Raw genomic sequence first — 50,091 nt, forward strand, 5'->3', positions numbered from 1 at the left:
ATCGAGGCGGGCCTGAAATGCGTGCAGGGCAAGGCGCTGGTCAATTCCATCTCGCTCAAGGAAGGCGAAGAGGCGTTCATCCATCACGCGCGGCTGGTGAAGGCTTATGGCGCAGCCGTCGTCGTTATGGCGTTTGATGAAACCGGACAGGCGGACACCAAGGCGCGCAAGGTCGAAATTTGTGCGCGGGCGTACAAAATCCTGACCGAGGTGGTCGGCCTGCCGCCCGAAGACATCATCTTCGACCCCAATGTGTTCGCTGTCGCAACCGGCATCGAGGAGCACAATAATTACGGCGTCGACTTCATCGAGGCGACCAGGGAAATCACCGACACCCTGCCGCATGTGCATATTTCGGGCGGTATCTCGAACCTGTCGTTCTCGTTCCGCGGCAATGAGCCGGTACGCGAGGCGATGCACGCCGTATTCCTCTACTATGCCATCCAGAACGGCATGGACATGGGTATCGTCAATGCCGGCCAGTTGGCGGTCTATGAAACCATCGACAAGGAATTGCGCGACGCCTGCGAGGACGTGATCCTTAACCGGCGCGCGGACTCCACGGACCGCATGCTGGAGCTTGCCGAGCGGTACAAGGGACAAGGCGGCGGAGCCGGCAAGGCCAAGGACTTGAGCTGGCGCGAACTGCCTGTGGCCGACCGCATTACCCATGCGCTGGTCAACGGGATTACCGAATATGTCGAGGCTGATACCGAGGAAGCCCGGCAAAGTTTCGAGCGGCCGCTGCACGTGATAGAAGGCCCGCTGATGGCCGGCATGAATGTGGTGGGCGATCTGTTTGGCTCGGGCAAGATGTTCCTGCCGCAGGTGGTGAAATCGGCCCGCGTGATGAAGCAGGCCGTGGCCTATCTCATGCCGTTCATGGAAGCTGAAAAGGACGCCAATGGCGATGCTGCCGGGCGCAAGAGCGCGGGCAAGGTGCTGATGGCGACCGTAAAAGGCGACGTGCACGATATCGGCAAGAACATCGTCGGCGTGGTCCTGTCCTGCAACAATTACGAGATCATTGACCTGGGCGTCATGGTGCCCAGCCAGAAGATCCTGGAGACGGCGCGAGCGGAAAAGGTCGATATCATCGGCCTGTCCGGCCTAATCACCCCGTCGCTTGATGAAATGGTGCATGTGGCGGCCGAAATGGAGCGGGAGGGCTTCGACATCCCGTTGCTGATCGGCGGGGCAACGACCAGCCGCGTGCACACGGCGGTCAAAATTCATCCGCGCTATGCGCGGGGCCAAGCCGTGCATGTGAACGACGCCAGCCGCGCGGTGGGCGTGGTTTCGAACCTGCTCTCTGACGAAACCAAGGTTTCGTTCATCGAACAGGTCCGGGCCGAATATGCCAAGGCCGCAGCGGCGCATGAGCGGGCCGAGTCCGAAAAGCGGCGCTTGCCGCTGGAAGCGGCTCGCGGCAACGCGTTCACGCCCGACTGGGCGGGGTACACGCCCCCTGCCCCCAGCTTCCTGGGCACACGCAGCTTCACCGATTTCGACCTGGCGGAAATCGCCCGATATATCGATTGGACGCCCTTCTTCCAGACTTGGGAATTGAAAGGTCGCTATCCGGCCATTCTCGAAGACGAAAAGCAGGGCGAGGCCGCCCGCGCGCTGTGGGCCGATGCCCAGAAGATGCTGGGGCAGATCATCGAAGAGCAGTGGTTCAAGCCCAAGGCCGTCATCGGCTTCTGGCCAGCCAATGCGGTGGGCGATGATATTCGTCTGTTCGTCGACGAGGGGCGCCAGGAGGAACTCGCCACATTCTTCACCTTGCGCCAGCAGCTTTCCAAGCGCGATGGCAAGCCCAATATGGCGCTTTCCGACTTCGTGGCGCCTTTGGCGACCGGCAAGCCGGATTACCTCGGTGGTTTCGTGGTCACGGCCGGCCTTGAAGAGGTAGCGATTGCCGAGCGCTATGAGCGCGCCAATGACGACTATTCCTCCATTCTCGTGAAGGCCCTGGCCGACCGGTTTGCCGAGGCCATGGCCGAATATATGCATGAGCGGGTGCGCAAGGAATATTGGGGCTATGCGCCCGATGAAGCGCTGTCACCCGACGAACTGGTCGGCGAGCCCTATCAGGGCATCCGCCCGGCGCCCGGCTATCCGGCCCAGCCCGATCACACGGAAAAGACCACCCTGTTCCGCCTGCTCGACGCAGAGAACAGCGTCGGTGTATCGCTGACCGAGAGCTATGCCATGTGGCCCGGCTCATCGGTATCAGGCATCTACATTGCCCATCCGGAAGCCTACTATTTCGGCGTGGCGAAAGTGGAGCGCGATCAGGTGATCGACTATGCGCAGCGCAAGGACATGGATGTCGAAGAGGTTGAGCGCTGGCTGGCGCCAATATTGAACTATATGCCTGGCAAGGTGGCGGCGGAGTAATTGGTAACGGGCATGTCACGGATTGACCCCATACCTGTCACGTTGATCTCGGATCCACGAACGCTGGTGCCGCTCGATGGCGACACTGTGCTGATCCGGCTGCCGGCAAATTCTGGGCATGGACATGCGGACGGCGATGTCTGCGTCGCCTGCTCCGGCATTACCGATGTGCGGGCGCTGCTCTACAACCTGCTCGAAGAGTACCGGCGCAATATGCGCCCCGCGTTTTCGCGGGTGGTGGTGGATGCCAGCGCGGTGGCGGACAAGGGACAGGTTGTTGCGGCACTCACCGGCAAATTGCCGGCGCAGGCGCTGCGGGACCATACAGTGGCACGGATGTTCGTGCTGGTGGGGTGAGCCATCTTCCCCCTTGCCAGCGGAGAGGGAGTAAGGTGCAGCCCAAGCCCCCTCACCCGGCGCTGCGCGCCGACCTCCCCCTAAAGGAGAGGTGAGAAGGGCACGAGCGGCGTGTCTGCCCGGAGATAGAGCGGATGCTTGGGCGAGCCGTCGGCATTGGTGCCGAAACACCAGAGTTCAACGCCGTCGCTGATCAGAGCCGCCACAATCTCCCGTCCGGCTGGGGCCAGTGCCCTATTGAGCTTGCCATGGCAGAGGACGACGCGCCCGGCACCGCCGGCAGCTTCCCGGATGATGGGCAGATTTGCTGGTGAGACCGCTTCGACGCCTGGCTGCACCAGCATTTTGGGATCGGTCGCGCGATAGTCGCCGATATTGCATTTGACCATGCCGGAAAAGCCTTCGCGGCGGGCAAAGTTCCACTCGCGGGCGCAGGTGGGGTCGTCCACGGTCGCATCCGCCGTGGACGGGTTCATGCCGATAAAGACGATGTAGGTCTCGGGGAATGTCTCCCCCAGCCAACGGCGCATGCGCTGGCGATAGCGGCCGTCCGCGCTCATCAGGGCGTCGCCGCGCACGCCTTCGCCCAGGCGAAGGCGCACCTTGCCGCCGGGATCATGCGCCAGATCATTCATGCCGTGAGATCGCTCGGCGGGGTGAGGCCATTCATCAGCGAAGCAGTGGTGATGGTGTTGGCCAACAGGCAGGCAATAGTCATGGGGCCGACGCCACCCGGTACCGGGGTGATGGCGGAAGCGACCTGAGCGGCTGCATCTGTGTCCACGTCGCCGACGAGGCGGGTCTTGCCCTCGCCCTTTTCCGGGGCGGGCACCCGATTGATGCCGACATCGATGACCACCGCACCCGGCTTGATCCAGTCGCCCTTGATCATCTGGGGGCGGCCGACAGCGGCCACGACGATGTCGGCCTGGCGTACCACATCGGCCAGGTCCTTTGTGCGCGAGTGCGCCACCGTAACGGTGCAATTGTCGCGCAGCAGCAACTGCGCCATGGGCTTGCCGACGAGATTGGAGCGGCCAATGATGACGGCACTCTTGCCTTCAAGCGAACCAAGCTCGTCGCGCAGCAGCATGAGGCAGCCCAGTGGCGTGCAGGATACCGGGCCGGGCAGGCCAATCTGCACCTTGCCGACATTGGCGGGGGTGAAGCAGTCGACATCCTTGGCCGGATCGATGGCTTCGATGACCTTGTTGGGGTCGATGTGCTTGGACACCGGCATCTGCACCAGGATGCCGTGAACGGCGGGGTCGGCATTGAGTTGTTGGATCAGGGCGAGCAGGTCTGCTTCAGGGGTATCGGCGGGCAATTCGTGCTTGAACGAATTCATGCCCACTTCAGCGGTCTGCTTGGCCTTGGAGGAGACATAGACCTGGCTGGCCGGGTCCTCGCCAACGATCACCACTGCCAGACCCGGGGTGATGCCGTGTTCGGCCTTGAGGCGGGCGACATGGCCGGCAATGCGGCCACGCAGATCTTCGGCAAAGCGTTTTCCGTCGATGATTTTTGCGGTCATTTCGGCCTCGATCTGCTTTAGTGCCAAGGGCGGGTGGAGGACCCGCTTTTGCGCTTCGACATAAGGGATGAGGAATGATCCGTCCATTGCTTTGGCTGCCAATTCTGGCGCTTTCGGCCACCGCTGCACTTGCACAGGACGCCTCGCTGGAGAAGCAGGCCAGGAAGCTGCATAAGCTGGCGGGGGGCGATGCCTGCGAGGGGAGCGGATATGTGCCTGAGAACGACTATGAGAGCTGGACGTTCAGCTATCTACCCAGTTGGAGTTCGGGCGAGGAAAGCGATCGTGCCGAGGTCACGCTAGTGCGGCTGTTCTGCTATTCCGGCGCTTACAACGAGAGCCACGCCTATTACCTGCTCAGGGAGTATGACGGGTTGCAGCCGCTGGGCTTTGCCGAGCCGGCCTTCGACGTGAAATATGAGAATGACGACTATAACGGGGCCGTCGAAGCCATCACGGTGGTTGGGATGACGTCCCGGAACCTGCTGGTGAACTCCTATTTTGATCCGGACACCCTGACCATCGAGTCGTTTTCGAAGTGGCGCGGGCTGGGCGATGCCAGTTCCGCGGGGACATGGGTGTTCCGCGATGGAGCGTTCTCGCTGGTCCATTTCACCGTCGATGCCAGCTATGACGGCGAAATGGACGGCGAGGTACTGGTCAATTACCAGACGGAGCAGTGAAGCGGTCATGGCCGAACAGAAGACCAAGCCACACACCGGTGATGTCGGAGAATTTCTCGCCCAGGTGGAAGATGACCGAAAGCGCGCTGACTCGCACGTGCTGGTGGAGTTGATGAGCGAAGCGACCGGGGAACCACCAGTGTTGTGGGGGACCATGGTGGGTTTCGGGCAATATCACTACCGCTATCCCACCGGGCATGAGGGCGATGCGTTTCTCGTGGGCTTTGCGCCTCGCAAGGCCGAGTTCAGCATCTATCTGATGGGCACATACTTTCCCGAAGAGAATGAAAGGCGCGAGGCGCTGCTGGCCAGGCTCGGCAAGCACCGCATGGGCAAGGCCTGTCTTTACGTCAAGCGCCTGGGCGACATCGATCTCGACGTGCTGCGCGAGCTGGTCGATATCTCGGTGCACAAGCTGCGGACCACCTATCCGAACAAGTGAAGGCCGCCACGGCATCTCTGCCGGGCGGCCTCTAGGGGATGCGACCCACCGCGCTGTTGAGGGCTTGGGGGACAAGCGGCAAATCGCTCCCGCTCATCGGTTGCATGGGTCGTTTGCTGTGCCGATGAACTACAGCGCAAGATGGTGCGCAATTGCGGCGAGAAAAGAGCCGGTCACCGAAGTGTGAAAGATGCGATGCAAACGGCACCCGCGTTGAGAAGCCGTCATGCGGCCTCTATATTGAGCGGTCAACGCAGTACGATTCCAGTTTCGCCGCCCGATCCGCGGGCCGCCCCAAAGGACAGACATGACCACACTCAGCCCGCCACGCCTTGCCACACAGTCCTTTACCGATCCGGAGGCGGCCTGGGCGCATATCGCGCATATCTATCATCGCAACTGTGCCTTCATTCGCGACCACCTCGCAGGCCTGACAAAGGGCGAGGTACCTGCCGGGCGTGTGCGTGCCTGTTATCCGCAGGTGGAAGTGCGTTCCACCAGCTATTCCAAGCATGAAAGCACCCTGCCCTATGGATATCTCCATACGCCGGGCATCTATCGCACAACGGTGACAGCGCCGGACCTGTTCAAGGGTTATCTGCAGGAGCAGTTCGCCGTCATTCTCAAGAACCATGGCGGGGCCATTGAAGTTGGCGAGTCCGATACGCCGATCCCGCTGCATTTTGCGCTGGGCCCGCGCGATCATCTCGACGGCAAGGTACTCAACGCCATGGACGTACCGTTGCGCGATCTGTTCGACGCGCCGGATTTGGGCAATACCGACGACGAGATTGCCAATGGCACCTATGTGCCGCCGCGGGGCGGGCCCTACCCGCTCTCAGCCTTTACCGCGCCGCGAGTGGATTATTCGCTGTTCCGGCTGGCGCATTACACTGGCACCGATGCCGAGCATTTCCAGAACTTCGTGATCTTCACCAATTACCAGTTCTATATCGACGAATTCTGCCGTTTGGCAAAGGGCTGGATGGCGGAAAAACATCCGCATTACCAGCGCTTTATCGAGCCGGGCAATGTCGCGACCGACAATATGCTGACCGGTGGCGGGGTGACGGGCAATCCTCCGCCGCGCACCCCACAGATGCCGGCTTATCACCTGGTGGGCGACCGCGGCCGCGGCATCACCATGATCAATATCGGTGTGGGGCCGTCCAACGCCAAAACCATCACCGACCATATCGCCGTTCTGCGTCCGCATGCCTGGATCATGCTGGGACATTGCGCGGGCCTTCGAAACAGCCAGGAACTGGGCGACTATGTGTTGGCGCACGCCTATGTGCGAGAGGACCATGTGCTCGATGCCGATCTGCCGCTTTCGGTGCCCATTCCGGCGCTGGCCGAGGTGCAGGTGGCGCTGGAACGGGCAGTGGAGGAAATCACCCAGACCGAGGGGCTGGAAACCAAGAAGATCATGCGCACCGGCACGGTGGCGACCTTCGACAACCGCAATTGGGAGCTTCGCGACCAAGTGGAAATCACGCGGCGGCTCAGCCAGTCGCGCGCCGTGGCGCTGGACATGGAATCTGCCACCATTGCGGCCAATGGTTTCCGCTTCCGCGTGCCCTATGGCACGCTATTGTGCGTGTCGGATAAGCCGCTTCATGGCGAATTGAAGCTGCCCGGCATGGCCTCGGATTTTTACCGCACGCAGGTCAACCGGCATCTGCAGATCGGGCTTCGGGCCATGGAGATTTTGCGGGACCAGCCAGCGGAACGGCTGCATTCGCGGAAACTACGCAGTTTTGCGGAGACGGCGTTTCAGTAGGCCTCTGGGTGACAGAATGCGAGCGGTTCTACTTTCTATCTTCTTCGTTCTGATCGCGATATCCGTCTGCTTGTTTTCCTATGGCCTGCTGCGTATCGCGCTGCAGTCACGGAAAGACAGATCAATTGACCGACCCTCGCGGGCACATGACTATATGGCAGGGATCGGGACACCCGCATATTTGCCCTACTACAAGATTTGCGCGGTGGGATGGCTGACCGGCATGATCGCTGTAGGGCTCGTGGGTATTGGCCATTGGGCAGGGATTCCCGAATAGAAAAAGCCCGGGATCGCTCCCGGGCATTTGCGTAACTTTTGGCGAACCGATCAGCGGCCCTTGACCACCGAATAGCCGGCATATTTGGCCGACGACCCGAGCTGCTCCTCGATGCGGATCAGCTGGTTGTACTTGGCCAGGCGATCCGAACGGCTGAGCGAGCCGGTCTTGATCTGACCGCAGTTCAGGGCCACGGCGAGGTCGGCAATGGTCGAATCCTCGGTTTCGCCCGAGCGGTGCGACATGACCGAGGTGTAGCCGGCGCGGTGCGCGGTATCGACGGCGTTCAGGGTTTCCGACAGTGAGCCGATCTGGTTGACCTTGACCAGGATCGAATTGGCGACACCCATCTTGATGCCCGATACGAGGCGCTGGGTGTTGGTGACGAAGAGATCGTCGCCGACGAGCTGGACCTTCTTGCCAATGGCGTCGGTCAGAGCCTTCCAGCCATCCCAATCGTCCTCGGCCATGCCGTCTTCGATGGTAATGATCGGATAGCGATTGGCAAGGTCCTCGAGGAAGCGGACATTTTCGTCAGAGGAGAGCGACTTGCCCTCGCCCACCATCTCATACTTGCCGTTCTTGTAGTATTCGGTGGCGGCGCAATCTAGACCGAGGAAGACGTCCTCGCCCGGCTTGTAACCGGCCTTTTCGATCGAGCGCATGATGAAGCCCAAGGCATCGTCGGCGCTTTTGAGGTTCGGGGCAAAGCCGCCTTCGTCACCCACGGAGGTGTTATGGCCCTCGGCCGAGAGACCTTTCTTGAGGGTGTGGAAGATTTCGGCGCCGATGCGCACGGCGTCGGCCAGCGACTTGGCGCCTGCGGGCAGGATCATGAATTCCTGCATGTCGATGGGATTGTCGGCATGCTCGCCGCCATTGATGATGTTCATCATCGGGACGGGCAGGACGTGGGCGTTCGGGCCGCCGATATAGCGATAGAAGGGCAGCTCGCTCGATTCGGCGGCGGCCTTGGCAACGGCGAGGGAGACGCCGAGAATGGCGTTGGCGCCGAGCTTGCCCTTGTTGGCGGTGCCATCGAGCTCGATCATGGCCTGGTCGATGGCGAGCTGATCAAGCGCGTCCATGCCCTGGATCTCGTCGGCAATGACGGTGTTGACGTTCTCGACTGCCTGGGTCACGCCCTTGCCCATATAGAGAGCGCCGCCGTCGCGCAGTTCCACGGCCTCATGGGCGCCGGTCGAGGCGCCTGACGGCACGGCCGCGCGGCCAAAGCTGCCATCGTCCAGCACCACATCGACCTCGACGGTCGGGTTGCCGCGGCTGTCGAAAATCTGGCGGCCATTGACGTGGATAATTGAAGACATGCGAGCCCTTCCCGGAAAGCTTTTTGGGTGTGAGTGCCTGTCTAGACGGGCCGTGTGACAGTGAAAAGAGGGGATGCGCAAAAAACGCGCATAGAAAGCCTGCTAGACGGCCAGTTTGCCTTTGGTGATGAGCCAGGACACCGATTCCTGCACCGCTTCGAGTGAACTATAGCGCGGAGCGTATCCGAGCAGCCGGCGCCCCTTGGCGATGCTGGCATTGGGGCTACGGGCAATATGCTCCCAGGTCGCCTGAGCATTCTCGGGCGTCTGCATCGCCTTCCATTCCTCCCAGGGGTGGAAGCTCAGCGATGGCTGCTTGCCAAACCAGCGATACATGGCTTCGGCATAGTGGCGGAGGGTGATGGCGCCGGGCGAGACAGCATGGAAGGCTTCCCCTACGGACACGCTCCAATTCTCCATGGCCAGCATCAGCAGGACGGCGATGTCATCCGCGTGGATATGATGCACTGTCTCCATGCCGAAATTGGGCAAGGCCAATGTTCCGCCGCGCGCGATCGTTTCGAACGCGATATTGTCGAAGTGACCAGCGGGATTGAGTGGCGACCACCCCTGCCCCACGATGTGGCCGGGATGCAGAATGGTGACCGGGAAGCCGTCACGCCGCGCCAGACCGAGCAGATAGTCTTCTATGGCGGCCTTCTGCAGGCCGTATTCGCCGAAGGGCCTCTTGGTGACGTCCTCGGGCGCCGGCACGACCTCGGAAAAGCCATGCGTCCAGATTGTGCCGATATGGAGGAAGTGGCGGACCTTGCCGATCAGGGCCTCTGCCAGTTGGCGGGCGCTGTCGAGGGTGAAGCAGATATTGTCGATGACAATGTCGGGATTGAGATCGGCGATCGCCCGGCCGAAGTCTCCGCTGGCCTCGGCGGCCGCGCGGTCGATCCGCACGCGCGTTACATGCTCCCAGGCCGTGTTCGGAAGATAGGGCTCGGAGGTGCCACGTGTCACTGCGACGACATCATGGCCAGCCCGGACGAGGCGCGGAACGAGATAGGTGCCGATATGACCCGTGGCCCCGATAACGACAATGCGTGCCATGATTGATCCCCTCCCGTCTGGTCCGAATGCCTTCCATGTCCTAACATGTCAGGGCATGCTGTCCAGCTTGCAGATTCCGGAGGAGACCGACGTGACAAGCCCGCTCATCAAGCAGGTGGCCCATACCTGCATTTTCGCCCGCGACCTCGACGCCGTGGAAGCCTTCTATCGCGACGTGCTGGGAGTGGCGCCAAAATTCGATTTCAAGCGCGGAGAGGACCGCATCGGCTTCTATCTCGATTTCGGCAACCGCACCTTCGTCGAAGTGTTCCGCAAAGGCGAGAGCCGCTTCGAAGACACCAACCAGATCAATCACATCTGCTTCGAGACCGACGATATCGACGGCTTCATGGCCAATGCGAAGGCCAAGGGTGTGTCGGTGACAGACAAGAAACTGGGTGTCGACCACACCTGGCAATGCTGGCTGGCCGACCCGAGCGGGGTCAAGATTGAGATCTTTCAGTATACGCCCGAGAGCATGCAATTCGGGCCCGACGGCGTGGTCTGCCAGGTGGATTGGTGAGCCGGTCTTCGTCGGCACTCGCTACCCAGCGGCCGGCAATGACCCATCGATAAGGCGATAGAAGACCTCCAAGGCTTCCCGTGAGCGCATTTGCGCCTGCAACTCTGACAGCGCAGACGCGTCGTTGATGACGCGCCTGATCTGCAGATCGCCGATCAGCAAACCGAGGAACCACTGTGTCGCCTGTTTCGCGGTGACTGCTTTCCCCTGGCAGAGGCGTTCCATGACGCCTTCGAACAGTGGCATGATCTCGTTCCTGCCACCCGCGGATATGGCCGCACCCAATGCGCCGTTTGGATCCGCTGCCGCAGCCCGATTGAGCAGAATGGCGCGTTCGCCAAGGAGCATGGTGAGAAAGATCGGGGCCACCCTCTCCAGCGTCTGTCTGGGGTCAGCCTGCGCCTGAATGGCGTCGGAGAGTATCATCCGCGTTTCGGCGGCATTGTCCCGTACCATGGCCCTGAACAGACCATCCTTGTCGCCATACCAGCGATAGAGGGTTTCGTTGGATGCCTTGGCCGCGCGGGCAATGTAGAGCATCGAGGTCCCCCCATAGCCGTGCGTGGCCAGGAGCTCATAGGCTGCGCGACAAATCTGCTCGTGACGCTCTTTTCGCCTGTCTTCTTTCACCCGCTCCCCCGCTTTACAAATAATCGTACACATGTATACGGTTATGTATGTCCGTACATATTTGTACGGAAAATGGCGCATTAGCAAGGGAGCCGGCAATGCGTATTCTGTCCGTCGTCGTGATCACGGTGTCGCTTGTGTTGAGCGCAGCCATTTTCGGCTTCTTCTATGCCTGGGTCTGCTCGACCATGTGGGGGCTTGATGCGGCCGACCCCAGGATAGCCATCGCGGCCATGCAGGCGATGAATGCTTCGGTGCGCAATGCGGTCTTTGCGCCCGCCTTCTTCGGTACACCGATTGCACTGGGACTGACTGCCGCCCTGCTCCTCGCGCAGAAGCACCGATTGAGTGCGGCTGCGTTCGCGCTGGCTGCCGCTCTCTATGCCGGGTTTTGCCTCATGGTGACCTTGGGGGTGAATGTCCCCATGAACGAAGCTCTGGCGACAGTCGCCATACCTCAGGACGTCGCGTCGGCCAAAACTATCTGGCAGGACTACTCGCAACCATGGCAATTCTGGAACCAGCTCCGCACCATAGCCTCGGGCCTCGCCTTCCTGGCAGCCCTGTCGGGGCTCTTCCTATACAAGGATGCATCCCGCGCGGCCTCTACAGCCGCCTGATCAGTCTTCCCGCTTGTGCCCGTCGATATGTTTATCGGCCTTCGCCTTTTCGGCCGCATCCTTGAGCTTTTCGGCCTTGGTGCGGCCGAACTTCAAGCGGTTCGCCTCGGCCGCCGCTTCCTTTTCGGTGCGGGCCTTGGCCTTGCGGGCTTTGGAGAGGGAGAGAATTTCAGCCATGTGGTGTCTCCAGACAATGGGAGCTTAGCATGGCGCCCTGCCCTCGCCCAACACAGTGCCGTCCACGGGCTTGACCCGAGGACCAGTTCCAACGCGTATAGAGTGGACAGAGGCCCTTGGGCAAAGCCCGAGGGCGGAACCGTATTGGGAATAGCCTTCTATGCCTAGACCAACCGGCTCTGGTCCATCGCAGCAGCAATGAAGCTGGTGAAGAGCGGGTGTGGCTCGAACGGCTTGGATTTCAGTTCGGGGTGGAACTGCACGCCGATGAACCAGGGGTGATCAGTGCGCTCGACAATTTCGGGCAGCTTGCCGTCGGGCGAGACACCGGAGAACAGCAGGCCGTTCTTTTCCAGCAGCTTGCGATACTCCATGTTCACCTCATAGCGGTGACGATGGCGCTCCGAAATGCGGGTGGAACCATAAATGTCGGCGACGCGGGAGCCGCGCGTCAGCTGGGCCGGATAGGCGCCCAAGCGCAATGTGCCGCCCATGTCACCCTCAGCCCCGCGGGTTTCTTTCTCGTTGCCCTTCACCCATTCGGTCATCATGCCCACGATCGGTTCCTTGGTCGGGCCGAATTCGGTGGATGAGGCATTCTTGATGCCCGCGGTGTTGCGGGCGGCCTCGATACAAGCCATCTGCATGCCGAAACAGATGCCGAAATAGGGCACGTCCTTGATGCGGGCGAAGCGCGCCGCTTCGATCTTGCCGGCCGAGCCGCGCTCGCCGAAGCCGCCGGGCACTAGAATGCCGTGTACGTGCTCAAGATAGGGCGCGGGGTCGTCGCGTTCGAAGACTTCGGAGTCGATCCATTGCAGGTTGACCTTCACCTTGTTGGCGATCCCGCCATGGGTGAGCGCTTCAGAGAGCGACTTATAGGCGTCCTTAAGGCCAGTATATTTGCCGACGATGGCGATATTCACCTCGCCTTCGGGATTGTGGTAGCGGCGCGATACCTCGTCCCAGGCAGACAAATCGGGTTCGGGTGCGTCGGTAATGCCGAAGGCCGCGAGGATTTCGCGGTCCAGCCCTTCCTTGTGATAGGCGACCGGCACGTCATAGATCGAGGCAACGTCCAAGCCCTGGATGACGGCGGTTTCGCGGACGTTGCAGAAGAGACTGAGCTTCTTCTTTTCGCCTTCGGGTATGGGCCGGTCGCAGCGGACCAGCAGTACGTCCGGCGCAATGCCGATCGAGCGCAATTCCTTGACGGAGTGCTGCGTCGGCTTGGTCTTGAGCTCCCCGGCAGAGGGGATGTAGGGCATCAGGGTCAGATGGAGATAGGCCGCGTGGTTGCGCGGCAACTCGTTGCCAAGCTGGCGAATGGCTTCAAAGAAAGGCAGACCCTCGATGTCGCCCACGGTGCCGCCGATCTCGACCAGCACGAAATCGTAGTCCTCATTACCATCGAGAACGAAACTCTTGATGGCATCGGTCACGTGGGGAATGACCTGTACGGTCGCGCCCAGGAACTCGCCCTTGCGCTCCTTGGCCAAGAGGTCCGAATAGATCCGGCCGGAGGTGACGTTGTCCTGCTTGTTGGCGGCGCGCCCGGTGAAGCGCTCGTAGTGGCCCAGGTCAAGGTCGGTCTCGGCACCGTCATCGGTGACGAAGACCTCGCCATGCTGGGTCGGCGACATCGTGCCGGGATCCACATTGAGATAGGGGTCGAGCTTGCGCAGGCGGACCTTATAGCCGCGTGCCTGCAGGACAGCGCCAAGCGCCGCCGAAGCCAGACCTTTGCCAAGGGAGGAAACCACGCCTCCGGTGATGAATACGTACCGAGCCATGGGCGATCACCATAAGCACATCATTGTCGATTCGCAGAGCGGGAAAGCCGCTCTACACAAAAAGAAGAAGGGGATGTCGCCATCCCCTTTTTCACGGACGCCTTGCGGCGGATCAGTTGCCCGTCGGCGCCGCGGGCGTTTCAGTAGCGGTGCCACCCGAAGCGTCGTCGGGCGTTGCAGCAGCATCAGCGCCGGCAGCAGGCGCCTCGGGAACCGGCAGGTCACCCTGAGTCGGCTGAGTCGTCGTTGCGTCGACGGCCGGTGTCGCCGTATCGGTCGGCAGGGGCAGGTCGGAGGTGTCGTCGCCCTGCAATGCATTGAGCGCATCGAGCACGGTGGACGGCTGCGTGCCATCTTCCAACGTCGTGGCATTATCCAGGATGCTGGAGGTCCCGCGATCAAGCTCGTTCAGAATGGTCAGACCGATCGCGGAGGCAAAGAACAGCACCGCAAGGATGGCCGTGGTCCGGGTCAAAAGATTGGCCGAGCCGCGGGCGGTCATCAGGCCGCCGCCACCACCGCCACCAATGCCGAGAGCGCCCCCTTCGGAACGCTGGATCAGGATGACGACAATCAGCGCCAGCACGATCAGCAAATAGGCGACGAGCAGTACGTTGGCCATGAATCTCTTGTCTTTGCGTCGGTCCGGACATGCCAAAAGGCCCGCCCGGGTTGGAAAGGATGCGGGGTCATACACCCCCCGAACGGCAAATACCAGCCGCCCGCAGCGCTTTTTCGCCGCAAGCGGATGACCGCCCGGTTGCTCTAGACGGCGGAGATAATCGTATAGAAGTCCTTTGCCAAGAGGCTTGCGCCGCCAACAAGACCGCCATTGACGTTGCCGACGCGCAGGATTTCATGTGCATTCTGCGGCTTGAGCGAACCGCCGTAGAGAATGCGGATGCTCTCCCCCTTGGAAAGGCCGAAGCGATCGACAAGGCGCGCGCGAATGGCATTGTGCATCTGGTCAATCTCATCGATCGTGGGCGTCCGCCCGGTGCCGATGGCCCATACCGGTTCGTAAGCGACAATCACTTCGTGGAGTTCGGCCGCATCGGGAATCGAGGCCGCCAGCTGGGCCGAGACCACCGCTTCGGCCTCGTTGGCGTCCCGTTGAGCCTCGGTCTCGCCAATACAGATGATTGGCTTGAGGCCGGCGCCGATGGCCGCCTCTGCCTTCGCGCGGACGGTCTCGTCGGTTTCCCCGTGATTTGTGCGGCGCTCTGAGTGGCCAACAATGACATATTGCGCGCCGGCATCGGCCAGCATGCTGGCGGAGATGTCGCCGGTATGGGCGCCGTGAGATTCCTGGTGACAATCCTGCCCACCGGCGATGATGCCGCTCGATGCGCCCTGGGCAGCCACAGCGGCGAGCAGGGTGGCGGGTGGACAGACCACGACGAGGGCCCGCGGCGACTCGCCTGTGGTCAGCAGACGCGCAAGTTCGGTCAGCTCATCCAGCGAGTGGGTGAGCCCGTTCATCTTCCAATTTCCGGCGATCAGCGGTGATACGGTCGACAATCTTGGTACTCCTGCCTCTTGCGCCGGACGGGGCTTTGCCCTAACCCCGGCTGTCGTATTTGTCTTAGTAGTCCGTCCCTGGCCATAGGGTAAAGGGTCGGACCCGAAACTGGAACGCTTCAGATGCTCGATGGTTTGCGTGATTTTGCAAAATCCTGGCCGGGAAAGATCCTGGGGGCGTTCCTGCTTGTCGGTGTAGCGGGCTTCGGCATCAACAATGTGATTGTCGACCTGGGCAGCAATACGGTGGCGCGCGTCGGCGATGAGGAGATCACCTCGCAGGAATTCCTGCGGGCCTATCAGAACCAGGTCAACGCCTTCGCGCAGCAGATGGGATCGGTGCCAACGGCCAGCCAGGCCGAGGCGATGGGCATTCCCACTTCCGTCATTCTCGGGCTTTCGCAGGGCGCGGCATTGGACACTTTGGCCAGCCAGTTCGCGCTAGGCGTATCCGACGCCAAGCTGGCGCAGCTTTTGCGTCAAGATCCGTCTTTCCACGGAACGCTCGGCAATTTTGATCCCGCCCTGTTCTCCCAGGTGTTGCAGAGCGCCGGTTGGACGGAGGCCGAGTATTTCGAGGCGCGGGCGGACGAGGCCCGCCGGGAGCAGCTGACCACCGCGCTATTTGCCGATGTCGACATGCCGGAAGTCGCCGCCGGGCTTATCAATGATTATGCCACCGCGACCCGGACCATCGATTATCTGATCTTGAGCGAAACAGGCATCGAGACCCCAGCCTCACCCACTGAGGAGGAACTGGCGGCCTATCTCAGCGAGCACCAGGCGGAATACCGGACTGTCGAAAGCCGGTCAGTCAAACTGCTCGATCTGTCGCTGGCTTCGCTGGCGGCAACCAAGGACATTTCGGAGGACGCCATCGCGGCCGAGTACGAGGCCACAAAGGCATCGCTCACCACGCCGGAGCGGCGGACCATCGAGCAGGTCTCGCTGGCCACGCCCGAACTGCAGGCGCAGTTTGAGGCCGGTCTTGCTGCCGGCACCGATTTCGACACCCTCGTTGCCGAAGCCGGGTTGACACCGTCGAACCTGGGAACGCTGACCGAAGGCGAGATCACCGATAGTCGCCTGGCCACTGCGGCCTTCGGGCTTCCGGAGGGCGGGTTCGCCATCATCGAGGGCATTGGCGGCCAGCGTGCGGTGCATGTCGATGCGATCGAGGAAGCGCGCGAGCCGACTTTGGCGGAAGCCCGCGACGAGATCGTCCAGCGCCTCACCCTTGCCGAAGCGCGGACAGAAATCAGCGACATTCTCGACCAGATTGAAGAACTGCGCGCGGCCTTCCAGCCGATCGAACAGATCGCCGAACGCTTTGGGCTGCCGGTCTATGAGGCGGAAGTGACCGCTGGCGGGTCTGAGCTCTCCGTGCTGCCCAACCTTGGGCCGGAGGACTACCAGCGTGTATCGCAAGCAATATTCGCGGCCGAGCAGGACCGGTTGATCCCCTCCATCCCCCTGTCGGGCAACGCTCATCTGTGGTTCGATCTCGAGCAGGTGGAGCCGGCCCGCGACCAAACGCTGGATGAAGTGCGCGCGGAGGTCGAGGCTGCCATTATGGAAGAGCGCGTGAACGAGGCGCTGGCCGCAAGGGGCGAAGACATCGTTGCGCGTCTTGAAGCAGGCGAAGCCCTCTCCGATATCGGGTTGGAGATGAGCGTTTTCCCCCAGCTCAGCGCGCCGTTCACGCGATTCGGCTCGGAGGACGGGCTGATCGACGGCACCGTGGCTTCGGCAGCCTTCGCCGGTGGTCCGGGGCATGCCGGGGCCGTTCTGAGCGAGAGCGGCGAACATGTGGTGTTCCAGGTTGTGGACACGACCGAGGCAGGCGAGCCGCTTGATGATGCGACCCTTGCGAGCCTCGATGCCGAAACCCGAGCCGGCCTGACCGCCGAGTTCGTGGCTGCCGTGCGGGACGATGCCGGCCTTCGTATCAACCAGCAGGCGCTGAACCAGCTGCTTGTCCAGAACTACGGCCAATAACGGCCTTCTCACCAACGGAACCAGACCAAAATGGGCGACGACTACTCCAAGACCTTTGCCGCGCAATACGATGCCGGAAAGTCTGGACTCGTCTGGCGTCGCGTCGTAGCGGATCTGGAAACGCCCATTGGCACCTATCTCAAGCTTGCCGCGGGCCGTTCTCACACGTTCCTGCTGGAGAGCGTTCAAGACGGCACCACACGCGGCCGCTATTCCATGATCGGCCTTCTGCCGGATCTGATCCTCAAGGTCGAGGACGGCAAGGCCTCGATCAATCGCAGTGCCCAGACCACACCCGATATTTTCGAACCACTGGACGACATGCCGCTCGACGCGCTGCGTAATCTGGTCGCCGAGAGCCAAATCGACATGCCACAGGGTTTGCCACCCCAATCGGCGGGCATTTACGGCTATCTGGGCTATGAAATGGTGCGGTACATGGAAGTGTTGCCGAACGCCAATCCCGACGATCTGCAGACGCCTGAGGCGCTGCTGATGCGTCCCTCACTGCTGGCCATCTTCGACACGGTCAAGGATGAACTCTATCTGACCGCGCCCGTCTATGTCCGCGACGGCGTGACGGCTGCGCAGGCCTTGGCGGCAGCCGAGGACCGGATCAGCGACGCGATCGCGCGACTGACCCGAGCAACACCGGCTGCCCCTGCCCTGGCCGATCTTGAATCCATTGCGGTCACCAGCAACACCACGCGCGATGAATATTTCGAGATGGTGGCGCGGGCGAAGGACTACATCACCGCCGGCGACATCTTCCAGGTCGTGCTGAGCCAGCGCTTTTCGGCTGATTTCACCCTGCCCCCGACCGCGCTTTATCGAGCGCTGCGGCGTACCAATCCCAGCCCATATATGTATTTCTTTGATTTCGGGAGTTTCGCCTTTGCGGGTTCCAGTCCCGAAATCCTGGTGCGGGTGCAGGATGGCGAGGTGACGATCCGTCCGATCGCCGGTACGCGCAAGCGGGGTGCAACGCCCACGCGGGACAAGGAACTGGCCGCGGAATTGCTGTCGGATCCCAAGGAGCTGTCAGAGCATCTGATGCTGCTCGATCTGGGGCGCAACGATGTGGGCCGTGTCGCAAAGATCGGTTCGGTCAAGGTTACCGACAAGTTCTTCCTCGAATACTATTCCCACGTCATGCATATCGTCTCCAACGTCGTTGGCGAGCTTGACCCCCAATATGACTTTGTCGATGCGCTCTCTGCCGGTTTTCCCGCCGGCACCGTGTCGGGCGCGCCCAAAGTCCGGGCGATGGAAATCATCGACGAGCTCGAAAAGTCACGACGCGGCATCTATGGCGGTTGCGTGGGCTATTTTGGGGCCGATGGCACGATGGACACTTGCATTGTGCTGCGCACCGGGATCGTCAAGGACGGCAAGCTCTATGTTCAATCCGGTGCCGGCATTGTCGCGGATAGCCGTCCGGAGCTCGAACAGCTCGAGTGCGAGAACAAGGCACGCGCCCTTTTCAGCGCCGCCGAGGAAGCGCTACGCTATGCGGGCGAGGCAGGAGTGGGCCAGTGATGGGCGTGATGGGAACGAATAGGCGATGGCGGGGCTGGTTCTGAAACCTTCCCTAAAGAACCACCCATGAGGACAGGCCAATGACCAAGACCCTCGTCATCGACAACTATGACAGCTTCACCTACAACCTCGTCCACTTTCTCGGGGAACTGGGCGCCGACATCACCGTCAGGCGTAACGACAAGATTACGCTCGAAGAAATCGCCGCCATGGCGCCCCAGGCCATTGTGCTTTCCCCCGGCCCCTGCACACCCAATGAGGCCGGCATCTGCCTGGCGGTCATCGATCGGTTCAAGTCGACCATCCCCATGTTGGGCGTGTGCCTGGGGCACCAGGCCATGGGCCAGGCGCTGGGTGGCGACGTGGTGCGCGCGCCCAGCCTGTTCCACGGCAAGACCAGCAATATCCACCATACCGGCAAGGGCATTTTCCGCGGCCTCAACAACGACTTCGAGGCCACCCGGTACCACTCCCTGATCGTCAAGGCAGACACCCTGCCGGACGAGCTGGAAGTCACGGCCACCACCGATGACGGGCTCATCATGGGCATGCAGCACAAGAGCCTGCCGCTGCATGGCGTGCAGTTCCACCCTGAAAGCATCGCCTCGGAAAACGGGCATGCGCTCCTTCAGAATTTCCTCAACATTGCCCGCGACTTCAACGGAAAGAAGGTTGCGTGATGGATATCAAGCAAGCTCTGAACAAGATCGCCGTCGGCAAGGACCTCACCGGCGAAGAGATGCGCGACGTCATGCGCATCATCATGAATGGCGACGCCACCCCGGCCCAGATTGGCGCGTTCCTGATGGGCATGCGCATCAAGGGCGAGACTGTGGGCGAAATCGCGGCTGCCGTGTCCATCCTGCGCGAGCAGATGGTGCCCGTCACCGCGCCCGGGGACGCTATCGACATTGTGGGCACTGGCGGCGACGGGGTGGGCAGCCTCAATATCTCGACGGCCACCGCGCTGGTTGTGGCAGCCGCCGGTGTGCCCGTCGCCAAGCACGGCAACAAGGCGCTGTCATCGCGCTCCGGTTCCTCGCAGGCGCTTGAGGCACTGGGCGTCAAGCTGGATCTGACGCCCGAACAGATCGGCAAGACCATTGCCGAGGCCAATATCGGCTTCATGTTCGCGCCCAACCATCATCCGGCAATGCGCCATGTGGGGCCGGCGCGGGCAGAAATGGGCGTGCGCACGTTGTTCAACCTCCTGGGTCCACAATCCAATCCGGCCGGAGTGCGGCGCTACCTGCTTGGCGTCTATGCGCAGGAATGGGTGGAACCGGTCGCGGCAGCGCTGCTCGCCAACCGCGCCATCAAGGCCTGGGTTGTCCATTCCAGTGAGGGGTTGGATGAACTCTCCACGTCCGGCCCCAATTTCGTGGCCCAGATTGCCGATGGCGATCTGCGCAGTTTTGAACTTCATCCCGAGCGGGTGGGCCTGAGGCTCACCGATCCCAAGGATCTGTTGGGTGGTGAGCCGGCGGAGAATGCCGCCGCCATTGTCGCCCTGTTCGAGGGCGCAGCGGGCGCCTATCGTGATACGGTGCTGCTCAATGCAGGGGCTGCCCTGCTGGTGGCGGACAAGGTGGGGTCGATTGAAGACGGCATTGCCATGGCGCGGGACACCATAGACAGCGGCAAGGCAAGGGCGACCCTCGCCCGACTTGTGGCGGTATCGAACGGACAAGCCTGATGAGCGATATTCTCAAGCAAATCGAAGCCTATAAGCGCGAAGAAATTGCAGCCGCCAAAAGCATGCGGCCCTGGGCGGAGGTTGTGGCAGAGGCCCATGACCAGCCGGCGCCGCGCGGCTTTGTGAAGGCCATCAAGGACAAGCGCGCCAGGGGCGACTATGCGCTGATCGCCGAAGTGAAAAAGGCCAGCCCCTCCAAAGGGTTGATCCGTGCGGATTTCAATCCGGCGGAAATCGCCCGCGCTTATGAGACGGCGGGGGCGGCGTGCCTTTCGGTTCTGACCGATCGGCCCAGCTTCCAGGGCTCGCCCAGCTACCTCATAGAGGCGCGGGCAGCCACCAAGCTTCCCGTCCTGCGCAAGGACTTTCTGTTTGAAACCTATCAGGTGGCAGAGGCGCGCTCCTGGGGCGCAGACTGCATCCTGATCATCCTGGCTGCAGTCGGCGACGATGTGGCACGTTACCTGCTCGACGCGGCCGAGGAATGGGGCATGGACGCGCTGGTGGAAGTGCATGATCAGCTTGAACTTGATCGCGCCCTGGCACTCGATGCGAAATTCATCGGCGTCAACAATCGCAATCTGCGCACCTTCGAGACTACGCTGGAGACGACTGTCAATCTGGCTGCGGGGGTTCCGGACGATGTGCTGCTGGTCAGCGAAAGCGGCATCATGACCCACGAGCACGTCACGATGCTGGACGAGCGCTGCAATGTCGGCACCTTCCTGGTCGGTGAAAGCCTGATGCGGCAGGACGACGTGGTTGCCGCCACCCGCGCCCTCCTCATGGGCGCGCCGGAAACGGTGCGCTGATGGCACAAGGGCTCACCCATCTCAACGGAAAGGGCGAAGCCCATATCGTTGATATAGGTGACAAAGCGGTTACGCGACGTCGAGCCGTTGCCCAGGCTGTGTTGAGCGGCCGAGCAGAAACCATTGCCACTATTCTGGGTGGCGGGCTCAAGAAGGGCGATGCCCTGGCGGTCGCCCGTATTGCCGGGATCATGGCGGCCAAGAAGACATCAGACCTCATCCCGCTCTGTCACCCCATCCCGCTGACCAAGGTCAGCGTCGATATTGCGGGCGATACCGAGACCAGCATCTGCGTTCTGGCCAGTGCCGAAACCACCGGCCAGACCGGTGTGGAGATGGAAGCGCTGATCGCCGCGTCAACGGCGGCGCTGACGCTTTACGACATGGCCAAGGCCATTGACCGTGCCATGGTCATTTCCGATCTCTGCCTTGTCGAAAAGTCCGGGGGCAAATCCGGCGATTTCCGGCGCGACATATGAGCCTGCTCCCTGTCGATGAAGCCTTGCAGGCCATCCTGGCGCGTGTGCCCGATGTGACCAGGGAAGAGGTCCGTTTGTCCGATGCGGTGGGCCGAGTGCTCGCTGCACCGGTCATTGCCGGGCATAACCAACCGCCCTTTAACGCCAGCGCGATGGATGGCTTTGCCATGCGTGCGGCCGATGTCTCGGAGGGCGCGCGGTTGCGCGTGATCGGAACGTCTCAGGCCGGCGCTGGCTATGGCGGCAGCGTGCAGCCGGGAGAGGCTGTGCGCATCTTCACCGGCGCGCCGGTGCCACCAGGGGCTGACACCGTCATCATGCAGGAAGAGGCGGTGCGGGAAGGCGACTTCGTCCGTTTCACCGTGCCGGCCCGTCCCGGACATAGTGTTCGGCCCAAGGGCAATGATTTTTCGACCGGTCAGGTGCTGATTACGTCAGGTACACGCCTCACACCAATGCAGATCGCTGTTGCGGCGGCAGCCAACCAGGCACGGCTGACCGTGGCGCGCCGTCCCAGCATAGCGCTGGTTGCCACAGGCGATGAACTGGTTCTCCCCGGCACCGCCCTCGGCCCCGACCAGATCTTAGCCTCCAACAGCTTTGGTCTCGCGGCCATGCTGGCGCCCTATGCCCGCATCGTCACCGACCATGGCATTTTCGCCGACGATCCCGGGCAATTGCGCGAACGCCTTGGCGGGATCCTGAGCGCCGAGCCGGACTTCTTGATCACGACAGGCGGCGCCTCGGTTGGCGAACATGACCTTGTCCAGGGCGTCCTCAACGACCTTGCCGTGTCGCTCGACTTCTGGCGCATCAATATGCGGCCGGGAAAGCCGCTGATGTTCGGCACCCGGGGCAGGACGCTGGTCTTCGGGCTGCCGGGCAATCCCGTTTCCGCCATGGTCACCGCCCTGGTGTTCATCAAGCCGGCTCTGCGTGCCTTTCTGGGCCACGCTGGTCCCCTGCCCTTGCGGCTGCCTCTTGCAGCCCCGACACCGGCCAACAGCGCGCGCCGACACTTCATGCGGGCACAGCTCGTCCATGGCCCGGACGGAACGATGGCCGCCGATCCCATCAGCCAGATCGACAGCGGCCATACCTCATCACTGGCCGCGGCCGATCTACTGATTGTGCAACCGGAACACGATCCCGGAAGGCCGGCCGGCAGTATCGTCGAGGCCTTGCGCATAGACGCCTTCTGAGGCATTCGCCCGCCGCTTGATTTGCGTTTCCCATTAGCTTCCCACAAGGCATTGCAGAACATAACTGGAACATGTATGGTCGTTCCGTCTATGTTCCGATTCTGGGGTTGTGGGGCCAATGCTGACACGCAAACAACACGAGCTGCTGATGTTCATCCATGAAAGGATGAAGGAGAGCGGTATTCCCCCGAGCTTCGACGAGATGAAGGATGCCCTTGATCTGGCGTCCAAATCCGGCATCCACCGGCTGATAACGGCCCTTGAGGAGCGCGGCTTCATCCGGCGGCTGCCCAACCGGGCGCGCGCGCTCGAGGTGGTCAAGCTCCCCGATTCGATGAACCCCTCGCTGGGCGGCCGCAAGGCACGGTTCGAGCCGGCTGTCATCGAAGGCAATCTGGGCAAGGTCGCCAGCCCCCCGGCCCGATCCGGCAGCCCGGGCGAAGACTATGTCCGTCCGGTCTCCATTCCGGTCATGGGGCGGATCGCTGCGGGCACGCCCATTGAAGCGATCCAGACCCATTCCCATACTATCGCAGTGCCCCCGGAAATGCTTGGGGCGGGCGAGCACTATGCCCTTGAGGTTCGGGGCGACTCCATGATCGAGGCCGGGATTTTCGACGGCGATACGGTGCTGATCAAGAAGCAGGAGCATGCATCGACCGGCGAAATCATCGTGGCGCTGGTCGATGATGAGGAAGCTACGCTCAAGCGCCTGCGCCGCAAGGGTGACACGGTAGCGCTTGAAGCAGCCAACCCCGCATATGAGACCCGCATCTTCCCGCCGGATCGTGTCAAGGTACAAGGCCGGCTCGTCGGGCTGCTGCGCAAGTACTGAGATGGGATTTCCTTCGCCTCAGGAGGCGATGGGCTTTTACGGCGAAACGATCAATCAAGGCCGCTTTGATGCGTTGCTGCCGGTGTTGTCCGAAGATGTCGTTTTCTGGTTCAATTCAGGTTCGCACAAGGGGATAGCCGCCGCCCGTCAGGCCTTTGAAGCGACATGGGCGGGGATCAACGATGAGCATTATTGGCTGGAGGACCTGGTTTGGCTCTCCGGGGATGAGGCCTGTGCCTGCTGCATCTACCGATTTCGATGGCGTGGCATGGTCGATGGAAAGTGGATCGAGGGAGGCGGTCGCGGGACAACGGTACTGCGCCGAGAACCGCGCGGCTGGGTGATTGTACACGAGCACCTCAGTGCAGAGCCCAAATGAAAAGGCCCGCCAGACTGGCGGGCCTTCTTTGTTGCGTGTCGGGCAATGCCTCAGTGATTGTCGCGGGGCAGGCCCTCGGTCTGGGCGATGCGCTGGTATTTTTCGGCGGGTTTGAGAATGGCGCCCTCGCCGAGTTGTCCGACCAAGCCGCGCTGGATTTCCTGCCATGGCGTCTGGTGCTTGGGGAACTTGTAGCCGCCTTCCGCTTCCAGAGCTGCACGCCTGTTGGCGATTTCCTCATCGGAGATGAGGATATCGGCTTCACCCTTATTGAGATCGATGCGGACGCGATCACCAGTCTTGAGAATGGCGAGATTGCCGCCTGCTGCCGCTTCGGGCGACGCGTTGAGGATAGAGGGCGAGCCGGAGGTACCCGATTGCCGGCCATCACCAATGCAGGCCAGCGATGAGATACCCTTCTTGATCAGGTAGGCCGGGGGACGCATGTTGACCACCTCGGCAGCACCGGGATAGCCGATCGGGCCGGCCCCACGCATGAACAGCAGCGTATTCTCGTCGATTTCGAGCGCCGGATCGTCGATGCGGTGGTGGTAATCCTCTGGTCCGTCAAAGACCACGGCCTTGCCTTCGAACATGCCCGGATGGGCGGGGTCGGAGAGATAGCGCTCCTTGAATTCCTGGCTGATAACGCTGGTCTTCATGATCGCGTTGTCGAAGAGGTTGCCGCGCAGGACGAGGAAACCGGCCTCGGCCTTGAGCGGATTGTCGAAATGGCGGATGACCTTGTCGTCCTCAATGGGCGTGTTGGCGCAGTTCTCGCCAATGGTCTTGCCGTTGACGGTCGGGGCGTTCTCGTGGATGAGGCCCTGCTTCATCAACTCGTTGACCACTGCCGGTACGCCACCGGCGTGGTAGTAGTCCTCACCCAGATATTCGCCGGCAGGCTGCAGGTTTACCAGTAGCGGCACCTTGTGGCCGTGCTGCTGCCACTCGTCGATATTGAGGTCGACGCCAATATGCTTGGCGATGGCGTTGATATGGATCGGCGCGTTGGTGGAGCCACCGATGGCGGAGTTGACGACGATGGCGTTGAGGAAGTTTTCCTTGGTCAGAATGTCCGAGGGTTTCAGATCCTCATGCACCATTTCCACGGCGCGCTTGCCGGTGCGCCAGGCCATTTCCTGGCGGTCGCGATAGGGCGCGGGAATGGCCGCCGACCCGGGCAGCTGCATGCCCAGCGCCTCGGCCAGCGAGTTCATGGTCGAGGCCGTGCCCATGGTGTTGCAATAGCCGGTGGATGGCGCGGATGACGCGACCAGTTCGATGAACTTTGGATAGTCGATCTCACCGGCGGCCAGCATCTGCCGGGCCTTCCAAACGATGGTGCCCGAGCCGGTGCGCTCGCCCTTGTGCCAGCCGTTCAGCATCGGGCCGACCGAGAGGGCGATCGCCGGAATATTGACGGTGGCCGCACCCATCAGCATGGCAGGCGTAGTCTTGTCGCAGCCAATGGTGAGCACCACACCATCCAGCGGATAGCCGTAGAGCACTTCGACAAGACCGAGATAGGCCAGGTTGCGATCCAGGCCGGCGGTCGGACGCTTGCCGGTTTCCTGAATTGGATGCACCGGAAATTCGATGGCGATGCCGCCGGCCTCGCGGATACCTTCGCGGACGCGTTCGGCAAGCACCATGTGGTGGCGATTACAGGGGCTCAAGTCCGAGCCGGTCTGGGCAATGCCGATGATCGGCTTGCCCGACTGCAACTCCTCGCGCGACACACCGAAGTTCATGTACCGCTCCAGATAGAGCGCGGTCATGTCCGGATTATCAGGATTGTCGAACCATGCGCGCGAGCGAAGCTTGCGGCCGCCGGTGGCGCCATTGTCTGCAGTCATCTTGCCTGTTCCTTGCTAGTCCGCCAGGACGCGGATTGAGGGCCTTGGTGAGAACCGTTCTATCACGCGAAAATTGCCTGTGAATGGGTCTGATGCAAAAAATCATACAAATCAGTCGTGACTATGCATCCCTGACGGGATATCTGCCCATTCAAGGGGTGGAACTTACTGGGCGAGATGCGGAAGGGCCCGCTCCCCGCTATTGATGCGGCGGTGGAGACTGGGCTGTTCAAGGGTGACAGCACATTCTAGGGTCGCGCCGCTGCGATGAACGAAGGGAACTGCTTTGGCTGAGACGATCGCATGGGTTGCGGTGGATTGGGGCACATCCAATCTGCGCGCCTGGGCCATAGGTGAGAGCGGCGTGGAAATCGCCTCGGCGACCTCCGACAAGGGGATGGGCAAGCTGGCGCGCGAACAGTTCCCGGATGCGCTCGATGAGGTTCTCGGCAAGCTTGGTGTCGCCGAGCGCGCACTGGATATCGTCATTTGCGGCATGGCGGGTGCCAGGCAGGGTTGGATGGAAGCGCCCTATCTCGAAGCGCCCACCGACCTTGGTGGGCTGGGCCAGGGCGCCGTACATCCAGCCGCCAATGACCAGCGGCTCCGGGTTTCCATTCTGCCCGGCGTCTGCCAGCGACAGGGCGGCGAAAACGTCATGCGCGGCGAGGAAACCCAGCTCCTTGGCCTGGCAACTGTGTCCCCGGGCTATTCGGGACTGGTCTGTATGCCAGGTACGCATTCAAAGTGGGCCCGGCTGGACGGCACGAGCATCATGGACTTCGCCACCGCCATGACCGGCGAAATGTTCGACCTCCTCAGGACCCATTCGGTCTTGCGCCATTCCCTGGTTGAACCGCTCGCCGGTGAAGACGGCGACGCGGGATTCGCCGAAGGTGCGGAGACCGGCCTGACCAATCCCGCCGATTTGCTGGGCCAGTTGTTCCGCGTGCGCGCGGCATCGCTGCTCTCGGGTAAAAGCTCTGCTTGGTGCGCGGGCTACCTTTCCGGCCTCCTCATCGGCACTGAAATTGCGTCGCGCCGCGACCAGATTGCCAGTGAGCCAGTGCCCCTGATCGGCTCGGAAAAGCTGTGTGCCCTATATGCACAGGTCCTGAACATGGCCGGTGCTGCCGGTCGCCTCGTCAACTCAACCGAAGTCATGCTGGCTGGACTCAAGGCCGCCCGCACTTCGCTATCCTGAGGATTGCTCGTGACTCATCGCCATATCATCGCCATTCTGCGCGGCATTACGCCCGATGAGGCCGTACCTGTCTGCACCGCGCTGGTGGAAGCAGGTATCACGCTGATCGAAGTGCCACTCAATTCGCCCAACGCTGTCGACAGCATCGGCCAGGCGGCAGATGCCCTGTCGGACCGCGCTGAAATTGGCGCAGGCACGGTCCTTACCTCAGAAGATGTGCGCGCGGTTGCGGCCGCTGGCGGGACATTCATCGTATCACCAGACACCAATCCCGAAGTGATAGCGGAAACCGTGCGCCTTGGGCTCAAGTCCTATCCCGGTGTCTTTTCGCCGACCGATGCTTTCTCGGCCATTCGCGCCGGGGCCACTGGCCTCAAGTTTTTCCCGGCCGAAGTCCTTGGCGCCAAGGGGATCAAGGCGATCAAAGCGGTGCTGCCGCCTGACCTGCCACTCTATGCCGTGGGCGGAGCCAATCCCGACAATTTCGACGAGTTCTTTGCTGTCGGTTGCACGGGATTTGGGCTTGGCACCTATCTCTTCAAACCGGGAATGAGCGTGGCCGATGTAGGCGAGAGGGCGCGGTTAGCCGTGGCCGCATATGACAAGGGAGCCTCGAAGTGACGGAAACCGCAAAGCTGCTGGTCGACAGTCAATGTGCACTGGGCGAAGGGCCCTTCTGGCATGCCGGCCGGCAGGCACTGTTCTGGTTCGATATCAATAATCGCACCCTGTTCGCCGCCAATGCGGATGGAGCGCCAGTGGGTGAGTGGCACTTCGACGAGATCGTCGCGGCGGCAGCGATTGTCGACAACGACACGCTGGCGCTGGCCGCCGAGACCGGATTGAAGCGCTTCAACCTTGTTACCGGTAAGATCGAACATCTGGTGGACATCGAGCGGGATGTGACGACGAATCGCACGAATGACAGCCGCGTTCACCCATCGGGCGCGTTCTGGATCGGGACGATGGTGAAGGATGAGGGCCCCAAGGACGGGGCCGTCTATCACTATCGTGCCGGCCAGCTGACCAAGATCATTTCCAATGCGGCGATTCCCAATGCCACCTGTTTTTCGCCCGATGGGAAGACCGCGTACTGGACGGATACGCCGGACCAGAAGATCCTGAAATGTGCTACCGACCCTGAGACCGGATTGCCGGTGGGGGAATGGGAACTGTTCGCCGACGTTTCCGAACATCGCGGCTATCCCGATGGGGCGGTGGTCGACAGCGAAGGGTTTCTCTGGAACGCCCGCTGGGGCGGATCCTGCGTGATCCGCTACACGCCGGACGGGCGCATAGACAGGATCATCGAGGTGCCTGTCAGCCAGGTCACCTGCCCGGCCTTTGGCGGCAAGGACCTGAAACGTTTGTTCCTGACGACCGCCAACAAGGCAATGTCGGCCGAGCAATTGGCCGCCGAGAAAGTAGCGGGCGGCGTCTTCTACATCGATCTCGATGTCGCTGGTCAGCCGGAATACCCAATCAAGCTCTGAGCGGCCGCCCCACTATCTTTGCGGGACGCGCCATGGTCGATCCAGCGTCTGGATGGCAGGGCGAATATCAAAGCGCCCTGCCCCGCCGTTCCAGGCGAGCCAGTGGACGCCGCCAGCCAGAAGCTGATGAGGCCCAATCACCTGCCCGCCGGAGAAACAGTGCTGCGGTGGATAGATACGGGCGATGAGCAGGTCGTGGCGGCCGCAGTCTTCGGCGAAGGCTGCCGCATTGCGCACCACAGCCACGGAATAGTCCGGCGTTGTGACAATGCAGCCCAGGCTGTCGCACCGTGCTGCCGGATGCGTGCCGGCAATCTCGGTTTGGAAATGGTCGCTCCAGACGTCCACGGCAAAACTGCCGGTGCGCCCACTCACCAGCGCCATGCCATTGGCGTCTCGAACTGCGATCGCCTGGGTGGTATCGGCAATCAGGATGTCAGGCCGCGGCTCCAGCCCAAACAGGAGCACTAGCGGCACGACCGAAGCTGGAGCCAGCAGCCGCCAGCGGCTTTCCAAGAAGGCGAACCACGCCAGGGCGAACAGACCAAGGCCCAACGTCCAACCAGCAAGCAATGGGTTACCGGTCCAGCCCTGGCTCCAGGCCGCCACCATCTCGGCGACGTCCACCATGCGGTCGATCCCCCAACCCATGATGTGCAGGCATGGCGCGTCCAGGCCGAATGGCATGGCCAGCACGGACAAGACGCCAAAGGGCATGATGACGAGCCCAACGAAGGGAAGGGCCAGAACATTGCCGATCACGCCCAATGGAGCGGTCTGCTGGAAGTGATAGGCCGAGAACAGCAGCGTCGCCAGTCCGGCTATCAGGCTGGTCCAGGCGGTTGCCGCGACGACACCACCGATATGGGCCACACGCCCCCGGGGACCGGCCGGATATGGGCGCGGCATTTCGTAAATACCGATCAGGCCGACCACCGCTGCAAAGGACAATTGGAAGCTGGGCCGAAATATGCTGGCGGGATCGATGAGGATGATAACGATCGCCGCAATAGCCACGTTGCGCATTGTCAGCGCCTGGCGCCCGGCCAGCACGGCGCCAAAGATCAGTGCGAGCATGAGCGTGGAGCGAAAGGCGGGAACATTGTCGGGGCCGCCAGCGAGAAGCAGATAGAGGAACGCCGCCAGGATACCGACCAGCGCCGCGATCTGCTTGACGGGCCAGGCCACCAGAGCCGGCACCGAGGCCAGCGCCAAGCGCAAGAGCCAGAAAATGCCACCGGCGACGATGGACAGATGCAGGCCGGAGATCGAATAGATATGGGCCAGCCCAGAAGCCGCCATCACATCACGGGTCTGGTCGCTGATGGCGCTCTGGTCGCCAATGACCATGGCTTTGGCAATGGCCGCGGTCTGGTCAATCAAAATGGCATCAATGCGCTTACCGATCGACGTGCGAAGGTCTTGAACCAGGCGCGCGAGGCTGACAGCGTCCGCTCCGGACAGGCGGGTGATGGCGCCGGTTGCTGATCCATAGGCCCCCACCCCCGCGAAATAGGCGTGAAATTGCCCGTCATGGGCACCCGGCAGGACTGGTCCTGGAATGGGCGCCAGCCGCAGCGCGGCGCGTATGCGGTCGCCGGGTGACAGCTGAAGGTCGGTTGCCAGCAACAGCCGGGCCCGTCGGATCGGAACCTCCCGGGCGTCTTCCAGAGGAACTATTTCGGAGACGATGACGCGGCTTCGCCCCTGGTCGGCCGACAGTACCTCGTCGATGACCGCCTCATAGGTGCCGTATGCCGGATAAGCCAGCATTTGCGTGCCGAAGACATGGCCATGCAGCGGCAGCAGGCAGAAACCCAGCCATACCGCGAACAATTGCGTGACAATCCTGAAGGTCGACAGCGATCGCTGTCCCAGCGACAGAGCGATCGCCAGCAGCGCGGCGATGAAACCTGCAGCGTAATACAAAATGTGGGGTTCGCTGGGGAGTACAGCGTAGAGGATCAGCCCCAGGATCATGGAAAACGGCAGGAGCACGAAGAGCCGTCGCTGCCCCATCGCGGCGTCTGCCGCCTTGGCAAGATCCTGGTACCATGGGTGAGCACCGCGTCCGGGCCAGGCAGGTTCGTCGCCTGGCGCTTGCAGCCGCAGCGTCAGTCCAGAACCGACTGCCGAATTTCTTTGCCCAGCCCCCATGCGCCCCCGCCCTTGCGCTCAAGCCCGCCTATGCTACACACGGCCCGCAATTCCTCAAATCCTTCCGGTTACCAATGTCCCAGGTCGTCACCCGTTTTGCTCCTTCTCCCACAGGCTACCTGCATATTGGCGGGGCGCGTACGGCGCTGTTCAGCTGGGCCTATGCGAAGAACCAGGGCGGCAAGATGCTGCTGCGCATTGAAGATACCGACCGCGAGCGCTCGACAGAGGCCGCCGTCACGGCCCTGATCGATGGGCTGAAGTGGTTGGGCCTGGACTGGGAGGGTGAACCGATCAGCCAGTTCGCGCGCGCCGCCCGTCACGCCGAAGTTGCGCATGAGCTGGTTCGCATGGGGCACGCTTATTATTGCTATTGCTCGCCCCAGGAGCTGGAACAGATGCGCGAGGAGGCCCGCGCCGCCGGCAAGCCGCCACGCTATAACGGCTATTGGCGCGACCGTGATCCGTCGGAGGCGCCTTCGGACATCAAGCCCGTCATTCGCATCAAGGCGCCACTGACCGGTGAGATCGTGGTGCGCGACCATGTCCAAGGCGAGGTTGTGTTCAAGACGGAGAACCTGGACGATTTCATCATCCTGCGTTCGGACGGCACACCCACCTATATGCACGCGGTGGTGGTGGACGACCACGACATGGGGGTCACCCATATCATCCGCGGCGACGACCACCTGACCAATGCGGCGCGTCAGATCATTATCTACAACGCCATGGGCTGGACTGTTCCTGAGATGGCGCATATCCCGCTGATCCATGGACCGGATGGTGCCAAGCTCTCGAAGCGGCACGGGGCGCTTGGTGTCGAGGCCTATCGGCAGATGGGATATCTGCCTGAGGCGCTGCGGAATTATCTGGCGCGTCTGGGCTGGAGCCATGGTGACGACGAGATATTCACCACCGATCAGATGGTGGAATGGTTCAGCCTTGAGGCCCTCAACAAGGGCGCGGCGCGCTTCGACTTCGTCAAACTCGAGAACATCAACGGCCACTACATCCGGGAGGCGGACCCCGCCTATCTCTATTCGGTGATGATCGAGACGGCCAAGGAGATCGGCCGCGACGCTGACGCCAAGGGGCTGACGGACAACCACAATACCGTTCTGGCCGCCCTGCCCGAATTGCAGCCGCGTGCCAAGACAGTGCTGGAGCTGATCGATCTGGCGCAATTCATCTATGCCCTGCGCCCCATCACGCCCGATGCCGCGGCCGCCGCCCTTCTGACCGAAGACTCCCGTCAGGTGCTCCGGAGTGTTGCCGATACGTTAGGGGGTCTTGCCGATTGGTCAGTGCCGGCCATCGATGCGGCGATGCGTGCCCTCGCCGAAGAGAAGGGTCTCAAATTGGGCAAGCTGGCCCAGCCTTTGCGCGCAGCGCTCACCGGACGCACTGTTTCTCCGGGGATTTTTGAGGTCATGGTACTGATCGGGCGCGAAGAGAGCCTCGCGCGACTCGGCGACCAGATCGAGCGGTAATCGCCGGCAAGCGAAGCTGTCGCGAGTCTGTCCGATAGATAAGTCATACTCACCTATCAGTTGCTTGCGATAGGCAAGACCTGATACCTCTGCACCGGAAAATCGGCGCTTCCATGGCGCCGGCCCCGGGCCCGCATCGTCTGTCCTTTCCTGCGGGTGAAGGGGTGTAGCGAGGAGAGCTCAATGACCGAAAAAGTCGCCAAACTCGTCATCGGTGATCAGACCCACGAATTTCCCATTCTGAGTGGTTCGGTTGGTCCCGATGTGATGGATATCCGTTCGCTTTACGCCAAGACGGGCCTGTTCACCTACGATCCAGGTTTCACCTCGACGGCCGCATGCGACAGCGCCATCACCTATATCGACGGCGACAAGGGCGAACTACTTTATCGCGGCTACCCCATTGAGCAGCTGGCCGAAAGCTCCAACTATCTCGAAGTCTGCTATCTGCTGCTCTACGGCGAGTTGCCGACGCAGACCCAGTACAAGGAATTCGAGCAGCTGGTGACGCGCCACACCATGGTGCACGAGCAGATGCACTATTTCTATCGCGGCTTCCGCCGCGACGCGCACCCCATGGCCATCATGACCGGCGTGGTGGGTGCGATGGCTGCGTTCTACCATGACTCGACCGACATCAACGACCCGCAACAGCGGGAGATCGCCTCGATCCGCATGATCGCCAAGATGCCGACGATTGCGGCCATGGCCTACAAATATTCGGTGGGTCAGCCCTTCGTCTATCCGCGCAACGATCTCGATTACGCCGCGAATTTCCTGCACATGTGCTTCTCGGTCCCGGCCGAGGAATACAAGGTCGATCCCAAGATCGCCCGCGCGATGGATCTGATCTTCACGCTCCATGCCGATCACGAGCAGAACGCGTCTACCTCGACGGTGCGTCTGTCCGGTTCGTCCGACGCCAACCCCTTTGCCTGTATCGCGGCCGGCGTGGCCTGTCTCTGGGGCCCTGCCCATGGCGGCGCCAATGAGGCCTGCCTCAACATGTTGCGCGAAATCGGCACGGTGGACCGCATTCCGGAGTTCATCGAGCGCGCCAAGGACAAGAACGATCCGTTCCGCCTGATGGGCTTCGGCCACCGGGTCTACAAGAACTTCGATCCGCGCGCCAAGGTGATGCAGCAGACCGCCAAGGAAGTGCTCGAAATCCTGGGTGTGCACAACAATCCGACACTACAGGTGGCGCAGGAACTCGAGCGCATCGCGCTTGAGGACCAGTACTTCATCGACCGCAAGCTCTACCCGAATGTCGACTTCTACTCGGGCGTGATCCTGGACGCGATCGGCTTCCCGACCTCCATGTTCACCGTGCTGTTCGCCGTTGCCCGTACCGTTGGCTGGATCAGCCAGTGGAAGGAAATGATCGGCGATCCGCAAAAGAAGATCGGTCGTCCGCGCCAGCTCTATAATGGCGCCACCGCTCGCGACTATCAGCCGATCAGCAGCCGCTGATCGCGCCAGATGGACAGGACCTGCTCTGCCGGGTCCTGCCGTCCATAGGGAGGCGTCCCGTCCTCCATCAACTTGAAGAGCTCGCCAAAGGCCGACATCTGGTCCTGGCGGGCTTTCTTGTTTTCCAACAGCGCCTGGACGGCGTCCCCCACCTTCTCCAGCGGCAGCGTCGCCTCCACGAATTCGGGCGCGACTGTGCGCTGGAGGATGATATTGGGCAGCGACACCGACGGGCGTCCAAGCCTCGCGTAAATACGTGCCTGATGTCCGTCGAGCGCGTAAACGACGACCATGGGCACCCGCGCCAGAGCCAGCTCCAGAGTGACGGTGCCGGACACACAGACCGCCGCAATCGCTTCGGCATAGAGCTGGCGGCGCGCTGCCCTGGTGTCTTCAATTCGCACCGGTACCGGCCAGGTCGCCGTCACTTCGGCCAAGCGCTGTCTCAACCTGGGCAGAGTTGGCATGACCAGTTCGGTCACTTCTGGCCGTCCGGCCAATTCTGCCGCCAGCGTGGCGAACATGGGAAGATGCCGCCGCAATTCACCGCCGCGGCTACCAGGCAGAAGGATGAGCGGGCCTTTCTCCGGGACCTCAGGCGCCGGCAGCGCCTCAGCAAGCGCCGGATGGCCGACATAGGATGTGGGCGGGCCTCCGAGCCGGTTCATGGCCTCTGGCTCGAACGGCAGCACGGCCAGCACAGCATCGAATAATGGCGTCAACCGCGCTGCCCGCTCCGGATTGCGCGCCCAGACCGAGGGCGCGACATAAAGGATCAATTGCCCGCGGAAGCCGCGCTTGCGCAAGCGCGCTGCGAGGAGCCGCGAGAAGTCCTGCGCGTCGACCAGAACCACCACATCGGGGTTCGCAGCCAGGATCGCCCGTGCCGCCTGCTCGAGCCGCCACAGAATCCGCGGCAGGTTCAGAATGACATCCGTGACGCCCATAACCGCCAGGTCGGACATGGGAAAGAGCGAGTGCAGCCCCTGTGCCGCCAGCTCGTCTCCGCCAACGCCGGACAGGTTCAGGTCAACGCGGGCGCGCAGACGCGCAATCAGGTCGGCCGCAATACGGTCACCCGATGGCTCGCCGGCAAGAATGAACAGGCTCAGGGTGTCACTCATGAGGCCCCCGACCGGATGGCTATTCGGTTTCGTGACCGTTACGGGGCAGCAGGATTGGCCGATCCTCGGCATCGGCAATGAATCGGACGACGTCCTGCACAAGCGCATCGTCGCGGAAGATTTCCGCTGCGTCTTCGACCCGCTCGCGCAGCGTGCCTTCGCTGGCAAAGATCTGCCGATAGGCCGCACGCAGGCGATGGATAGCCTCACGATCAAAGCCACGGCGCTTGAGGCCAATCAGATTGAGACCGGTCAGAACTGCACGGTTTCCAACGGCCATGCCGTAGGGAATGACATCGCCATCGACCATGGACTGCGCGCCGATGAAGGCATGCGCACCGATGCGCGTGAACTGGTGGATCACGCAGGTGCCGCCGAAGATGACATTGTCGCCGACATGTACATGGCCAGCGATGCCGACATAATTGGCCATGACGACATTGTTGCCCACGATGGCGTCATGGGCAACATGGGCGTTGGCCATCACCAGGCAGTTATTCCCGATCTTGGTGAGCATGCCGCCATTTTCGGTGCCCGGGTTGATGGTGACCGATTCTCGGATGGTGCAATTGTCGCCGATTTCGAGCCGTGACTGCTCGCCGTGAAACTTGAGGTCCTGTGGCTCGTGGCCGACCGAGGCAAACGGAAAGATCCGCGTGCCTGCGCCGATGGTGGTGTTGCCTTCAACCACCGCATGCGACACCAGTTCCACATTGTCGCCGAGCACAACGTTGGGCCCGACGATGCTGTATGGTCCGATACACACGCCTTCGCCCAGCCTCGCCCCTTCGGCGACAATCGCCGTCGGGTGAACTGCCGGACTTGTCACGCTTCCGCCCCGACGATCATCGCGGTGATTTCGGCCTCGGCAATAACAGTGCCGTTGACCTTGGCCTTGGCTTCATAGCGACCGACATTGCGTCGGCGGTGCATCTTGGAAATATGAAACTCGATGGTATCGCCCGGCCCTGCCGGTTTGCGGAATCTGGCATTGTCCACGCCCAGCATGAGGACGATGTTCTTCCGGCCGCCAGTCGAGTCATGCTTGATAACGATGGCGCCGGCGGTTTGCGCCATGCCCTCGATGATCAGCACACCCGGAAAGATTGGGTTGTTGGGAAAATGCCCGAGAAAGATGGGCTCGTTAAACGTGACGTTCTTCACGCCAATGGCGGATTCGTCACCATTAATCTCGACGATCTTGTCGATCATCAGGAACGGATAGCGATGGGGCAGCGCCTCGAGGATCTCGGCGATGTTCATGGCATTGAGTTCGGTGACGGCGGCGGTTTCGTTCATCCCCGCTTCTCCCCCTTCGACAGTTTCCGCACAACGGCGAGTTCACGCCAAAAATCTCTTATATCCTGCGCCGGAGCGCCAGCAAGTTTTGAACCGGCAGGCCAATCCTTGGTCACCGCAGCCCGGCCATGAATGACTGAGCCGTCGCCTATGGTCAGGTGACCCGATGTGCCGACGCCGCCGCCCATGAGTACGCCATCACCAACAATGGTGGAGCCAGACAGGCCGCTCATGGCCGCGATCAGGCAATTGCGCCCGATACGGCAATTGTGGCCGATCTGAACGAGGTTATCGATTTTGGTCCCCTCGCCCAGGACCGTATCTCCCAGGGCACCACGATCGATGGTGCTGTTCGCACCGATCTCAACGCGGTCCTGAACGATGACCCGGCCCAGTTGAGGTATCTTGCGGTTGGTCTGGCCAAAATCGAGCCAGCCAAAGCCTTCCGTGCCTATGCGGACGCCAGAGTGCAAGACGACCTCATTGCCCAAATGAGCGCAATCAATGGTGCAATTGGCAGCGATCACGCAGTTCCGACCGATAGTTACCCCGGCACCAATCACGGTGTTGGCGCCAATTACGGTGCCACGCCCGATCTCGACGCCCGCACCAACGACGACATTGGTACCCAGCGTGACGTCGCGCTCGAATACCGGTGCACCCAGGTCTTCGCGGCCGGCGGCAATGATCGACCGCGTGCTCGAGGGATATAGCGCATCCAGAATGTCGGCGAAGATGTTGTGCGGACGATCGATGGCGACGGGAATGCTACCGGCAGGCACTGCGTCTCGCAGTGCCGGCGCAACCAGTACCGCACCAGCGGCCGTACGGCGCAGTTCTTCGACATAGCTTGGCTGTGCGGCGAGGGCCAGATCGCCGGCCTCGGCGAGGTCCAGTTCGGCCACGCCAGTGACGAGATGATCCGGATCGGAGATGGTCGTGACCAGACCCGATTGGCCGATCTGGGTTAGCAAGGCACCCAAAGTCAGCGGACCGGCGAAGCGATGAAATCGGGTATCGACCATGATGCCACTTAAACAGAAGGAGCCGCGGCGCTACCGCCCCGCGGCTCCAAACAACACTTCCACGCCGACCAGACTAGAGCAAGGTCGAAATGGTGAACTGGAACACCTGCGTCCGATCGTCGGTCGACTTGTTCAGCACGTGAGCCACGTCGCCACGCAGAGGGCCAAACGGCGAATCCCAGATCAGGGATGCACCAACCGAGGTCCGCCAAGGCTGGTCGTTGCTGGTTGCGGCAATCGTGCTGGTGCCGGTGCCGATGCTCGAACCGTCGCCGATCCAGGCAGCATCGGCCCAGACCGCGCCGCTCAAGCCGTAGCTCTCAGGAAGCCCAGGGATGGGGAACTCGATCTCGCCCGAAATACCGGCAAACATCGTGGTACCAAGATATTCACCATTGGCCAGACGCGGACCGAAGCCACGCCCCTGGAAGCCGCGGATCAGCTGCGAACCGGGCGTGAAAGCCTCGACAGCATGAACATTGGCGCCATTGAGGCTGTTGATCACACCAGCCTGGCCGCGAACGCTGGCAACAACACCGCTGTCCGGAATGAGCGGCACGAAGTAGCGGGCGCGCGCTTCGGTGCGCAGCAGGTTGTGATCCCAACCGATATATTGCTGCGTGAACGTCGCGAACAGACCTTCGGTCGGGTTCTTGACGTCGTCGACACCGTTCCAGGTCAACGAATAGCCGACAAAGGCCTTGTTGAATTCCTGCCCATCCGTGACCACTGCGGACTGATAGACCGGGTTGTCCTTGACGTCGGAAATGACCTTGCGTTCGTAGCCACCGAAGAACTGCGCATTGAGGGCGCTGGTCAGCGGCACGCCCACGCGCAACTGGCCGCCGGTCACCTGCGAGCCATAGAAGCTCACCGTGGATTCGTCGTAGATGCGGTGATAGGCGTCCACGCCGGCAGAGACCTTGAGGCCCATGAAGCGCGGCTCGGTGAACGAGAAGTCAAAGGTGCGGCCGGACTGCGATGCACCAATGGCAGCACGCAGATACTGACCGCGACCCAGGAAGTTGCGCTCGGTCAGCGACAGTTCGCCCAGAATACCGTCCGTGGTGGAGTAACCGGCAGTGGCGCCGTATTCACCGGTGGACTGTTCCACAACATTGATGTTGAGGACGATCTTGTCCGGGGCTGAACCGGGCGCCGTCGAAATGTCGATGCGCGAGAAATAGCCCAAGGCATCGATGCTGTCGCGCCCGCGGATGACCATGGAACGGTTGAACGGGTCGCCTTCGGCAAAATCCAGCTCGCGACGGATGACGAAGTCGCGGGTCTTGATATTGCCGGTGATGTTGATGCGTTCGACATAGATACGGGCACCTTCATCAACCAGATAGGTCACATCGAAGGTGTTGGTGGCTACGTCGCGATCCAGGCGAGCCCGGACGTCAGCGAAGGAATAACCCTGGGCCGTAGCCTCATAGGCCATGTCTTCGATGGTCTTCTGCAGGTCCAGAGCCGAATAAGTACCGCCCTGGCCGGTGCGGACGGTGCCGCGCAACACGTCGGTATTCAGACCGTCGATGCTGGTTTCGATGCCAACGTCACCGAATTCGTACTTCTGACCTTCATTGATGGTCACGTTGACGAAGTAGGCATTGCGGGCGGCATCATACTCGGCAACCGAGTTCACCTGCGCATCGGGAAATCCGCGATTGGCGTAGTACAGCCGGATGCGCTCGCGATCCACGGCCATCTTCTGCTCGTCATAGGTGTCGTCCCGGAGCAGCCAGCTCAGGATGCCCGACTCCTTGGTGAGCATAGTGCCCTTGAGGTTGCCGGCCCCGATGGAGTTGTTGCCGGTGAAGTTGATCGCCGCGATGCCCGCGCGCTCGCCTTCATTGATCTCGAAGATCACCCGGACGCGACCATCTGCGGTCTGCTCCGTGCGCGCCGACACCGAAACCGAGTTGAACCCATCCCGGTCATAGGCCAGGCGGATGCTTTCGATGTCCGCATTCAGTCGCTGCTGACTGAAGATGCCCGAGGTCGAGATGTCGACCATGGACAGGAGCTGGCTATCCGGAAAGCGGCGATTGCCCTCGAACAGCACGGAAGCAACCAGTTGCTCCTGCGCCTGTGCCGTCACGACGCCAAGGACAGGCACACCAGCGGCCATTGGGGCAGCCCCCAAAATGGCGATCGCCGAAACTGCGCCACGCATCAACTTGGTGGGGTGAATCATATTGTTATTGCCTTCTGCGACCCGCCCGGAGAATCGCCATGCACAGCGCTCCCCCAAGCTAACTCCATTGAAGTGTTTTACTGTTTTTTTAACCAGGAACAAGGCGCGACTGATCACGCGGTTAGCAATTCATTGGTGCCCTTGTATTCGTGCAACACCTTGCGAACCAAAGTTAACAAGGCGTTAGCGCAAAATGCCGAAGTGGTCGAACACCGTGTCGTTGAACACCGTAAACACCATGAGCGCCAGCACAAGAGCGAATCCGAACCGGAAACCAATTTCCTGAATGCGCATGCTGAGCGGACGTCCACGAACCGCCTCGATGAGGTAATAGAGCAGATGTCCTCCATCCAGCATCGGCACAGGCAGCAGGTTGAAGATGCCGATGTTGAGGGACAGAAGCGCCATGAGGTTGATGAGCGCGACAAAGCCAAGTGTCGCCACCTCTCCGGACACTTTTGCCACCTTCACCGGCCCACCAAGCTGCTCGACATCGCCTCGACCGACGAAGAAATCGCCCAAGAACGCAGCGGTGCGCTGAACGATAAACCTGATCTCCTCAAGGGTCATGCCGACAGCTTCGACAGGCCCGGGGCGGTAAAGTGTCACATCGGTGTTTTCGACATCGCGAGACACGCCGATCCGGCCGATACGCTGCTCATTGCCGAATCGATCTTCGATCTGGACGGCTTCGGGCACCAGGGTCAGCGTCCGATCCGCCCCACCCCGCGACAGGTCGACCACCACAGGCCGCTCGGGACTGGTGGCCACATAGCGTTGAAAATCCTCAAATCCGCGCACGGCGTAGCCATCGACGGCCAGAATCTCGTCGCCCGGCAGGAACCCGGCCGCTTCTGCTACCGATCCCGGCAGAACCTCGCTGATCACCGCAGGAATGGTGTAGCGGCCATATCCGAGCAACAGTGCGTAGAGAATGAGGAAGGTCAGCAGCACGTTGGCAATCGGCCCGGCTGCCACGATAGCGATTCGTTGCCAGACGTTCTTGTTGACGAACAGGCGCGGCGCCAGGGCAGGATCGACCGTCTCTACCGCCTTGGGATCGGGAAGACTGGCCGCATTCATGTCGCCGACGAAGCGGACATAACCGCCCAATGGGATGGCCGAAATACGCCAGCGGGTGCCATGCCGGTCATACCAACCCACGATCTCACGCCCGAAGCCAATCGAAAAGGTGTGGATGGCCACGCCGTTCCAGCGGGCAACCAGATAGTGCCCCATCTCGTGCACGAACACGATGAAGGCGATGATCCAGATGGCGTTGAGCCACAAGAAGGCTTCAGGCATGAGGCTCTGCTTCGCCCTTTTCTACCAATTGAGCAAACCTTCGGCCACTGAACCGAAGCCAGCGTGAAGGCCGCCCACAAGAACTACGAGAAACACGCCGAATGTGAGGCTGTCGAGGCGATCCATCAACCCACCATGGCCGGGAATGATGTCACCACTGTCCTTGATGCGAAAAAAGCGCTTGATCGCGCTTTCGGCCAGATCACCCGCCTGCCCCAGGATGCTGATCGACGCCGACAGCAGAACGCCGATCCAGATCGGGGATTCGGTCAGCCAAAGCCAGACCAGCACACCGGCGCCCGTTCCAAGTGCCAGGCCTCCCAAGGCTCCGGACCAGGTCTTGGAGGGCGAGATATCCGGCGCCAGCTTTTCGCCGCCGATCTGCCGGCCCGTGAAGAAGGCCGCCGAGTCCGTCATCCACACCACGGTACCCAGATAGACGCCAGCCCAGATGCCGGTTGCTTCGGCCCCGCGCATGACAAGTATCGACGTGATGAGCGCAACGAACAGTGCAACGCCGACCATGCGCCAGACGGCATGTTCCCTTTCCATAGCCTGGATCAGGCCAATGGAAACAAGGAGTGTGACCAAAGGTCCCCAGAAACCGAATGGCAGGTAAAGCAGGCCCGAAATCCCGGTCAGCACAATCAGGACAACGCCCTGCCCCGTCAGCGGCGCGCGCGTGACCATGGTCTCCCACTCGCGATAAGCCAGGGCGTAAACCGCGCCGACAACGATGGCAAACAGATAGCTGCCCACAGTGAGGGCCGTGGCGGTCAGGGCGATCAGCACCGCCGCCGAAGCCAGTCTCGGCCCGACATCGGTCCAAGAACGCCGGACCTGGGCCGGCGGATTCGCTTCGGGATCGCCCTGCCCCGTCAAAGCGCCGCTGTCCCTATGCCACCGAAGCGCCGGTCGCGATTGGTGAAGGTTTCGAGGACCCGGACGAAGCTGGCCTCGTTAAAGTCGGGCCAATGCTCATCCACGAACACGAACTCAGAATACGCCGCCTGCCAGAGCAGGAAATTGGAGAGGCGCTGTTCGCCACTCGTGCGGATAATGACATCCGGATCCGGCAGGCCAGCAGTGTAGAGGGCGTTGCCCAGACGTTGTTCATCGATTTCGTCCGGATCGAGGCGGCCCGCCGCCACCTCGCGCGCAAGGTGCCGGGCTGCTGCGACAATCTCTGCCTTCGCCCCGTAGTTGAAGGCGACGACCAGAGTGAGACCGGTATTGCCCTCTGTCTTGGCCTCGACGTCTTCGATGAGCTTGACGAGCGAATGATCCAGTCCTTCGCGGGCACCGATGATGCGGACGCGGACATTGTTGCGGATCAGTCTTTGAAGATCTGATGCAACAAACCGGCGCAGTAGATTGAATATGAAAGAGACCTCGTCCGGAGGCCGCGACCAGTTTTCGGATGAGAAGCTGAAGACCGTGAGGTATGGCACGCCATAGGTGATGCAGTGCTCCACCAGGCCGCGCAGGGCCTTCACCCCTTCCACGTGACCTTCGGTGCGCCGCTTGCCGCGCTGCTTGGCCCATCGGCCATTGCCGTCCATGATGACGCCGATATGGCGCGGGATCTTAAGTCCCGCTCCCGGCGCAACATTCACACTGGCGGCCGGTTCCCCTGCCATCAACGCCCTCCCGGCGCAAGATCAGCCGGTCCACTAGACCTGCATGATCTCCTGTTCCTTGGTCGCCACGATGGAGTCGATCTCGGCCACGGCGTCATCAGTCGCCTTCTGGACCAGGTCCGACTGCTTCTTGGCGTCGTCCTGGCTCATGTCGCCGTCTTTCTCCGCCTTTTTCAAGGCATCCATGCCATCGCGACGAATATGCCGAACGGCAACGCGGGCCTGTTCGGCGTAATTGTGGGCAACCTTGGCCAGCTCCTTGCGGCGCTGCTCATTGAGTTCGGGCAAAGGCACGCGAATGACCTGGCCTTCGCTCATTGGATTGAGGCCAAGGCCGCTGTCACGGATTGCCTTTTCCACGGCGTTGGCGTTGGACCGGTCCCAGACCTGGACCGACAGCATGCGCGGCTCCGGAACGGTGACCGTAGCGACCTGGTTGAGCGGCATGCGCGAACCATAGACTTCCACGGTGACCGGCTCGAGCAGGCTGGCACTGGCACGACCGGTCCTCAGCCCACCCAGTTCGTCCTTGAGGGACGCCACCGACTTCTGCATGCGCGTCTTGAGGTCGTTCAGATTGTAACTTGCAGCCATTGCCGTTTCCTTCCAGTCTTGTCGCCGGCATGGGTCTGCGCCCATTGCCAACGTGTTCCGGGGCGCCGCGAGCTAAACAGGCATGGCGCCGGTAAAATCTGGCTCTAGAGCGGGTTGCCCACGCGCGTGGACCGCCCCCTGCCCTCAAGCACCCCAGCCAGGCCCGCCTCGTCATCCAGAGCATATACGATTATCGGCATGGCGTTGTCGCGGGCAAGGGCGAATGCGGCCGTATCCATGACCTTGAGGTTCTGGCCAATAACGTCGTCATAGCTGATCTGGCTGTAGCGGGTGGCCGAGGGATCCTTCATCGGATCAGCCGAATAGACGCCGTCGACCTTGGTGCCCTTGAGCACCATGTCGCACTCAAGTTCAATGGCGCGCAGTGTCGCCGCGGTGTCGGTAGTGAAGAAGGGATTGCCGGTGCCGCCTCCGAGCACGACAACGAAACCCTCCTCAAGGGCGAGCTTGGCGTCCCGCGCCGTGAATGTGTCGGCAACCGAAGGCATGGTCGCGGCGCTGAAGGGCTTGGATTTGACACCCTGGCGGGTAATGGCGTTGCTCAGGGCCAGGGCATTGATCATGGTGCCCAGCATGCCCATAAGGTCGGCCGTCACCCGGTCTGTACCATCGGCCGCTCCGGCCATGCCGCGGAAGATATTGCCGCCACCAACCACGATCGCAACTTCGACCCCGGTGCGCGCAACATCGGCGATCTGGCCGGCAATGCGCTGCAGGTAAGGCGGTTCGATCCCGAAAGAATTGTCGCCAGCAAGCGCTTCACCCGAGACCTTGAGCAGGATGCGCTTGTGGGCGGATGACATCGGCGGGGACCCCTTGATCTGAACATGCGGGCCACCGAATCCGGCGGACCGGGCAGACCCTATGGCAAAATGCCCGGCAATAGAAGCCGCGGCACTGCAAGACTTGAATGAGAAATCAGTGGCTCGATCCGACGCAAATGCATCGAAGAGCAGGAAGTGGGCATAGTCGCCCACTTCCATAATTGTCAGGCTTACCTGGTGCCGGCGGTTGCCGCCACTTCAGCCGCAAAGTCGCTTTCGACCTTCTCGATGCCTTCACCAAGGGCAAAGCGCACGAACTTGGTCAGCTTGATCGGAGCGCCGGCATCCTTTTCGGCGTTCTTGATCGCATCGCCAACCTTGGTTTCGCCATCGATGACGAAGACCTGGCTGAGCAGGGTCACTTCTTCGAAGTACTTGCGCATGCGGCCTTCGACCATCTTCTCGGCGATGTCAGCAGGCTTGCCGCTTTCCTTGACCTGCTCGAGGATGATGGCGCGCTCACGGGCGACCACTTCCTGATCCAGCTCGTCGGGCGAAATGGCCTGGGGCTGGGCAGCGGCGATATGCATGGCAAGCTGCTTGCCCAGAGCCGACAGAGCGGCCTTGTCACCGGTGGATTCCAGCGCAACCAGAATGCCAATCTTGCCCATGCCAGGCTTGACTGCATTGTGGACATAGCTTTCGACCACGCCGTCGGTGACCGAGACGGTCTGGGTGCGACGCAGGTTCATGTTTTCGCCGATCTTGGCGATGGCTTCGGTCAGTTCGGCCGAAACCGAATGCCCAGTGCCGGGGAACGGCATTTCACCGAGCTTGACGACATCGCCATCAGCATCAAGAGCGAGTTTGGTGACGGACTCGACGATGTTCTGGAACTGCTCGTTGCGGGCAACGAAGTCGGTTTCCGAGTTGACTTCAACAGCGGCGGCCTTGGTGCCGGCTGTGATGACGCCGACCAGGCCTTCAGCAGCGACGCGGTCGGCCTTCTTGGCGGCCTTGGCAAGGCCACGGGTGCGCAGCCAATCGACAGCGGCTTCCATGTCGCCATTGGTTTCGGCCAGGGCCTTCTTGCAGTCCATCATCCCGACGCCGGTCGAGTCGCGGAGCTGCTTGACCATTGCAGCAGTGATTTCCATGGGTTCACCTCTTGGCGGCCCCTCGCGGGGCGGCTTCTTGAGTAGGGATCAATCTATATGACGCCCGGAATCGGGCGGGGCGTGTCCACGCGAGGTAGACACGCCTGCACGAAGATTAGTTGACGGTCTCTTCGCCTTCGGACGGAAGGTCTTCGGCGGGTGCCTCGGCCGAGGAACCGAGATCGGCGCCGAGGGCGCTCGAAGAGCGACCGATGCCGTCAATGGCAGCGCGCGAGATCAGCGAGACGTAGAGCTCGAGAGCGCGGCTGGCGTCGTCATTGCCCGGAATGGCGTAGTCGACAATGTCGGGATCGCAATTGGTATCAACAATGGCGACAACCGGGATGCCGAGACGACGGGCTTCCTTGATGGCGTTCTCTTCCTTGTTGGTGTCGATCACGAACAGCAGGTTGGGCAGGTTGCCCATGTCCTTGATGCCGCCCAGGTCGCGCTCGAGGCGCTCCTGCTCGCGGGACATCATCAGGCGCTCCTTCTTGGTGCGCAGAGCCAGATCGGCTTCGCTCATCGACTCGAGCTCGCGCAAGCGGGCGATCGAGTTGGAGATGGTCTGCCAGTTGGTCAGCGTACCGCCGAGCCAGCGGGAGTTGACGTAGTACTGTGCCGACTGCTTGGCTGCATCGGCCACCAGCGGGGCAGCCTGGCGCTTGGTGCCGACGAAGAGCACGCGGCCGCCATCAGCGACGGTGTCGGACACGAGCTGCAGGGCGCGGCTGAGGGCCGGCACGGTCTGGCTGAGGTCGAGAATGTGGATGTCGTTGCGAACGCCAAAGATGTAGCGTTCCATCTTCGGGTTCCAACGGTGCTTCTGGTGGCCGAAGTGAACGCCAGCTTCGAGAAGCTGACGCATGGAAAATTCTGGCAGTGCCATGATGGGCTGCTCCTTTACCGGTTGATGCCTCCACGAAGCCTTGCAGCGCCAGGCGCCACCGGATGGATTTCCAGCCAAGGAAAGCCTGCTTCGTGTGTGAAATCACGTCCGGCCCATGCCGAACGCGTGGCTGCTATAAGCGAACATCCTGATTGACGCAAGCATTGTTGCGGCGGGCGTTGGGTGCGCCTGACCCATTCACAACTATTTCAAGCAACGCATTGCCCTGTCATGCTATTGTTCGGTCATAGACCCGTGCCCAGACACGGGGTCAAGGGTGAGAGCCCCTGAGCGAGGGAGGAAGGGCCCCCAAAGGCTCGCCTCCCCCGCGTTCTTGTGAGCCCCAGTCACGTCAACTCAACGTCTGTAATACCAATCAGCGCCTTAATACCTGCAGCAACCTCTGGGTTCACGTTGTATTTCCCAGGGAGTTCAACTTGGTAAGTCTTCGCCCCCGAATCCCTGGTCACGATCAAATTTACGGTGCAATTTCCACCTCGTTTTAGCTGCGCGCTAGTGGGACCAAGAACGCTGGGATCTTCAACATATATCGTAAGTTCCCTGTCGATCCGTTGCGCCAACCCCTCAATGGCCTCAGCCTTGTGTAGCCTGACACTTACGCCTTCGGGTCTTTCTTCGCCTACCACGTGCAGTACGACTGACTGTCCCGGCTGAAGAATTGCCCCGTAGTCAGCGATCTGTTCCGAGAACGCTATGCATTCAAAAGTACCACTTTGATCGGACAGACTCAGGATCATCATGGGTGACCCCTTTCTCGTCCTGCGGTCGTTGCGAGACGAAATAGTGCCCGCGAGGAATCCCGCAGCATTGCCTTCCGCTTTGACTGCTCGCTCGAAGTCCCCCCACCGTTGAACCTTCTTCTTGTCAAAGAGATCTGAGTACGCGTCCAAAGGATGCGCGGAAAGGTGAAACCCGATGGCCGCGAGTTCACGGTCAGCGCGTTCGGTCGAGCTCCAGACTGGGACATCAAGAGACAATCTGAAAGGCTCCGGTTCGGCGGCATCAAACATGTTCCACTGACCCTCGCTTCTTTCGCTCGTAAGGGCCTGAGCAGTGCCGATAATGGTTTCGACGGCCGCAAAGGCCACCTCGCGCCGCGGGGCCAAGCCATCGAAGGCGCCGGCGTTGACCAGCGTCTCCAGCGTTCGCTTGTTGAGGACGCGCGGATCGACGCGACGGGCGAAGTCGCCAAGGTCCTTGAATGGCGTGTCGCCCCGAACCTCGACAATATGCTCCGCCATGGCCCGGCCCACGCCTTTGACTGCCGACAGTCCATAATGGATGCGGTCATCCTTCACCGAGAAGACGACTTCGGACTGGTTGACGCAGGGCGGAACGACCTCAATGCCCTTCCTGCTGGCTTCCCGGCGGAAGTCGGAAAGCTTGTCAGTCTGGGCCATGTCGAGCGTCATGGACGCCGCATAGAATTCGTGCGGAAAGTGTTCCTTGAGATAGGCCGTCTGGTAGCTGACCCAGGCATAGGCCGCCGCGTGACTCTTGTTGAAGCCGTAATTGGCGAACTTGGCCAGAAGGTCGAAGATTTCGTCGGCCAGCGCCTCGCTCACCCCATTTGGACCGGCGCCCTCGCGGAAGCGAATGCGCTGATTATCCATCTCCGCCTTGATCTTCTTGCCCATGGCGCGGCGCAACATATCAGCTTCGCCGAGCGAGTAGCCCGAAAGGAGCTGGGCGATCTGCATCACCTGCTCCTGATAGACAATGATGCCATAGGTTTCGTCGAGCACTTCGGACAGCGCCGGGTGCGGATAGACGACATCCTCGGTGCCGTGCTTGCGGTTGATGAAGCTCGGGATATTGTCCATCGGACCGGGCCGATAGAGCGCGTTCATGGCGATCAGGTCTTCGATGCGGTCGGGCTTCAGTTCCATCAGGGCGCGGCGCATGCCGGCACTTTCAAACTGGAAGATGCCGTAGGTATCGCCGCGGGCGTAAAGCTTGTAGGTGGCCGCATCCTCAATATCGATGGCGTCGATATCGAGCTCGATCCCTCGCTTCTTCACCATGTCGACCGCGTAGCGGATGGTGGTCAGGGTCTTGAGACCAAGGAAGTCGAACTTCACGAGGCCCGCCGGCTCAACCCATTTGAGATTGTACTGGGTAACCGGCATGTCGGAGCGCGGATCGCGATAAAGCGGCAGCAATTCCTGCAGAGGCCTATCACCAATCACGATTCCGGCGGCGTGGGTCGAGGCGTGCCGGAACAAGCCTTCGAGGGCCTTGGCGATCTCCACCAACTGGCCGACCGTCTCGTCTTCTTCAGCCATCTGCTTGAATTGCGGCACCTCGTTCATGGTGCGCTCGATGGACCAGGGGTCGGCCGGGTTGGCGGGCACGAGCTTGCAGATACGATCCACCTGGCCATAGGGCATCTGCAGGACGCGGCCGACATCGCGCAGCACAGCGCGCGCCTGAAGCGTTCCGAAGGTGATGATCTGGGCGACCTGGCTGGCGCCGTATTTGTCCTGCACGTAGTCAATGACTTCTTCGCGCCGGTCCTGGCAGAAGTCGATATCGAAGTCGGGCATCGAGACGCGTTCGGGATTGAGGAAGCGCTCGAACAGCAGATTGTAGCGAAGGGGGTCGAGGTCGGTGATGGTGGTGGCATAGGCCACCAGCGAGCCGGCGCCCGAACCACGACCTGGTCCGACCGGGATATTGTGGGCCTTGGCCCATTGGATGAAGTCGGCCACGATCAGGAAGTAGCCGGGAAACTTCATCTTTTCGATGATGCCAAGCTCGAAATCGAGCCGCTCGCGATATTCCTTCTCGTCCTTGCCCGGGGCCAGGCCGACAACTTCCAGGCGCTTGTCGAGACCCTCGACCGCGATCTTGCGCAGGGCCGCGGCCTCGGCGGCAACGACCTCGTCCTCGGTGGCGTGCGAGCCAGCGGCAAATTTGGGCAGGATGGGCCCACGGGTGCGCGGGCGATAGGCGACGCGCCGGGCGATCTCAATGGTCGAATCGAGCGCCTCGGGCAGATCGGAGAACAGCTCAACCATCTCCGCGCGGGTCTTGAAATAATACTGGTCATTGAGCTTACGCCGCTCGGTCTGGGCGAGCACCGAGCCACCGGCAATGGCCAGAAGCGCGTCATGCGCCTCATATTCCTTCTCGGTCTTGAAGTAGGGTTCGTTGGTGGCGACCAGCGGTATGCCCTTGCGATAGGCATAGTCGACCAGGCGCGGTTCGACGCTGGCCTCCATGGGCCGGCCATGACGCTGCAGCTCGATATAGAAGCGATCGCCGAACAGATCGGCCAACCGGTCCAGCCGGCGCGCAGCATTGGCGTCCTGGCCATTGGCGAAGGCCATATCGATGGCCCCTTCCGGACCACCAGACAGGCAGATCAGCCCCGATAGACTTTCCCGCGTCATCCAATCCAGGCTTGCACGGGCCAAACCGTCCTCACCCTCGAGATAGGCGCGCGAGACCAGTCGCGAGAGATTGGAGAAGCCGTCTTCGGACTGGGCCATCAGAACGATGGATGACTTGCCAGTCCAGGCAGTATGGCCCCTTTCGCTGACTCGCTCCTCGGCGGCGGCGAAATCAACAGCCAGTTCCACGCCGATCAGGGGCTGGATACCCTTCTTGGTAGCCTTCTCGGAGAATTCGAGTGCACCGAACAGATTGTTGGTGTCGGCAATGCCGAGCGCTGGCTGTTCGTCTTCGGCGGCGAGCTTGAGAATGGTCTCAAGCTGCAGTGCGCCTTCAAGAAGCGAGAAGGCAGAGTGAACATGAAGGTGAATGAAGCCTGGGCCGCGCATTTGCATCTCCTAGTCTGACCCTGCGGCACAGGTCGCGCGGGGTCAAACCGCCGTTGCGTCAATCCACAGCCATCAGGCGATGTGGGTGATGATATCCATCCAGGTGAGCGAGCCGATGGTGAAGGCGCCCAGGGTAACGAAAGCGGCGAGGTCTTTGACGAAGTTGAGCATCTTGGTCTCCCGTGTTTCTGTAATGTTCTTATATATTCCCTGTTTGTTCTCGTCCAGCTAGGAACAGCGGTGAAACCGGGGACAGGGGTTAATTGGTTAGGATTTCGTTAGGAGAGATTGGGCCGGTGTTAAGATTCGGGACGTGCCGAAGGTCCGCCCGGCCATGTGGCCTCGCGGTTCCGAAAATAAGAGCGGAGTCCCGAGACGGCCATCGTCCCTGAAACTAAAAAACTGAGACGAAAGCCGTCTCGGGAACGCCGGGATTTCTCGATAGGGGATTATTTTATGCGTGCTGTGCTTGCACCGGCTTTGTCTGGTGCAAGGATAGCCCGGCGCAGAGCCCCACAGCT

45 protein-coding genes are annotated in these 50,091 nt (G+C 61.4%); 21 read left to right on the forward strand and 24 right to left on the reverse strand.

Going from position 1 to position 50,091, the window contains the following annotated elements; all coding sequences use genetic code 11:
- Both metH and QZ564_RS09740 read left to right on the forward strand, forming a co-directional pair.
- Positions 1-2,403, forward strand: a 2,403-nt coding sequence (gene metH / locus QZ564_RS09735; protein WP_297108557.1) for a methionine synthase, incomplete at its 5' end; no start/stop codon positions are given.
- 12 nt (positions 2,404-2,415) lie between these two features.
- Positions 2,416-2,760, forward strand: coding sequence for a hypothetical protein (locus tag QZ564_RS09740; protein WP_297108560.1), 345 nt, complete (start codon positions 2,416-2,418; stop codon positions 2,758-2,760).
- An 80-nt stretch (positions 2,761-2,840) separates the two neighbouring features.
- On the opposite strand, the gene QZ564_RS09745 is transcribed toward QZ564_RS09740, so the two are convergent.
- Both QZ564_RS09745 and folD read right to left on the reverse strand, forming a co-directional pair.
- Positions 2,841-3,395 carry a DUF1643 domain-containing protein gene (locus tag QZ564_RS09745; protein ID WP_297108563.1) on the reverse strand — a complete coding sequence of 185 codons (555 nt, stop codon included), beginning with the start codon at positions 3,393-3,395 and terminating at the stop codon, positions 2,841-2,843.
- Positions 3,392-4,294 carry a bifunctional methylenetetrahydrofolate dehydrogenase/methenyltetrahydrofolate cyclohydrolase FolD gene (gene folD / locus QZ564_RS09750; protein WP_297108688.1) on the reverse strand — a complete coding sequence of 301 codons (903 nt, stop codon included), beginning with the start codon at positions 4,292-4,294 and terminating at the stop codon, positions 3,392-3,394. Before folD ends, QZ564_RS09745 begins: the two co-directional genes overlap by 4 nt.
- A 74-nt stretch (positions 4,295-4,368) precedes the next feature.
- Here folD and QZ564_RS09755 point away from each other — a divergent pair, with 74 nt between their 5' ends.
- The 3 genes from QZ564_RS09755 (at position 4,369) to QZ564_RS09765 (ending at position 7,202) form a co-directional block, all read left to right on the forward strand.
- Positions 4,369-4,977, forward strand: coding sequence for a DUF1176 domain-containing protein (locus tag QZ564_RS09755; protein WP_297108566.1), 609 nt, complete (start codon positions 4,369-4,371; stop codon positions 4,975-4,977).
- Between the two features lie 7 nt (positions 4,978-4,984).
- Positions 4,985-5,419 carry a DUF1801 domain-containing protein gene (locus QZ564_RS09760; RefSeq protein WP_297108569.1) on the forward strand — a complete coding sequence of 145 codons (435 nt, stop codon included), beginning with the start codon at positions 4,985-4,987 and terminating at the stop codon, positions 5,417-5,419.
- 307 nt (positions 5,420-5,726) lie between these two features.
- Positions 5,727-7,202 (forward strand): AMP nucleosidase, encoded by a 1,476-nt coding sequence (locus tag QZ564_RS09765; protein ID WP_297108572.1) that lies wholly within the window; start codon positions 5,727-5,729, stop codon positions 7,200-7,202.
- A 327-nt stretch (positions 7,203-7,529) separates the two neighbouring features.
- On the opposite strand, the gene eno is transcribed toward QZ564_RS09765, so the two are convergent.
- Both eno and QZ564_RS09775 read right to left on the reverse strand, forming a co-directional pair.
- Complete coding sequence (gene eno, locus QZ564_RS09770; RefSeq protein ID WP_297108575.1) at positions 7,530-8,807, reverse strand: phosphopyruvate hydratase; 1,278 nt, start codon at positions 8,805-8,807, stop codon at positions 7,530-7,532.
- A 102-nt stretch (positions 8,808-8,909) separates the two neighbouring features.
- Positions 8,910-9,866, reverse strand: a complete 957-nt coding sequence (locus QZ564_RS09775; RefSeq protein WP_297108578.1) for an NAD-dependent epimerase/dehydratase family protein — start codon at positions 9,864-9,866, stop codon at positions 8,910-8,912.
- Between the two features lie 91 nt (positions 9,867-9,957).
- Here QZ564_RS09775 and QZ564_RS09780 point away from each other — a divergent pair, with 91 nt between their 5' ends.
- The gene (locus QZ564_RS09780) at positions 9,958-10,389 is read left to right on the forward strand and encodes a VOC family protein (RefSeq protein ID WP_297108581.1); all 432 of its coding nucleotides are present in this window, start codon (positions 9,958-9,960) and stop codon (positions 10,387-10,389) included.
- A 21-nt stretch (positions 10,390-10,410) separates the two neighbouring features.
- Here QZ564_RS09780 and QZ564_RS09785 read toward each other — a convergent pair whose 3' ends face one another.
- Positions 10,411-11,052: a TetR/AcrR family transcriptional regulator gene (locus tag QZ564_RS09785; protein ID WP_297108584.1), complete on the reverse strand. Its 642-nt coding sequence runs from the start codon at positions 11,050-11,052 to the stop codon at positions 10,411-10,413.
- Between the two features lie 65 nt (positions 11,053-11,117).
- Here QZ564_RS09785 and QZ564_RS09790 point away from each other — a divergent pair, with 65 nt between their 5' ends.
- Complete coding sequence (locus tag QZ564_RS09790; RefSeq protein WP_297108586.1) at positions 11,118-11,639, forward strand: anthrone oxygenase family protein; 522 nt, start codon at positions 11,118-11,120, stop codon at positions 11,637-11,639.
- Here QZ564_RS09790 and QZ564_RS09795 read toward each other — a convergent pair whose 3' ends face one another.
- From QZ564_RS09795 to tpiA, 4 genes are all read right to left on the reverse strand, one after another.
- Complete coding sequence (locus tag QZ564_RS09795; RefSeq protein WP_297108589.1) at positions 11,640-11,816, reverse strand: DUF4169 family protein; 177 nt, start codon at positions 11,814-11,816, stop codon at positions 11,640-11,642.
- Positions 11,817-11,980: 164 nt separating this feature from the next.
- Entirely contained in the window at positions 11,981-13,609 is a 1,629-nt protein-coding gene (locus QZ564_RS09800; RefSeq protein ID WP_297108591.1) for a CTP synthase, read from the reverse strand.
- 112 nt (positions 13,610-13,721) lie between these two features.
- The gene (gene secG / locus QZ564_RS09805) at positions 13,722-14,231 is read right to left on the reverse strand and encodes a preprotein translocase subunit SecG (RefSeq protein ID WP_297108594.1); all 510 of its coding nucleotides are present in this window, start codon (positions 14,229-14,231) and stop codon (positions 13,722-13,724) included.
- 143 nt (positions 14,232-14,374) lie between these two features.
- Complete coding sequence (gene tpiA / locus QZ564_RS09810) at positions 14,375-15,130, reverse strand: triose-phosphate isomerase (protein ID WP_297108597.1); 756 nt, start codon at positions 15,128-15,130, stop codon at positions 14,375-14,377.
- Positions 15,131-15,253: 123 nt separating this feature from the next.
- Here tpiA and QZ564_RS09815 point away from each other — a divergent pair, with 123 nt between their 5' ends.
- The 9 genes from QZ564_RS09815 to QZ564_RS09855 all read left to right on the forward strand — a co-directional run bounded on the left by QZ564_RS09815 (position 15,254) and on the right by QZ564_RS09855 (position 24,070).
- Positions 15,254-17,128, forward strand: coding sequence for a peptidylprolyl isomerase (locus tag QZ564_RS09815; RefSeq protein ID WP_297108600.1), 1,875 nt, complete (start codon positions 15,254-15,256; stop codon positions 17,126-17,128).
- Positions 17,129-17,158: 30 nt separating this feature from the next.
- Entirely contained in the window at positions 17,159-18,667 is a 1,509-nt protein-coding gene (gene trpE / locus QZ564_RS09820; RefSeq protein ID WP_297108603.1) for an anthranilate synthase component I, read from the forward strand.
- A gap of 80 nt (positions 18,668-18,747) precedes the next feature.
- Positions 18,748-19,347: an aminodeoxychorismate/anthranilate synthase component II gene (locus QZ564_RS09825; RefSeq protein ID WP_297108606.1), complete on the forward strand. Its 600-nt coding sequence runs from the start codon at positions 18,748-18,750 to the stop codon at positions 19,345-19,347.
- On the forward strand, positions 19,347-20,363 hold the full coding sequence (gene trpD / locus QZ564_RS09830) for an anthranilate phosphoribosyltransferase (protein WP_297108609.1): 1,017 nt from the start codon (positions 19,347-19,349) through the stop codon (positions 20,361-20,363). The genes QZ564_RS09825 and trpD overlap by 1 nt, the downstream gene beginning before the upstream one ends.
- Complete coding sequence (gene trpC / locus QZ564_RS09835; protein WP_297108612.1) at positions 20,363-21,175, forward strand: indole-3-glycerol phosphate synthase TrpC; 813 nt, start codon at positions 20,363-20,365, stop codon at positions 21,173-21,175. The genes trpD and trpC overlap by 1 nt, the downstream gene beginning before the upstream one ends.
- Complete coding sequence (moaC, locus tag QZ564_RS09840; RefSeq protein WP_297108617.1) at positions 21,175-21,654, forward strand: cyclic pyranopterin monophosphate synthase MoaC; 480 nt, start codon at positions 21,175-21,177, stop codon at positions 21,652-21,654. The genes trpC and moaC overlap by 1 nt, the downstream gene beginning before the upstream one ends.
- On the forward strand, positions 21,651-22,856 hold the full coding sequence (glp, locus tag QZ564_RS09845) for a gephyrin-like molybdotransferase Glp (RefSeq protein WP_297108620.1): 1,206 nt from the start codon (positions 21,651-21,653) through the stop codon (positions 22,854-22,856). Before moaC ends, glp begins: the two co-directional genes overlap by 4 nt.
- 118 nt (positions 22,857-22,974) lie before the next feature.
- Positions 22,975-23,691 (forward strand): transcriptional repressor LexA, encoded by a 717-nt coding sequence (lexA, locus tag QZ564_RS09850; protein WP_297108623.1) that lies wholly within the window; start codon positions 22,975-22,977, stop codon positions 23,689-23,691.
- Between the two features lie 28 nt (positions 23,692-23,719).
- The gene (locus tag QZ564_RS09855) at positions 23,720-24,070 is read left to right on the forward strand and encodes a nuclear transport factor 2 family protein (RefSeq protein WP_297108626.1); all 351 of its coding nucleotides are present in this window, start codon (positions 23,720-23,722) and stop codon (positions 24,068-24,070) included.
- Between the two features lie 50 nt (positions 24,071-24,120).
- Here QZ564_RS09855 and QZ564_RS09860 read toward each other — a convergent pair whose 3' ends face one another.
- Positions 24,121-25,929: an IlvD/Edd family dehydratase gene (locus QZ564_RS09860; RefSeq protein WP_297108629.1), complete on the reverse strand. Its 1,809-nt coding sequence runs from the start codon at positions 25,927-25,929 to the stop codon at positions 24,121-24,123.
- A 286-nt stretch (positions 25,930-26,215) separates the two neighbouring features.
- Between QZ564_RS09860 and QZ564_RS09865 the strand changes: the two genes are divergently transcribed.
- The 3 genes from QZ564_RS09865 to QZ564_RS09875 are packed head-to-tail and all read left to right on the forward strand — an operon-like array spanning position 26,216 to position 28,626.
- On the forward strand, positions 26,216-27,133 hold the full coding sequence (locus QZ564_RS09865; protein WP_297108633.1) for a 2-dehydro-3-deoxygalactonokinase: 918 nt from the start codon (positions 26,216-26,218) through the stop codon (positions 27,131-27,133).
- Positions 27,134-27,142: 9 nt separating this feature from the next.
- Complete coding sequence (locus QZ564_RS09870; protein ID WP_297108635.1) at positions 27,143-27,754, forward strand: 2-dehydro-3-deoxy-6-phosphogalactonate aldolase; 612 nt, start codon at positions 27,143-27,145, stop codon at positions 27,752-27,754.
- Positions 27,751-28,626: an SMP-30/gluconolactonase/LRE family protein gene (locus tag QZ564_RS09875; protein WP_297108638.1), complete on the forward strand. Its 876-nt coding sequence runs from the start codon at positions 27,751-27,753 to the stop codon at positions 28,624-28,626. Before QZ564_RS09870 ends, QZ564_RS09875 begins: the two co-directional genes overlap by 4 nt.
- A gap of 12 nt (positions 28,627-28,638) precedes the next feature.
- On the opposite strand, the gene QZ564_RS09880 is transcribed toward QZ564_RS09875, so the two are convergent.
- Entirely contained in the window at positions 28,639-30,645 is a 2,007-nt protein-coding gene (locus tag QZ564_RS09880; RefSeq protein ID WP_297108641.1) for a ComEC/Rec2 family competence protein, read from the reverse strand.
- Between the two features lie 212 nt (positions 30,646-30,857).
- On the opposite strand from QZ564_RS09880, the gene gltX reads away from it, so the two are divergent.
- Both gltX and gltA read left to right on the forward strand, forming a co-directional pair.
- Positions 30,858-32,273 carry a glutamate--tRNA ligase gene (gltX, locus tag QZ564_RS09885; protein ID WP_297108646.1) on the forward strand — a complete coding sequence of 472 codons (1,416 nt, stop codon included), beginning with the start codon at positions 30,858-30,860 and terminating at the stop codon, positions 32,271-32,273.
- A gap of 183 nt (positions 32,274-32,456) precedes the next feature.
- Positions 32,457-33,746 (forward strand): citrate synthase, encoded by a 1,290-nt coding sequence (gene gltA, locus QZ564_RS09890; protein ID WP_297108649.1) that lies wholly within the window; start codon positions 32,457-32,459, stop codon positions 33,744-33,746.
- Here gltA and QZ564_RS09895 read toward each other — a convergent pair.
- The 13 genes from QZ564_RS09895 to dnaE all read right to left on the reverse strand — a co-directional run bounded on the left by QZ564_RS09895 (position 33,725) and on the right by dnaE (position 49,570).
- Positions 33,725-34,870: a lipid-A-disaccharide synthase gene (locus QZ564_RS09895; protein WP_297108652.1), complete on the reverse strand. Its 1,146-nt coding sequence runs from the start codon at positions 34,868-34,870 to the stop codon at positions 33,725-33,727. The two genes, gltA and QZ564_RS09895, sit on opposite strands and share 22 nt — an antisense overlap.
- 19 nt (positions 34,871-34,889) lie before the next feature.
- Positions 34,890-35,699, reverse strand: a complete 810-nt coding sequence (gene lpxA / locus QZ564_RS09900) for an acyl-ACP--UDP-N-acetylglucosamine O-acyltransferase (RefSeq protein ID WP_297108655.1) — start codon at positions 35,697-35,699, stop codon at positions 34,890-34,892.
- A complete protein-coding gene (gene fabZ, locus QZ564_RS09905) occupies positions 35,696-36,169 on the reverse strand; it encodes a 3-hydroxyacyl-ACP dehydratase FabZ (protein WP_297108658.1) in 474 nt (157 codons plus the stop codon). The genes lpxA and fabZ overlap by 4 nt, the downstream gene beginning before the upstream one ends.
- Positions 36,166-37,194, reverse strand: coding sequence for a UDP-3-O-(3-hydroxymyristoyl)glucosamine N-acyltransferase (gene lpxD, locus QZ564_RS09910; protein WP_297108661.1), 1,029 nt, complete (start codon positions 37,192-37,194; stop codon positions 36,166-36,168). Before lpxD ends, fabZ begins: the two co-directional genes overlap by 4 nt.
- A gap of 73 nt (positions 37,195-37,267) precedes the next feature.
- Complete coding sequence (bamA, locus tag QZ564_RS09915) at positions 37,268-39,394, reverse strand: outer membrane protein assembly factor BamA (protein WP_297108664.1); 2,127 nt, start codon at positions 39,392-39,394, stop codon at positions 37,268-37,270.
- A gap of 183 nt (positions 39,395-39,577) precedes the next feature.
- The gene (rseP, locus tag QZ564_RS09920; protein WP_297108667.1) at positions 39,578-40,699 is read right to left on the reverse strand and encodes an RIP metalloprotease RseP; all 1,122 of its coding nucleotides are present in this window, start codon (positions 40,697-40,699) and stop codon (positions 39,578-39,580) included.
- Between the two features lie 21 nt (positions 40,700-40,720).
- On the reverse strand, positions 40,721-41,581 hold the full coding sequence (locus QZ564_RS09925; protein WP_297108669.1) for a phosphatidate cytidylyltransferase: 861 nt from the start codon (positions 41,579-41,581) through the stop codon (positions 40,721-40,723).
- Positions 41,578-42,339 (reverse strand): isoprenyl transferase, encoded by a 762-nt coding sequence (locus tag QZ564_RS09930; RefSeq protein WP_297108671.1) that lies wholly within the window; start codon positions 42,337-42,339, stop codon positions 41,578-41,580. Before QZ564_RS09930 ends, QZ564_RS09925 begins: the two co-directional genes overlap by 4 nt.
- 33 nt (positions 42,340-42,372) lie before the next feature.
- Positions 42,373-42,933 (reverse strand): ribosome recycling factor, encoded by a 561-nt coding sequence (gene frr, locus QZ564_RS09935; RefSeq protein ID WP_297108674.1) that lies wholly within the window; start codon positions 42,931-42,933, stop codon positions 42,373-42,375.
- Between the two features lie 104 nt (positions 42,934-43,037).
- Complete coding sequence (gene pyrH, locus QZ564_RS09940; RefSeq protein WP_297108677.1) at positions 43,038-43,757, reverse strand: UMP kinase; 720 nt, start codon at positions 43,755-43,757, stop codon at positions 43,038-43,040.
- Positions 43,758-43,948: 191 nt separating this feature from the next.
- A complete protein-coding gene (tsf, locus tag QZ564_RS09945) occupies positions 43,949-44,875 on the reverse strand; it encodes a translation elongation factor Ts (RefSeq protein WP_297108680.1) in 927 nt (308 codons plus the stop codon).
- A gap of 115 nt (positions 44,876-44,990) precedes the next feature.
- Complete coding sequence (rpsB, locus tag QZ564_RS09950) at positions 44,991-45,764, reverse strand: 30S ribosomal protein S2 (protein WP_297108683.1); 774 nt, start codon at positions 45,762-45,764, stop codon at positions 44,991-44,993.
- Between the two features lie 347 nt (positions 45,765-46,111).
- On the reverse strand, positions 46,112-49,570 hold the full coding sequence (dnaE, locus tag QZ564_RS09955; RefSeq protein WP_297108685.1) for a DNA polymerase III subunit alpha: 3,459 nt from the start codon (positions 49,568-49,570) through the stop codon (positions 46,112-46,114).
- Positions 49,571-50,091: the final 521 nt, after the last annotated feature.

Source organism: uncultured Devosia sp., from assembly GCF_913055165.1.
Taxonomy (GTDB): Bacteria; Pseudomonadota; Alphaproteobacteria; order Rhizobiales; family Devosiaceae; genus Devosia.

What these genes read in the sequence shown, in the direction of transcription:
- QZ564_RS09895 (WP_297108652.1), bottom strand. Translation starts at nt 34,870, where the DNA reads ATGAGTGACACCCTGAGCCTGTTCATTCTTGCCGGCGAGCCATCGGGT.
- dnaE (WP_297108685.1), bottom strand. Translation starts at nt 49,570, where the DNA reads ATGCGCGGCCCAGGCTTCATTCACCTTCATGTTCACTCTGCCTTCTCG.
- bamA (WP_297108664.1), bottom strand. Translation starts at nt 39,394, where the DNA reads ATGATTCACCCCACCAAGTTGATGCGTGGCGCAGTTTCGGCGATCGCC.
- tsf (WP_297108680.1), bottom strand. Translation starts at nt 44,875, where the DNA reads ATGGAAATCACTGCTGCAATGGTCAAGCAGCTCCGCGACTCGACCGGC.
- lpxD (WP_297108661.1), bottom strand. Translation starts at nt 37,194, where the DNA reads ATGGTCGATACCCGATTTCATCGCTTCGCCGGTCCGCTGACTTTGGGT.
- QZ564_RS09815 (WP_297108600.1), top strand. Translation starts at nt 15,254, where the DNA reads ATGCTCGATGGTTTGCGTGATTTTGCAAAATCCTGGCCGGGAAAGATC.
- trpD (WP_297108609.1), top strand. Translation starts at nt 19,347, where the DNA reads ATGGATATCAAGCAAGCTCTGAACAAGATCGCCGTCGGCAAGGACCTC.
- eno (WP_297108575.1), bottom strand. Translation starts at nt 8,807, where the DNA reads ATGTCTTCAATTATCCACGTCAATGGCCGCCAGATTTTCGACAGCCGC.
- rpsB (WP_297108683.1), bottom strand. Translation starts at nt 45,764, where the DNA reads ATGGCACTGCCAGAATTTTCCATGCGTCAGCTTCTCGAAGCTGGCGTT.
- QZ564_RS09795 (WP_297108589.1), bottom strand. Translation starts at nt 11,816, where the DNA reads ATGGCTGAAATTCTCTCCCTCTCCAAAGCCCGCAAGGCCAAGGCCCGC.
- secG (WP_297108594.1), bottom strand. Translation starts at nt 14,231, where the DNA reads ATGGCCAACGTACTGCTCGTCGCCTATTTGCTGATCGTGCTGGCGCTG.
- moaC (WP_297108617.1), top strand. Translation starts at nt 21,175, where the DNA reads ATGGCACAAGGGCTCACCCATCTCAACGGAAAGGGCGAAGCCCATATC.
- QZ564_RS09785 (WP_297108584.1), bottom strand. Translation starts at nt 11,052, where the DNA reads ATGTGTACGATTATTTGTAAAGCGGGGGAGCGGGTGAAAGAAGACAGG.
- QZ564_RS09930 (WP_297108671.1), bottom strand. Translation starts at nt 42,339, where the DNA reads ATGGCAGGGGAACCGGCCGCCAGTGTGAATGTTGCGCCGGGAGCGGGA.
- gltA (WP_297108649.1), top strand. Translation starts at nt 32,457, where the DNA reads ATGACCGAAAAAGTCGCCAAACTCGTCATCGGTGATCAGACCCACGAA.
- QZ564_RS09775 (WP_297108578.1), bottom strand. Translation starts at nt 9,866, where the DNA reads ATGGCACGCATTGTCGTTATCGGGGCCACGGGTCATATCGGCACCTAT.
- glp (WP_297108620.1), top strand. Translation starts at nt 21,651, where the DNA reads ATGAGCCTGCTCCCTGTCGATGAAGCCTTGCAGGCCATCCTGGCGCGT.
- lexA (WP_297108623.1), top strand. Translation starts at nt 22,975, where the DNA reads ATGCTGACACGCAAACAACACGAGCTGCTGATGTTCATCCATGAAAGG.
- QZ564_RS09740 (WP_297108560.1), top strand. Translation starts at nt 2,416, where the DNA reads ATGTCACGGATTGACCCCATACCTGTCACGTTGATCTCGGATCCACGA.
- QZ564_RS09800 (WP_297108591.1), bottom strand. Translation starts at nt 13,609, where the DNA reads ATGGCTCGGTACGTATTCATCACCGGAGGCGTGGTTTCCTCCCTTGGC.
- QZ564_RS09825 (WP_297108606.1), top strand. Translation starts at nt 18,748, where the DNA reads ATGACCAAGACCCTCGTCATCGACAACTATGACAGCTTCACCTACAAC.
- QZ564_RS09765 (WP_297108572.1), top strand. Translation starts at nt 5,727, where the DNA reads ATGACCACACTCAGCCCGCCACGCCTTGCCACACAGTCCTTTACCGAT.
- gltX (WP_297108646.1), top strand. Translation starts at nt 30,858, where the DNA reads ATGTCCCAGGTCGTCACCCGTTTTGCTCCTTCTCCCACAGGCTACCTG.
- pyrH (WP_297108677.1), bottom strand. Translation starts at nt 43,757, where the DNA reads ATGTCATCCGCCCACAAGCGCATCCTGCTCAAGGTCTCGGGTGAAGCG.
- folD (WP_297108688.1), bottom strand. Translation starts at nt 4,294, where the DNA reads ATGACCGCAAAAATCATCGACGGAAAACGCTTTGCCGAAGATCTGCGT.
- QZ564_RS09855 (WP_297108626.1), top strand. Translation starts at nt 23,720, where the DNA reads ATGGGCTTTTACGGCGAAACGATCAATCAAGGCCGCTTTGATGCGTTG.
- QZ564_RS09790 (WP_297108586.1), top strand. Translation starts at nt 11,118, where the DNA reads ATGCGTATTCTGTCCGTCGTCGTGATCACGGTGTCGCTTGTGTTGAGC.
- QZ564_RS09745 (WP_297108563.1), bottom strand. Translation starts at nt 3,395, where the DNA reads ATGAATGATCTGGCGCATGATCCCGGCGGCAAGGTGCGCCTTCGCCTG.
- trpE (WP_297108603.1), top strand. Translation starts at nt 17,159, where the DNA reads ATGGGCGACGACTACTCCAAGACCTTTGCCGCGCAATACGATGCCGGA.
- QZ564_RS09760 (WP_297108569.1), top strand. Translation starts at nt 4,985, where the DNA reads ATGGCCGAACAGAAGACCAAGCCACACACCGGTGATGTCGGAGAATTT.
- QZ564_RS09755 (WP_297108566.1), top strand. Translation starts at nt 4,369, where the DNA reads ATGATCCGTCCATTGCTTTGGCTGCCAATTCTGGCGCTTTCGGCCACC.
- QZ564_RS09860 (WP_297108629.1), bottom strand. Translation starts at nt 25,929, where the DNA reads ATGACTGCAGACAATGGCGCCACCGGCGGCCGCAAGCTTCGCTCGCGC.
- fabZ (WP_297108658.1), bottom strand. Translation starts at nt 36,169, where the DNA reads ATGAACGAAACCGCCGCCGTCACCGAACTCAATGCCATGAACATCGCC.
- QZ564_RS09880 (WP_297108641.1), bottom strand. Translation starts at nt 30,645, where the DNA reads ATGGGGCAGCGACGGCTCTTCGTGCTCCTGCCGTTTTCCATGATCCTG.
- trpC (WP_297108612.1), top strand. Translation starts at nt 20,363, where the DNA reads ATGAGCGATATTCTCAAGCAAATCGAAGCCTATAAGCGCGAAGAAATT.
- rseP (WP_297108667.1), bottom strand. Translation starts at nt 40,699, where the DNA reads ATGCCTGAAGCCTTCTTGTGGCTCAACGCCATCTGGATCATCGCCTTC.
- frr (WP_297108674.1), bottom strand. Translation starts at nt 42,933, where the DNA reads ATGGCTGCAAGTTACAATCTGAACGACCTCAAGACGCGCATGCAGAAG.